55 protein-coding genes and 1 other RNA gene (2 of these 56 cut by a window edge) are annotated in these 57,671 nt (G+C 32.0%); 31 read left to right on the top strand and 25 right to left on the bottom strand.

Features of this window, described 5'->3' with window-relative positions; all coding sequences use genetic code 11:
- A protein-coding gene (aroB, locus tag R6X41_RS06220) for a 3-dehydroquinate synthase (protein WP_318498463.1) crosses the window boundary here: on the top strand, positions 1 to 430 show its 3' end. It extends 644 nt beyond the left edge of the window; the window shows 430 of its 1,074 coding nt (coding positions 645-1,074); its start codon lies beyond the left edge, outside the window; it ends in the stop codon at positions 428 to 430.
- 81 nt (positions 431 to 511) lie between these two features.
- Entirely contained in the window at positions 512 to 835 is a 324-nt protein-coding gene (locus R6X41_RS06215) for a hypothetical protein (protein WP_318498461.1), read from the top strand.
- Between the two features lie 61 nt (positions 836 to 896).
- Here R6X41_RS06215 and R6X41_RS06210 read toward each other — a convergent pair whose 3' ends face one another.
- Positions 897 to 1,376, bottom strand: coding sequence for an Lrp/AsnC family transcriptional regulator (locus R6X41_RS06210; protein ID WP_318498459.1), 480 nt, complete (start codon positions 1,374 to 1,376; stop codon positions 897 to 899).
- Positions 1,377 to 1,449: 73 nt separating this feature from the next.
- Positions 1,450 to 2,604, bottom strand: coding sequence for a M14 family metallopeptidase (locus R6X41_RS06205; RefSeq protein WP_318498457.1), 1,155 nt, complete (start codon positions 2,602 to 2,604; stop codon positions 1,450 to 1,452).
- Positions 2,605 to 2,907: 303 nt separating this feature from the next.
- Here R6X41_RS06205 and R6X41_RS06200 point away from each other — a divergent pair, with 303 nt between their 5' ends.
- Positions 2,908 to 3,327, top strand: coding sequence for a helix-turn-helix domain-containing protein (locus R6X41_RS06200; RefSeq protein WP_318498455.1), 420 nt, complete (start codon positions 2,908 to 2,910; stop codon positions 3,325 to 3,327).
- Between the two features lie 32 nt (positions 3,328 to 3,359).
- Entirely contained in the window at positions 3,360 to 3,731 is a 372-nt protein-coding gene (locus R6X41_RS06195) for a DNA topoisomerase IV (protein WP_318498453.1), read from the top strand.
- Positions 3,732 to 3,888: 157 nt separating this feature from the next.
- Here R6X41_RS06195 and R6X41_RS06190 read toward each other — a convergent pair whose 3' ends face one another.
- The 5 genes from R6X41_RS06190 to R6X41_RS06170 all read right to left on the bottom strand — a co-directional run bounded on the left by R6X41_RS06190 (position 3,889) and on the right by R6X41_RS06170 (position 10,571).
- The gene (locus R6X41_RS06190; protein WP_318498451.1) at positions 3,889 to 6,501 is read right to left on the bottom strand and encodes a DNA gyrase/topoisomerase IV subunit A; all 2,613 of its coding nucleotides are present in this window, start codon (positions 6,499 to 6,501) and stop codon (positions 3,889 to 3,891) included.
- Between the two features lie 6 nt (positions 6,502 to 6,507).
- Positions 6,508 to 6,990 (bottom strand): hypothetical protein, encoded by a 483-nt coding sequence (locus tag R6X41_RS06185; protein WP_318498449.1) that lies wholly within the window; start codon positions 6,988 to 6,990, stop codon positions 6,508 to 6,510.
- On the bottom strand, positions 6,987 to 8,846 hold the full coding sequence (locus tag R6X41_RS06180; protein ID WP_318498447.1) for a DNA topoisomerase IV subunit B: 1,860 nt from the start codon (positions 8,844 to 8,846) through the stop codon (positions 6,987 to 6,989). Before R6X41_RS06180 ends, R6X41_RS06185 begins: the two co-directional genes overlap by 4 nt.
- 127 nt (positions 8,847 to 8,973) lie before the next feature.
- A complete protein-coding gene (ychF, locus tag R6X41_RS06175; protein WP_318498445.1) occupies positions 8,974 to 10,068 on the bottom strand; it encodes a redox-regulated ATPase YchF in 1,095 nt (364 codons plus the stop codon).
- 149 nt (positions 10,069 to 10,217) lie between these two features.
- Complete coding sequence (locus R6X41_RS06170; protein WP_318498443.1) at positions 10,218 to 10,571, bottom strand: 4Fe-4S dicluster domain-containing protein; 354 nt, start codon at positions 10,569 to 10,571, stop codon at positions 10,218 to 10,220.
- Positions 10,572 to 10,639: 68 nt separating this feature from the next.
- Here R6X41_RS06170 and R6X41_RS06165 point away from each other — a divergent pair, with 68 nt between their 5' ends.
- From R6X41_RS06165 to R6X41_RS06155, 3 genes are all read left to right on the top strand, one after another.
- Positions 10,640 to 11,698, top strand: coding sequence for an acyl-CoA reductase (locus R6X41_RS06165; protein WP_318498441.1), 1,059 nt, complete (start codon positions 10,640 to 10,642; stop codon positions 11,696 to 11,698).
- A gap of 78 nt (positions 11,699 to 11,776) precedes the next feature.
- On the top strand, positions 11,777 to 12,841 hold the full coding sequence (gene serC, locus R6X41_RS06160) for a 3-phosphoserine/phosphohydroxythreonine transaminase (protein ID WP_318498439.1): 1,065 nt from the start codon (positions 11,777 to 11,779) through the stop codon (positions 12,839 to 12,841).
- Between the two features lie 52 nt (positions 12,842 to 12,893).
- Positions 12,894 to 13,844 (top strand): D-2-hydroxyacid dehydrogenase, encoded by a 951-nt coding sequence (locus R6X41_RS06155; protein WP_318498438.1) that lies wholly within the window; start codon positions 12,894 to 12,896, stop codon positions 13,842 to 13,844.
- Between the two features lie 309 nt (positions 13,845 to 14,153).
- Here the strand turns inward: R6X41_RS06155 and R6X41_RS06150 are convergent, their stop codons facing one another.
- Positions 14,154 to 15,593 carry an ATP-dependent DNA helicase gene (locus R6X41_RS06150; RefSeq protein WP_318498436.1) on the bottom strand — a complete coding sequence of 480 codons (1,440 nt, stop codon included), beginning with the start codon at positions 15,591 to 15,593 and terminating at the stop codon, positions 14,154 to 14,156.
- Between the two features lie 127 nt (positions 15,594 to 15,720).
- Here R6X41_RS06150 and R6X41_RS06145 point away from each other — a divergent pair, with 127 nt between their 5' ends.
- From R6X41_RS06145 to R6X41_RS06135, 3 genes are read left to right on the top strand one after another with little or no spacing between them, the layout of a single operon-like run.
- Positions 15,721 to 16,467 (top strand): hypothetical protein, encoded by a 747-nt coding sequence (locus tag R6X41_RS06145; RefSeq protein ID WP_318498434.1) that lies wholly within the window; start codon positions 15,721 to 15,723, stop codon positions 16,465 to 16,467.
- On the top strand, positions 16,451 to 17,272 hold the full coding sequence (locus R6X41_RS06140) for a DUF3822 family protein (protein WP_318498432.1): 822 nt from the start codon (positions 16,451 to 16,453) through the stop codon (positions 17,270 to 17,272). The genes R6X41_RS06145 and R6X41_RS06140 overlap by 17 nt, the downstream gene beginning before the upstream one ends.
- Positions 17,272 to 17,832 carry an RsmD family RNA methyltransferase gene (locus R6X41_RS06135; protein ID WP_318498430.1) on the top strand — a complete coding sequence of 187 codons (561 nt, stop codon included), beginning with the start codon at positions 17,272 to 17,274 and terminating at the stop codon, positions 17,830 to 17,832. Before R6X41_RS06140 ends, R6X41_RS06135 begins: the two co-directional genes overlap by 1 nt.
- A 453-nt stretch (positions 17,833 to 18,285) precedes the next feature.
- Here R6X41_RS06135 and rnpB read toward each other — a convergent pair.
- An RNA gene (gene rnpB / locus R6X41_RS06130) (RNase P RNA component class A) lies at positions 18,286 to 18,600 on the bottom strand.
- Between the two features lie 146 nt (positions 18,601 to 18,746).
- Here rnpB and R6X41_RS06125 point away from each other — a divergent pair.
- From R6X41_RS06125 to R6X41_RS06115, 3 genes are read left to right on the top strand one after another with little or no spacing between them, the layout of a single operon-like run.
- Entirely contained in the window at positions 18,747 to 20,492 is a 1,746-nt protein-coding gene (locus R6X41_RS06125; RefSeq protein WP_318498429.1) for a DNA polymerase III subunit gamma/tau, read from the top strand.
- A complete protein-coding gene (locus R6X41_RS06120) occupies positions 20,485 to 21,072 on the top strand; it encodes a hypothetical protein (RefSeq protein ID WP_318498428.1) in 588 nt (195 codons plus the stop codon). Before R6X41_RS06125 ends, R6X41_RS06120 begins: the two co-directional genes overlap by 8 nt.
- A gap of 5 nt (positions 21,073 to 21,077) precedes the next feature.
- A complete protein-coding gene (locus tag R6X41_RS06115) occupies positions 21,078 to 21,659 on the top strand; it encodes a MiaE family protein (RefSeq protein ID WP_318498425.1) in 582 nt (193 codons plus the stop codon).
- A gap of 31 nt (positions 21,660 to 21,690) precedes the next feature.
- Here the strand turns inward: R6X41_RS06115 and R6X41_RS06110 are convergent, their stop codons facing one another.
- Positions 21,691 to 22,839: a cysteine desulfurase family protein gene (locus tag R6X41_RS06110; RefSeq protein WP_318498423.1), complete on the bottom strand. Its 1,149-nt coding sequence runs from the start codon at positions 22,837 to 22,839 to the stop codon at positions 21,691 to 21,693.
- Between the two features lie 87 nt (positions 22,840 to 22,926).
- Between R6X41_RS06110 and R6X41_RS06105 the strand changes: the two genes are divergently transcribed.
- On the top strand, positions 22,927 to 23,853 hold the full coding sequence (locus tag R6X41_RS06105) for a hypothetical protein (protein WP_318498421.1): 927 nt from the start codon (positions 22,927 to 22,929) through the stop codon (positions 23,851 to 23,853).
- Here the strand turns inward: R6X41_RS06105 and bcp are convergent.
- Positions 23,850 to 24,302, bottom strand: coding sequence for a thioredoxin-dependent thiol peroxidase (bcp, locus tag R6X41_RS06100; protein WP_318498419.1), 453 nt, complete (start codon positions 24,300 to 24,302; stop codon positions 23,850 to 23,852). The genes R6X41_RS06105 and bcp overlap by 4 nt on opposite strands.
- A 29-nt stretch (positions 24,303 to 24,331) precedes the next feature.
- Between bcp and R6X41_RS06095 the strand changes: the two genes are divergently transcribed.
- Positions 24,332 to 24,991, top strand: a complete 660-nt coding sequence (locus R6X41_RS06095; RefSeq protein ID WP_318498417.1) for an endonuclease III domain-containing protein — start codon at positions 24,332 to 24,334, stop codon at positions 24,989 to 24,991.
- A gap of 218 nt (positions 24,992 to 25,209) precedes the next feature.
- Here R6X41_RS06095 and R6X41_RS06090 read toward each other — a convergent pair whose 3' ends face one another.
- Positions 25,210 to 25,794: an RNA polymerase sigma factor gene (locus R6X41_RS06090; protein ID WP_318498415.1), complete on the bottom strand. Its 585-nt coding sequence runs from the start codon at positions 25,792 to 25,794 to the stop codon at positions 25,210 to 25,212.
- 237 nt (positions 25,795 to 26,031) lie between these two features.
- Here R6X41_RS06090 and uvrA point away from each other — a divergent pair, with 237 nt between their 5' ends.
- Positions 26,032 to 28,815, top strand: coding sequence for an excinuclease ABC subunit UvrA (gene uvrA / locus R6X41_RS06085; protein WP_318498414.1), 2,784 nt, complete (start codon positions 26,032 to 26,034; stop codon positions 28,813 to 28,815).
- Positions 28,816 to 28,818: 3 nt separating this feature from the next.
- Here the strand turns inward: uvrA and R6X41_RS06080 are convergent, their stop codons facing one another.
- Positions 28,819 to 29,799, bottom strand: coding sequence for a DUF3667 domain-containing protein (locus R6X41_RS06080; protein ID WP_318498412.1), 981 nt, complete (start codon positions 29,797 to 29,799; stop codon positions 28,819 to 28,821).
- A gap of 89 nt (positions 29,800 to 29,888) precedes the next feature.
- On the opposite strand from R6X41_RS06080, the gene R6X41_RS06075 reads away from it, so the two are divergent.
- Entirely contained in the window at positions 29,889 to 30,467 is a 579-nt protein-coding gene (locus R6X41_RS06075; RefSeq protein ID WP_318498410.1) for an NUDIX hydrolase, read from the top strand.
- 164 nt (positions 30,468 to 30,631) lie between these two features.
- The gene (locus tag R6X41_RS06070) at positions 30,632 to 31,711 is read left to right on the top strand and encodes a hypothetical protein (RefSeq protein WP_318498408.1); all 1,080 of its coding nucleotides are present in this window, start codon (positions 30,632 to 30,634) and stop codon (positions 31,709 to 31,711) included.
- Positions 31,712 to 31,777: 66 nt separating this feature from the next.
- Here R6X41_RS06070 and R6X41_RS06065 read toward each other — a convergent pair whose 3' ends face one another.
- Genes R6X41_RS06065 through R6X41_RS06050 form a run of 4 tightly spaced genes read right to left on the bottom strand, consistent with a single transcriptional unit; the run spans position 31,778 to position 37,273 of the window.
- Positions 31,778 to 33,235, bottom strand: a complete 1,458-nt coding sequence (locus R6X41_RS06065; RefSeq protein WP_318498407.1) for a lipopolysaccharide biosynthesis protein — start codon at positions 33,233 to 33,235, stop codon at positions 31,778 to 31,780.
- Positions 33,235 to 34,512 carry a glycosyltransferase family 4 protein gene (locus tag R6X41_RS06060; RefSeq protein ID WP_318498405.1) on the bottom strand — a complete coding sequence of 426 codons (1,278 nt, stop codon included), beginning with the start codon at positions 34,510 to 34,512 and terminating at the stop codon, positions 33,235 to 33,237. Before R6X41_RS06060 ends, R6X41_RS06065 begins: the two co-directional genes overlap by 1 nt.
- A 32-nt stretch (positions 34,513 to 34,544) precedes the next feature.
- Positions 34,545 to 36,965 (bottom strand): YfhO family protein, encoded by a 2,421-nt coding sequence (locus R6X41_RS06055; protein WP_318498403.1) that lies wholly within the window; start codon positions 36,963 to 36,965, stop codon positions 34,545 to 34,547.
- 29 nt (positions 36,966 to 36,994) lie between these two features.
- Positions 36,995 to 37,273, bottom strand: a complete 279-nt coding sequence (locus R6X41_RS06050; RefSeq protein WP_318498401.1) for a DUF4834 family protein — start codon at positions 37,271 to 37,273, stop codon at positions 36,995 to 36,997.
- Between the two features lie 113 nt (positions 37,274 to 37,386).
- Between R6X41_RS06050 and R6X41_RS06045 the strand changes: the two genes are divergently transcribed.
- Together R6X41_RS06045 and R6X41_RS06040 are read left to right on the top strand one after the other, a co-directional pair.
- Positions 37,387 to 38,394, top strand: a complete 1,008-nt coding sequence (locus R6X41_RS06045) for a transporter (protein ID WP_318498400.1) — start codon at positions 37,387 to 37,389, stop codon at positions 38,392 to 38,394.
- A gap of 86 nt (positions 38,395 to 38,480) precedes the next feature.
- Entirely contained in the window at positions 38,481 to 39,599 is a 1,119-nt protein-coding gene (locus R6X41_RS06040) for a GTP cyclohydrolase (RefSeq protein ID WP_318498398.1), read from the top strand.
- A 67-nt stretch (positions 39,600 to 39,666) separates the two neighbouring features.
- On the opposite strand, the gene capB is transcribed toward R6X41_RS06040, so the two are convergent.
- The 3 genes from capB to R6X41_RS06025 form a co-directional block, all read right to left on the bottom strand.
- A complete protein-coding gene (gene capB, locus R6X41_RS06035; RefSeq protein WP_318498396.1) occupies positions 39,667 to 40,923 on the bottom strand; it encodes a cysteate-C-fatty acyltransferase in 1,257 nt (418 codons plus the stop codon).
- A gap of 131 nt (positions 40,924 to 41,054) precedes the next feature.
- Complete coding sequence (capA, locus tag R6X41_RS06030) at positions 41,055 to 42,095, bottom strand: cysteate synthase (protein ID WP_318498394.1); 1,041 nt, start codon at positions 42,093 to 42,095, stop codon at positions 41,055 to 41,057.
- A 73-nt stretch (positions 42,096 to 42,168) separates the two neighbouring features.
- Positions 42,169 to 44,226: a S9 family peptidase gene (locus tag R6X41_RS06025; RefSeq protein ID WP_318498392.1), complete on the bottom strand. Its 2,058-nt coding sequence runs from the start codon at positions 44,224 to 44,226 to the stop codon at positions 42,169 to 42,171.
- An 83-nt stretch (positions 44,227 to 44,309) separates the two neighbouring features.
- On the opposite strand from R6X41_RS06025, the gene R6X41_RS06020 reads away from it, so the two are divergent.
- Positions 44,310 to 44,633, top strand: coding sequence for a YbaB/EbfC family nucleoid-associated protein (locus tag R6X41_RS06020; RefSeq protein ID WP_318498390.1), 324 nt, complete (start codon positions 44,310 to 44,312; stop codon positions 44,631 to 44,633).
- A gap of 68 nt (positions 44,634 to 44,701) precedes the next feature.
- Here the strand turns inward: R6X41_RS06020 and R6X41_RS06015 are convergent, their stop codons facing one another.
- A complete protein-coding gene (locus R6X41_RS06015) occupies positions 44,702 to 44,878 on the bottom strand; it encodes a hypothetical protein (RefSeq protein ID WP_318498389.1) in 177 nt (58 codons plus the stop codon).
- A 95-nt stretch (positions 44,879 to 44,973) separates the two neighbouring features.
- Entirely contained in the window at positions 44,974 to 45,615 is a 642-nt protein-coding gene (locus R6X41_RS06010; protein ID WP_318498388.1) for a peroxiredoxin, read from the bottom strand.
- A gap of 176 nt (positions 45,616 to 45,791) precedes the next feature.
- Here R6X41_RS06010 and fumC point away from each other — a divergent pair, with 176 nt between their 5' ends.
- Positions 45,792 to 47,186: a class II fumarate hydratase gene (gene fumC / locus R6X41_RS06005; RefSeq protein ID WP_318498386.1), complete on the top strand. Its 1,395-nt coding sequence runs from the start codon at positions 45,792 to 45,794 to the stop codon at positions 47,184 to 47,186.
- Between the two features lie 62 nt (positions 47,187 to 47,248).
- Here fumC and R6X41_RS06000 read toward each other — a convergent pair whose 3' ends face one another.
- Positions 47,249 to 48,811 carry an NAD(P)H-hydrate dehydratase gene (locus tag R6X41_RS06000; protein WP_318498385.1) on the bottom strand — a complete coding sequence of 521 codons (1,563 nt, stop codon included), beginning with the start codon at positions 48,809 to 48,811 and terminating at the stop codon, positions 47,249 to 47,251.
- 335 nt (positions 48,812 to 49,146) lie between these two features.
- Here R6X41_RS06000 and R6X41_RS05995 point away from each other — a divergent pair, with 335 nt between their 5' ends.
- The 5 genes from R6X41_RS05995 to R6X41_RS05975 all read left to right on the top strand — a co-directional run bounded on the left by R6X41_RS05995 (position 49,147) and on the right by R6X41_RS05975 (position 53,504).
- Positions 49,147 to 49,791 (top strand): DUF937 domain-containing protein, encoded by a 645-nt coding sequence (locus R6X41_RS05995; RefSeq protein ID WP_318498383.1) that lies wholly within the window; start codon positions 49,147 to 49,149, stop codon positions 49,789 to 49,791.
- 119 nt (positions 49,792 to 49,910) lie between these two features.
- The gene (locus R6X41_RS05990; RefSeq protein WP_318498381.1) at positions 49,911 to 50,351 is read left to right on the top strand and encodes a DUF6146 family protein; all 441 of its coding nucleotides are present in this window, start codon (positions 49,911 to 49,913) and stop codon (positions 50,349 to 50,351) included.
- A 25-nt stretch (positions 50,352 to 50,376) separates the two neighbouring features.
- Entirely contained in the window at positions 50,377 to 50,871 is a 495-nt protein-coding gene (locus R6X41_RS05985; RefSeq protein WP_318498379.1) for a DUF6787 family protein, read from the top strand.
- 2 nt (positions 50,872 to 50,873) lie between these two features.
- On the top strand, positions 50,874 to 51,206 hold the full coding sequence (locus R6X41_RS05980) for a hypothetical protein (RefSeq protein WP_318498377.1): 333 nt from the start codon (positions 50,874 to 50,876) through the stop codon (positions 51,204 to 51,206).
- A gap of 57 nt (positions 51,207 to 51,263) precedes the next feature.
- A complete protein-coding gene (locus R6X41_RS05975; RefSeq protein WP_318498375.1) occupies positions 51,264 to 53,504 on the top strand; it encodes a TonB-dependent receptor in 2,241 nt (746 codons plus the stop codon).
- Positions 53,505 to 53,537: 33 nt separating this feature from the next.
- On the opposite strand, the gene R6X41_RS05970 is transcribed toward R6X41_RS05975, so the two are convergent.
- Entirely contained in the window at positions 53,538 to 53,849 is a 312-nt protein-coding gene (locus R6X41_RS05970; RefSeq protein WP_318498374.1) for a hypothetical protein, read from the bottom strand.
- Positions 53,850 to 53,904: 55 nt separating this feature from the next.
- A complete protein-coding gene (gene folE, locus R6X41_RS05965; protein WP_318498372.1) occupies positions 53,905 to 54,501 on the bottom strand; it encodes a GTP cyclohydrolase I FolE in 597 nt (198 codons plus the stop codon).
- A gap of 403 nt (positions 54,502 to 54,904) precedes the next feature.
- Here folE and R6X41_RS05960 point away from each other — a divergent pair, with 403 nt between their 5' ends.
- The 4 genes in view from R6X41_RS05960 to R6X41_RS05945 are tightly spaced (at most 60 nt apart) and all read left to right on the top strand, a layout consistent with a single transcriptional unit that may run on beyond the window.
- Positions 54,905 to 55,567: an ABC transporter ATP-binding protein gene (locus R6X41_RS05960; RefSeq protein WP_318498370.1), complete on the top strand. Its 663-nt coding sequence runs from the start codon at positions 54,905 to 54,907 to the stop codon at positions 55,565 to 55,567.
- On the top strand, positions 55,548 to 56,138 hold the full coding sequence (locus R6X41_RS05955; protein WP_318498368.1) for a CPBP family intramembrane glutamic endopeptidase: 591 nt from the start codon (positions 55,548 to 55,550) through the stop codon (positions 56,136 to 56,138). The genes R6X41_RS05960 and R6X41_RS05955 overlap by 20 nt, the downstream gene beginning before the upstream one ends.
- Positions 56,131 to 56,895 carry a TIGR02757 family protein gene (locus R6X41_RS05950; protein WP_318498366.1) on the top strand — a complete coding sequence of 255 codons (765 nt, stop codon included), beginning with the start codon at positions 56,131 to 56,133 and terminating at the stop codon, positions 56,893 to 56,895. Before R6X41_RS05955 ends, R6X41_RS05950 begins: the two co-directional genes overlap by 8 nt.
- 60 nt (positions 56,896 to 56,955) lie before the next feature.
- On the top strand, positions 56,956 to 57,671 hold the 5' end (the start) of the coding sequence (locus R6X41_RS05945; RefSeq protein ID WP_318498364.1) for a S10 family peptidase. Its footprint extends 781 nt past the window's final position; the window shows 716 of its 1,497 coding nt (coding positions 1-716); the start codon lies at positions 56,956 to 56,958; the stop codon falls past the right edge of the window.

Raw genomic sequence — 57,671 nt, 5'->3', positions numbered from 1 at the left:
AATTAAAAAACATGTTGTAGATATTGATCCGAAAGAAAATGGATTGAGAAAAACGCTAAACTATGGTCACACTCTTGGTCATGCTGTAGAATCTTATTTTTTAAGTCATCCACAAAAAACAGATTTACTTCACGGTGAAGCTATTGCAATTGGAATGATTATGGAATCTTTTATTTCAACAAAACTTTCAGGCTTAAGTAATACTGAGAACATAGAAATTAAAGACGTTATAAATAATATATATGACTATGTTGCTATTGAAAAAGATGATTATGAACCTATAATCGAACTTTTAAAATACGACAAGAAAAATTCGCACGGTAATGTTAACTTTGTATTACTTACTGCTATAGGTGAAACTAAAATTGATTGTATAGTTCCAAATGATCTACTTATTGAAGCGTTAAATTTCTATAACGAGTCGTATTAATTCAAAATAATTTGTAAATTTATTAATACCCGAAAAAAGCAAAATTTAGCAATACAATTAACCATCTAAAACATATTTAAGATGAGAAAAGTTATTGTTGATTACAAAAAACTCACACCTGAAATTTTAACCAAATTAACAGAAGCATTCCTTGATGGTTATGGTGATAGAGATATTATAAAATTTGACAATCACCGAAATGAAACCATCGAGGCTGTAGAAATAAAGACAGATGATGCGATTTATTTAGTAAAAGTGAGTTGCAAACTACACTACACCATGTCTAATTTTGATAGTAATGAAGATGTCGTCTTAAACAGTCTTGGTCATATTGTGGTAGATTTTACAGATAAACCAGAACTAACTTTAGAAGACGATTTAATATTCACCTCTGAAGAAGAGTAAAAAAAAAAGAGCCGAATACATGTATGTATTCGGCTCTTTTTAAATTTGACTATATAGTATATTATAGTTCTTTAAAGATATAATGCATTAAACGTTTTTTGTCGTTTATACTTTCTTCTAAAGAAATCATTGTTTCTGTTCTATACACACCTTCGATATCATCAATCATAAAAATAATATCTTTTGCATGAGCAGTATTTCTAGCTCTAATTTTACAGAAAATATTAAACTTGCCAGTGGTGATATGTGCAACTGTTACAAAAGGTAATTCATTAATACGCTCTAAAACAAATGTAGTTTGAGATGTATTATTTAAATAAACTCCGATATAAGCTATGAAAGAGTATCCTAATTTTTTATAATCTAAAGTTAAAGAAGAGCCTTGAATTATTCCAGCGTCTTCCATTTTTTTAACTCTAACATGCACTGTACCTGCCGAAATTAATAATTTTTTTGCGATATCTGTAAATGGAACTCTTGTATTGTCAATTAACATATCAAGAATTTGGTGGTCTATTTCGTCTAATTTGAATTTTGCCATATCTGTACTTTTTGTTCTTTAAAGCAAAAATAATACATTTTTATGTATTAATCTTACCAAATTATTAAGGTTTTCACAATTTCATTAAAAATTTATCATCACCAATAGTTACGAAATCGTTTTCGATACCCTCTTTTAACCCATGTCCATCTACTCCTAACACCCTCATTCTATTGGCATTAATCTCTTTATGTCCATAAGAATTAGGGAGCAATGCGATCGTTTCAATCTTTGATGAAAATTCAATATTTCTGTTAATTAATTTTTCAATAAAAAGCACGCCAACATCTAAAATTTCTGGATTTTCCTCTGTTCCAACATTAGCATCTCTTATAATTATATCGTAAAAACACTTATCGTTCTCTGGAATCTTAAAATAATCGTCATAATTCTCTCCACTAACATCCTGATTAGATATATAAGTAAAAGCAGACAGATACGAACTGAATATATAAAATCGAGTAATATCTCTATCGTAATCATTTTCGAAATGTCCAGCTTCAAATAATATGGTTGGTACATTAAACGACTGAAAACTATCCCCAACACAGTTTATATTAAAAGAATCGTCGTAGCGTCCTACTTTTCCAGGAATTAACTGCTGCAGAGTTGTATTCATTTCAGCAATTATATCCATTCCTATTTTACGAGAATCGGTTATCGACCTGTTTTCATCTTGTGAAGGCGATAAAAAAGATACCGTAGCCGTATTATTTGTGGTACCTGCACTAAAAATAGTACGCTGTCCATGTAAATTAAAACAATATTGAGGTTTAAAGCCATTATAAACCTCTCTTAAAACTTTACTCTCGGGTTGGGATAACAATTGCGCATCTCTGTTTAAATCGATGTTTATAGCATTAAGTCTGGTATACGCTTCTGCACCGTCAGGATTTAAAATAGGTATTATATATAAGGTACATTCTTCCTTTAAATAATCTAAAGCTTGATCGGGATGTTTAAGCACATTAATAAAATCGAAAAGTGCTTTTGTGGTTGTCGATTCGTTTCCGTGCATTTGCGACCAAAGTAATAATCGCTTTTTACCTGTACCAACTTTAATAGCCGAAATAGGTTTTCCTAAAACCGAACGTCCTATTTCTGAAACTTCAAAACTGGAATCTAAATTTTCTAATAGTGGTTTAATATGAGAATTGGTGATATAACGACCACTTAAATGTTGCTCTTTATTAGTCTTATATAGACTAGTGATTTCTGTAATATTCATGCCTTTATTATAAGTATACAAATGTAAACAATTAATTATTTACAAATGTAAACAAAAAACACGCCGTTGATTGTATACAATTATAAACAGTATTTATAAGCACTGTAAATTAAAAAACAGTCTTAATCTAGACAAAATGTTGTTTAATATTAGTAACACTTAATACACTCTATTTCAACTTATTAATTTACACTACATAAAGCTTTAGATTTATATAAATTACATGATTTGTTTACCAATTGTAATAGATATCATTCTTTTTATTACATTTGTAACCAATTAACCAATGCTAATTAGTTTACAATGATAAACAGTGATGAGTTCACAAAACGTTTACAAAAAGTGATCGATTTTTATGGAGAATCGGCTTCGTCTTTCTCTGAAAAAATTGGCGTACAGCGTTCTTCCATCTCACATATTTTGTCGGGCAGAAATAAACCCAGTCTAGATTTTGTGATGAAGATTTTATCTACCTTCCCTGAAGTTGAATTATATTGGCTATTAAATGGAAAAGGCGCTTTCCCCTCTGAAACGAAAAAAGCGACTGCTCCTAATTTGTTTTCAAATGACACCGAACAAGACCCGAAAACGAAACAACCTATAGAATCTATTTCAAATCAAATCCCTAATCAGGTTTTAAAATCCGATTCTTCCAAACAGATTGAGCGTATAGTCATTTTTTACACAGACGGAAGCTTTAAAAACTTTGAGAACTCCATTTAAGTTCACTATTTTTGCTTAAAAATTAATTCCCTATGAAATACCTTGCTCTGTTTGCTCTAGCCTTATTAATGGTGAGCTGTTATGAAGTAGAAAGAAACTGTACCTATTTTAAAACAGGACATTATTTTAGTGAGATTACTATTGATGGAACACCATATAAATCAGAATTTAATAGAACTGAAGATTTACAAATTGAAACTTACCAAGGAAAGGTAGATTCATCTGAAGTACGGTGGATAAACGATTGTGAAGTGATTTTTAAAACCATCAATCCTAAAAACAGAATTGAACGCAAAGATATTCACCTAAAAATACTAACAACAACAGATTCAACTTACACTTTTGAATACTCGTATGTTGGCGAAGATTTAAAACAAAAAGGTGTTGCAAATCGCACTAAATAAGCCGCTCTAACGGCTTATCTTTAAAATTGCACAAACTTTCTACGATATGCTTTTAAAAATCAAAATTATAAGCTTAAAATAGTTTAAATAAAAAAACCGCACTAAAAACGATTGTCTTTAGTGCGGTTTTTTTTTATATAAAATTATGTTTTAGATTTTAGAATAAAGTAGGCTGAGAATCATCATCAAAATCCGCTTTTCTTAAACCATCTATAGTCTCATCATCTTCCACATCTGAGTCTCCTGTATTTACTTCTTCTGGAGATTCATAAGGTAGCGAATCTAATAAGTTTATTTGTTTCACTTTATCTGTAGTCAACTGATTTCCTAATGCCTTAATCCCTTTAACCGAAATAAACTCTTCAAGATTAATTGTCGCATTTTCTTTCTGATCTTTACCTCGCTCTTTACCGTAAACAATCTCTGCAACAGGAAGCCAATCGGTTGAAACGATTTCTAATTGCGACTTTTCGTGATCAGAAATAAATACTTCTTCTTTATTTTCGTGTTCAATTAAAAAACGTTTGACGTAGTAGCGTTCTTTTTCACCTTCAAAATAAACAGCAGAAATCGGCTTGTTTGGTATCCATTTTTCAAGAACAACCATATCACTATCAAAATGCGATGTTAACTCAGGTAAAATTGTTTTAACTAAACCGGACTGTGTAATAATTAATAAGCGATCTTCTCCTCTAAATTCCCCCATTAACTCGCCACGTCCATCAACATTTAAACGCTGCACCGTGTCGTCAAACCAAATACGTCTCGGCTTTAATGTTGAAATCCCTTTTTCTTTAAGATCTATCTTCTTAATTGGATATTTACTCACTAAATTCCCTTTCGAAGCCCGACCTTTTATAAGGATATCTGAAAAATCTAAATCCCATTTTAGCTTCTTAACACTTCCTACTTGACGCAATAAAATTGTAACAACCTCTGCCTCGCCATTTGGGTTTGCAGTAAAATATAAACTTGTAGAACCTTTTGCTCCATTGGTTAAATCATATGCTTTGTCTCGGGTAATGGCCGTAACAGCAAAACGCTTTACATAAGTTGGACCTTTACTACCGTCGCGATAAATCATATTATAAATAGTACGTTTATCTTTCTTTTTAAAAATAGCGACATGAACAATATCTTTCCCAACAAACGTTTTAGAGTCAACTTTAGTAATCATCATCTTACCTTCTTTCGTAAAGATAATTATATCATCTATATCACTACAATCACCAACATATTCGTCTCGTTTTAACGATGTTCCAACAAAGCCTTCAACGCGATTCACATATAATTTAGTGTTTCGGATAATTACTTTAGTAGCATCTACATCGTCAAAAATTCTAATTTCTGTTTTACGCTCACGACCGGCACCATATTCCTTTTTTAATCTTACAAAATACGCTATAGCATAATCGATTAGATTTGCTAAGTGATGCTTCACTTCGGCAATCTGATCTTCCAAAGCATCAATTTTTTGTTGCGCTTTATCAATATCAAATTTAGAAATACGTTTAATTCGAATTTCTGTTAATCTAACAATATCGTCTTCTGTGACAACTCTTTTTAAATGTTTTGTAAACGGCTTAAGTCCTGTATCGATAGCCTGAATTACACCTTCCCAAGTTTCTTCTTCTTCAATATCACGGTAAATTCTGTTTTCAATAAATATGCGTTCTAATGAAGCAAAATGCCACATTTCTTCAAATTCACTAAGCCTAATTTCTAACTCGCTTTTTAAAAGCTGAACCGTATTATCTGTAGAGCGGCGAAGCATTTCGGTTACGCCAACAAACAGAGGTTTATTATCTTCAATCACACAACCTAAAGGAGAGATCGAACTTTCACAATTCGTAAAAGCATACAATGCATCTATCGTTTTATCTGGAGAAATACCTCCAGGTAAATGCACTAAAATCTCAACATCGGCTGCTGTGTTATCTTCAATTTTTTTAATCTTAATCTTTCCTTTATCGTTTGCTTTTAAAATAGAATCTATTAGCGTAGATGTATTTGTCCCGAAAGGAATTTCAGTAATAACAAGTGTATTCTTGTCTAATTGAGAAATCTTAGCACGAACACGAACGCGCCCTCCACGTAATCCATCGTTGTAATTAGTAACATCTGCAATACCCGATGTTGGAAAATCTGGTAAAATGGTGAAACTTTTTCCTTTTAGGTGCTTTATTGAAGCGTCAATCAACTCAATAAAATTATGAGGCAATATTTTGGTCGATAGACCTACGGCAATTCCTTCTCCTCCTTGCGCTAACAATAACGGAAACATAACCGGTAAATTTACAGGCTCTTTTCGTCGACCATCATAAGAAGCTTGCCATTCGGTGATTTTAGGATTATAAACAACATCTAAAGCAAATTTAGACAAGCGTGCTTCAATATAACGAGAAGCAGCAGCGCTATCTCCCGTTAAAATGTTACCCCAGTTTCCCTGGGTATCGATTAAAATATCTTTCTGACCAATTTGAACCATAGCGTCGGCAATACTTGCATCTCCGTGCGGATGATACTGCATCGTATGCCCTACTATATTGGCAACTTTATTATAACGACCATCGTCTAAATCTTTCATAGAATGCATAATCCTACGCTGAACAGGTTTAAAACCATCTTCAATCGCAGGAATCGCGCGTTCTAAAATAACATAAGATGCATAATCTAAAAACCAATCCTTAAACATACCATTAACTTTGGTAATTGTTTCTTGACCTTCTGAATGATTATTATTTAATTCGTCGTTATCGTTTTCAATCATTAATAATTAAACTTTATTTGATGTATTATTCTTAAGCATCTTACTTAAAGACTGCCGTATATATTTCCGCTTTCTACGCGGCACTAAACTTATGTTAAAACGCTCTTTATTCGCACCTCTTCCTTTGCTTTTAATAACTAAAATCAATCCTCTATAAAAGAAATAGTTGGTGAATTTATAATCAACTAAATCTTCTTTATTAAATTCAACTTCATGAGCTCTGTAATTAAATTTTTCCGACAACAATAACCCTCTATTTGTCACAACTACCTTTACGCCATCGCTATCGTATTCAAAATATTTAGCTATTAAATATACAGCTAAAAAAATACCTACAAAAGTAAATAGAAGAATGAAAAATATTAATCCTGCATTATTGGTCAAGTGACTAAACGCGTTAAAGATTGTAGCCATAATCACGACCAAGACAATTAAAACGAAGTATACCGAAACTATAGTGTTTTTTACTTTCCCGTTATCCGTTCTCATTTTTTTTCTGCTACTAAATCAATTTCTACTTTCAGATTATTTATAATGAATTTCTGACGCGTTGGTGTGTTTTTCCCCATATAGAACTCTAAAAGCTCTTCTATAGACATGTCTTTGTCTAACATTACTGGCTCTAAACGAATATTATCGCCAATAAAATGTTTGAACTCATCTGGAGAAATCTCACCTAAACCTTTAAATCGTGTTATTTCCGGTTTCGGCTTTAACTCATCTACAGCATTTACACGTTCCTGTTCGGAATAACAATAAATGGTTTTCTTTTTATTACGCACTCTAAACAAAGGTGTTTGCAAAATATACAAATGTCCTTCTTTTATTATTTCAGGAAAGAATTGCAAAAAGAATGTAATTAACAGCAACCTAATATGCATACCATCTACATCGGCATCTGTGGCGATTACAATATTATTATATCGCAAATCCTCTGTCGATTCTTCTATATTTAATGCCGCTTGAAGTAAATTAAACTCTTCATTCTCGTATACAATTTTCTTGCTTAAACCATAGCAATTTAACGGTTTACCTTTTAAACTAAACACGGCTTGTGTATTTACATCTCGCGATTTTGTTATACTTCCCGATGCAGAATCTCCCTCGGTAATAAACAAAGTCGACTCTAAATAGCGTCCGTTTTTAATATCGCCAAAATGAACTCGACAATCTCTTAATTTTTTATTGTGAAGATTTGCTTTTTTAGCACGGTCTTTCGCTAACTTTCTAATTCCAGACAATTCTTTACGCTCACGTTCTGCTTGAAGAATTTTACGCTGAATTTTATCGGCTGTATCTGGGTTTTTATGAAGAAAATTATCCAGATAGGTTTTAAGAAAATCGTTAATATATGTTCTAACAGTTGGCAATTCTCCACCCATATCTGTAGACCCTAATTTTGTTTTGGTCTGACTCTCGAAAACAGGTTCCATTACTTTAATAGCAATGGCTGTAACAATGGATTTTCGAACATCTGAAGCGTCATAAGTCTTACCATAAAACTCACGAATTGTTTTCACAATCGCTTCACGATATGCTGCTAAATGCGTCCCTCCTTGAGTTGTGTTTTGTCCGTTTACAAACGAGTGATATTCTTCAGAATACTGTGTTTTACTATGAGTTAAAGCGATTTCTATATCGTCTCCCTTTAAGTGAATTATCGGATAAACCATATCTCCTTCATTGATATTTTCTCCCAATAAATCCTTTAATCCATTCTCACTATAATATTTTTCACCGTTAAAAATTATGGTTAAACCCGGGTTTAAATACACATAATATTTAAGCATTTTAGAAACATACTCGTTCCTGTATTTATAGTTTTTAAAGATAATTTCATCTGGAACAAAAGAGACTTTCGTTCCTTTTCGTCTAGTGGTTTCATCTAAAAATTCTTCATCTTTAAGATTACCTTGTTCAAATTCTGCTGAAGCCGATTTTCCATCTCTAGACGATTCTACTCTAAAATAACTGGACAAGGCATTTACAGCCTTTGTACCAACTCCATTTAATCCTACAGATTTTTTAAATGCTCGAGAATCGTACTTTCCACCGGTATTCATTTTAGACACCACATCCACCACTTTCCCTAAAGGAATTCCTCGACCATAATCACGAACAATAACTTTACTGCCCTGTATGGAAATTTCTATAGACTTTCCCGCACCCATAATATATTCATCAATAGAGTTGTCTAAAACCTCTTTTAGAAGAATATAAATACCATCGTCTGGAGAAGATCCATCCCCAAGTTTACCAATATACATTCCTGGACGCATACGAATATGTTCCTTCCAGTCTAATGAGCGTATATTATCTTCGGTATAATTGGTTTGGTCTAGCATAGAATTTTAGTGATGAGTTGCTAATATAACATTTCGTCTTTAAAAATGAAACAGGAACACTAGTATTTATTAACAAAAAAAGCCAATGTTTTCACATTGACCCTTATTTTATATTTGAAATAAAATGCTATACGTTGAATAAGAAATGCATAACATCTCCATCCTTAACAACATAATTTTTTCCTTCGACACGCATTTTTCCAGCTTCTTTTACTTTAGCCTCACTTCCGAACGTAACAAAATCGTCGTAACCAATAACTTCTGCGCGGATAAATCCTTTTTCAAAGTCGGTATGAATTACACCTGCTGCTTGTGGTCCTGTTGCTCCGATATCTATAGTCCAAGCGCGAACTTCTTTTACACCTGCAGTGAAATACGTTTGCAGATTTAATAATTTATATGCTGAACGAATTAATTTTGACGCCCCTGGCTCTTCCAAACCAATATCTTGTAAAAACATTTTACGCTCGTCAAAATCGTCTAGCTCGTTAATATCTGCTTCTGTTCCTACTGCTAGTACTAAAACTTCAGCATTTTCGTCTTTTACTGCTTCTTTAACTAAATCTACATATGCATTTCCTGAATTTGCAGACGCTTCGTCTACATTACAAACATACATAACGGGTTTAGCTGTGATAAATTGAGAAGGCCCTACAAACTCATTAAAATCATCTTCTTCAAAATCAAGTGCACGCACAGAAACACCTGCTTCTAAATTTGTTTTAATTTTTAATAAGACTGCTTCTTCTTTCTGAGCTTCTTTATTTCCTGTTTTTGCAGCACGTTTTACTTTCTCCAGTTTTTTATCGACTGTTTCAAGATCTTTTAACTGCAATTCCATATCGATAGTTTCTTTATCGCGAATTGGGTTTACATTGCCATCTACATGAATAATATTATCGTCATCAAAACAACGTAATACATGAAGAATAGCATCAGTTTCTCTAATATTTGCCAAGAATTGATTTCCTAAACCTTCACCTTTACTAGCGCCTTTAACTAAACCTGCGATATCTACAATCTCTACAGTTGCAGGCATAACACGCACTGGATTTACTAATTCCTCTAACTTTTCAAGTCTTGGGTCTGGCACGTTTACCACACCAATATTTGGCTCTATAGTACAAAACGGAAAGTTCGCACTTTGCGCTTTAGCATTCGATAAACAATTAAATAAGGTCGATTTTCCTACGTTTGGTAATCCTACAATTCCGGCTTTCATTTTTTCTTTAGATAAATAGATTAAAGACACAAGAACCAAAACCTTGGTTTTTGCGAGTGCAAATGTAATTAATTATATGAATTTATTTTTATAAAAAAAGTCTCAAACCTAAGCTTGAGACTTTACTCGTAAAAAATATTTTATTTCGATTAATTATCAGGATGCATAAAACGTTGTTTTCCTAATAACTCCTCTTCTGTTTCTACATGCTCATCATCTGGAACACAACAATCTACTGGACAAACTGCCGCACATTGTGGTTCTTCATGAAAGCCTTTACATTCAGTACATTTATCTGGTACGATATAATAAATCTCGTCACTTACTGGTTCTTGAGCTTCATCAGCATCAATTTTTTTACCATTAGGAAGCACGACAGAGCCATCTAAACTTGTTCCGTCTTTATATCTCCAATCGTCTGCCCCTTCATAAATCGCTGTATTTGGGCACTCTGGTTCACAAGCACCACAATTTATACATTCGTCTGTTATTATAATTGCCATAGCGTATTTCTTTTTCTAACTTTGTACGACAAAAATATAGCCAAAACATTTCATAACCAAATTAGACCATGAATTTAGAGCAAAGAATTAAAGCATTTGCAAAATTAGGTGATTTTATAAGTCAGTTTTCAGACGAAAAAATTCAGAAAAAAGAAGACATTCCTTTTAATGATTTATTTTTTGACGGCTTTAAACATCAATTGAAATTAGCTCAAGAAAAAAATAGATGGTTTAACACAGACAATCTTTCGTTCGCATTAAATGGTTGGTCTAAATCACTAACAGAAAGCAATATTAACACTTGGATAGAGAAGTATCAGTTTAATACTATTTCTTCTAAAAAAGTAGCTATAATTATGGCTGGAAATATTCCGTTAGTTGGATTTCATGATTTTTTATCGGTCTTAATTTCTGGACACGATGTGGTTGTAAAACAATCTTCAAACGATAAACACCTACTACCCTTTCTTGCTAAATATTTAGAATATGTTGAACCTGGTTTTAAGTCGAAAATTAGTTTTGTTGAAGGAAAATTAGAACATTTTGAAGCCGTAATCGCAACTGGAAGCGATAATACAGCACGATATTTTGAGTATTATTTTAAAAACAAACCATCTATAATTAGAAAAAACAGAAATTCTATTGCCGTTTTAACAGGAAAAGAAACAATGGAAGAGCTAGAAGGTTTGGCAGACGATATTTTTAGATACTACGGATTAGGCTGCAGAAACGTTTCAAAACTTTATGTTCCAGAAAATTATGATTTTCAGAACTTTTTTCAAGCCATGTACAAATGGAAAGAAGTGATAAACGACCATAAATACGCCAATAATTACGATTACAATAAAGCAGTATATTTAATGAGTGAATTCGATATGCTAGAAAATGGCTTCTTAATGATAAAAGAAGACACTAGTTTTTCCTCGCCAATTGCAACCATTTTTTACGAGTACTACAACGATGTAAATACGCTAAAAACGGAATTAAATTCAAAAAAATCAGACATTCAATGTGTTGTTTCTAAGGACTTTATAAGTTACGAAATTGTTTTCGGAAACACCCAGTCGCCAAATCTTTGGGATTATGCGGACAACGTTGATACTGTGTCGTTTTTATTAAAAATTTAGCATAAAAAATATTAATTTTATTATATTAATTCATCAATTATTTAGCACCTTTGTGCTTATCACAAAATTATCGAAATAATGAAAAAACACAATTTTAGTGCTGGTCCTTGTATCCTTCCGCAAGAAGTTTTGCTAAAAGCCTCAGAAGCCGTAATCGATTTTAACAATAGCGGTCTATCTCTAATTGAAATATCGCACAGAAGTAAACCTTTTATTGAGGTTATGGATACTGCAAGTGCGTTAGCTTTAGAACTACTTGGTTTAGAAGGCAAAGGCTACAAAGCATTATTTTTACAAGGTGGAGCAAGCACTCAATTTTTAATGGCTGCTTATAATTTACTAGAAACAAAAGCGGGTTACCTAAACACAGGAACTTGGGCTGCTAAATCTATAAAAGAAGCAAAACTTTTCGGAGATGTTATCGAGATTGCTTCGTCTAAAGACAAAAATTACAACTACATCCCTAAAGGATATACTGTAGGTGCTGACTTAGATTACTTCCACTTGACTTCTAACAATACAATTTTTGGAACACAAATAAAAGAATTCCCTACTAGCCCTGTACCAGTGGTATGCGATATGAGTAGTGATATTTTCTCTAGAACATTAGACTTTTCTAAATTCGACCTTATTTATGCTGGAGCTCAAAAAAACATGGGACCTGCAGGAACAACTTTAGTTGTAATTAAAGAAGATTTATTAGGAAAAGTATCTAGAAGCATTCCTTCTATGTTAGACTACAAAAACCACATCGAAAAGGATAGTATGTTTAATACGCCTCCTGTTTTTGCTGTGTACACATCTATGTTAACACTACAATGGTTAAAAGATTTAGGTGGAATTGCTGCAATTGAAAAAGAGAACGATAAGAAAGCACAATTAATGTATTCTGAAATAGATTTAAATCCATTGTTTGAAGGATTTGCAGCTAAAGAAGACCGATCTAACATGAATGCTACTTTTAACTTAACAGACGATAGTTTAAAAGACACGTTTGATGCTATGGCAAAAGAAGCTGGAATGAATGGTATTAACGGACACCGTAGTGTTGGAGGATACAGAGCTTCTATGTACAACGCTTTACCCTTAAGTAGTGTAGCTGCTTTAGTTGAAGTGATGAGTGAATTAGAAAGAAAAGCATAATCAAATTAATCAATAATAAAATTATAGTCATTTTAAATTGACAACAAATCTTATGAAAGTATTAGCAAACGACGGTATTTCTCAAAGTGGAATTGATGCCCTTGAAAAAGATGGATTTGAAGTTATCACAACCACGGTAGCTCAAGAACAATTAATCAATTACATTAACGAAAACCAAATTGACGTAATATTAGTTAGAAGTGCTACAACAGTACGTAAAGACTTAATCGACGCCTGCCCTAGTATTAAAATTATTGGTCGTGGTGGAGTTGGTATGGACAACATTGATGTTGAATATGCTCGCGAAAAAGGATTAAAAGTAATCAATACGCCTGCTGCATCTTCTCATTCTGTTGCCGAATTAGTATTTGGTCACTTATACGGTTTATCACGTTTCTTACATAACTCTAACAGAGATATGCCATTAGAAGGTGACAAAAACTTTAAAGGATTAAAGAAAGCTTACGCAAAAGGAACCGAATTAAAAGGAAAAACTTTAGGTGTTTTAGGTTTTGGCCGTATTGGTCAAGCTACAGCAAAAGTGGCTTTAGGAGCAGGAATGAAAGTTGTAGCTTTCGACCCGTTTTTAGAGAAAGCTAATTTAGAGTTAGAATTTTTTGACGGACAAACAGTAAATTTCGAAATCAAAACTATTTCTAAAGAAGAGGTTTTAAAACAAGCTGACTTTTTAACTTTACACGTACCTGCTCAAGATGGATACGTTATTGGAGAAGCAGAATTAAATAGCATGAAAGATGGCGCAATTTTAGTTAACGCTGCTCGTGGTGGTGTTGTAGACGAACTTGCTCTTATAAAAGCTATTGAGAGTGGTAAAATTTCAAGAGCTGCTTTGGATGTTTTTGAAAAAGAACCACAACCAGAAATGGGATTATTAATGAACCCTGCTTTATCGTTAACACCACATACAGGTGCTGCAACAAACGAAGCTCAAGATAGAATTGGAACAGAATTAGCGCAACAAATTAGCAGTATTCTTCTTTAATTATTTCTAGATTATAAATTATTTTAAAACCGTTCGAAGTTATTTTGAACGGTTTTTTTTATTACTATTAAACAACTGGTTTTCAAACAAATTAAAAACCATATTTAAATAGATTATACAAGAGTATATTTCCTGTGAATTTCAATACTATTTTTAATACACATGCTATTTCAACAGTCGTAATTAAAATAGTATTTAAGAACTTTAAACTACGCTAAAGCTGACAATTATTATTAGAAGTGATCACTCACTACTGTTTTAAATTACAGAAACACCCTTTTTCAGATCTTCTATTGATTCAAAATAGTTTTAACCTCTATATTCCTCTTCTTCGAAAAATTCATCCTTAAAACCTATTAAATAGAGTTTCTCCTTAGCTCTTGTTACAGCCGTATATAACCAGCGTAAATAATCTTTGTCTATCCCGTTTGGTAAATAAGGTTGCTCTACAAAAACAGTGTTCCATTGTCCACCTTGAGACTTGTGACAAGTTATGGCGTAAGAAAACTTTACCTGTAGCGCATTGAAATATTTATTAGCTTTTACTTTCGTGAATTTTTTATAATTACTGCTTTCATCTTCATAGTCTTTCATTACTTCTTGATACAATCTATTAGAATCTTCATAAGTTAACGACGGAGATTCTGCTGAAATAGTATCTAAAAGCAACACCGTTTCTATAGGTTGCATTTGTGGATAATCGACCATTCTCATCTTAACTTCGGCAAAACGAAAGCCATATAATTCTTTAATTGAAAAAATTTCTAAGACTTCTACAATGTCTCCATTTGCAATAAATCCAGCTTCGCTAGTAGGCTTCAACCAAAAATAATTATTCTTAACAATCATTAAATAATCCCCAGCAGACAATTCATTTTCATTAAACAAAATACGATCTCTAATTTGCTGGTTATAAAGGTTTGCCCGCTTGTTACTTCTAACAATGATTGCAGTCTCTTCGTTCCCTAAATCGCTATAGCAATCGCCAATAGCATCCATGATTTCTTGTCCGTCAACCAACCGGACAATGTCTTTAAAGGGGTGAACATCAAATTTAAAACTATCGAAAAAAACACCAGATAATGTTTCTCTAAGTATGGTTGCATTAAATAAAATTCCGGAATCTTTCTCTTGCCTTACGACTTCATCCAACTCCATACAAACAACTTCTTTGTCGTAATTTAAGATCAATGTTTTAGGCTCTAGAGCTGGGCTAATATCTAATTTAACAGGTGGTAATTGTGCTGTATCTCCAATTAATAATAATTTACAATTGGTTCCACCATACACATACTGCATTAAATCATCCAGCAACGAGCCATTTTCGAATAATTTTGAATCTCCAGGAGTATCTGGAATCATTGAGGCTTCATCTACAATGAAAATGGTGTTTTTATGCTTGTTAGGCTGCAAAACAAATTTTACACCTCCTCCTTTATCTTTTTTTGGAAAATATATCTTTTTATGTATGGTAAAGGCTTCTTTTTTGGAATAATTAGAGATCACTTTTGCTGCACGACCTGTAGGAGCCATTAGCACTGCGCTCTTTTTAATTTGCCATAAATTACTAACAATCGTACTGACAATGGTGGTTTTCCCAGTTCCAGCATACCCTTTTAGTAAATAAAGTGCTTTTGGGTCTGTATTAAAAATAAATTCAGATAATTGAATTAATACAATATTTTGTTTTGTGGTAGGATTAAACGGAAACTGCTGTTTTATAAGGGAATAAAATTGTGATGCATTCATTTATGAGGCTTCAAAAAAAATTTTATTCAAAGATAGTAATGATTTTTACTCTCATAGGTTTTAACGAATAAAAAAAAATTGTAGATTTGCGTTAGACCTTTAATAAAATTAATTAACAAAAAACACTATGCTTACAATAATTCTTATTGCAGTTGCTTCTATCCTGCTAACAATTGGTTTAGTTTGGCTAATTGACAAATTTTTACCTTCAGGTTTAAAACCTGTTATAATTATTGCTCTTTGGGCACTTATTGCCTTTTTAGGATATCAGACGTTCATGTCTGTTTATACTCCTATCCAATTCAATCAAGTTAAAAAGAAACGTTATGCTCAAGTTATTGAAAAATTAATTGATATTAGAGATGCACAATTAGCACACAGACAAGTTACTGGGAAATTCGCAGGAGATTTCAATAACCTTATCACGTTTATTGATACTGCAAAGTATACCATCACACAACGTCGTGATTCAACTATTATTGATGAAGAAATGACAAAAAGGTATGGTGGTGTAGAATCATACAAGGACACTATTATTATAGATACTTTAGGATTTGTTTCTGTAAAAGATTCTTTATTCAAAACATCTAAGCGTTACAAAACAATGATGAACCTTCCTGAAAATATTGGTCCAGAAGGTGCTCAATTTAAATTAGAAGCTGGTGTTCTTGAACAAAATGATGTAAAGATCGCTGTATTCGAATCTTCTGTTAAGAAAGATGTTATTCTTTTTGATCAAGAAAGAGATTTAGTAATTCAAGAAAACCAGATTATTGCAGTAGACGACGTAAACGGAGATGCAATTATGGTTGGATCTATGAACGAAGTTAAAACAAACGGAAACTGGCCAAAAACATATGGCGACGACGAATAGTAGTACACATACAAAAACACTTAAGGAACTGTCCATTCAAATTAGTTTGAGTGGACTTTCTTTTTGTATATTAAATGCTACCACACAACAGGTTGAAGTTTTAAAATATCTTGCTTTTAAAAAGCACGAAACTCCATACCAGTTATTAGAGCATGTGCAATCTTTATTTAAAACTGAAGAAAGTCTACAACAAGAATTTAGTAATATTCAAATAATTCATAGCAACGAATTATCGACTCTAGTACCCAATCCCCTATTTAATGAAGATTATTTAGCTGATTATTTAAAATTCAATTCTAAAATATTAAAATCAGATTTTATTACGTTTGATACAATCGAATTAAACGATAGCGTAAATGTGTATGTGCCTTATGTAAATGTAAACAACTTTATTTACGAACAGTTTGGAGAATTTACGTTTAAGCATTTTTCGACGATCTTAATTGAAAGTATTTTACATATTGAGAAAAACGCCGATCAGCCTAAGCTTTATATTCATGTAGGAGCTCGGCATTTTGAAATATTAAGTATCGACGATGGAGCATTACAGTTTTACAATACTTTTGAATATAGTAGTAAAGAAGATTTTATCTATTATTTGCTCTTTACTCTAGAACAATTAAAATTAAACCCAGAAACCATTCAATTGGTTTTCATTGGCGATATTTTAAAGAACAGCGATTTATACACTATTGCGTATAAATATGTGAGACATATTTCCTTTGGAAAACATAAAAATAATTTTACTTTTAATCATCAACCACAAACTCAACATTCAGAGTTTATCATCTTAAATAGTTTTTAATGCGAATAATATCAGGATTATATAAAGGAAGAAGAATTACGGCTCCTAAAAAGCTACCTGTGCGCCCTACTACAGATATGGCCAAAGAAGCCTTATTTAATATTTTAAATAACACATATTATTTTGACGCGATTTCTGTGCTCGATTTATTTGCAGGAATTGGAAGTATAAGCTACGAATTTGCATCTCGAGGAACAACACAAATAACATCTGTAGATCAAGAGCTTGGCTGTACTAAATTTATTACTGAAACTGCCGAAAGTTTTGACATGCCCATTCAAGTTATAAAAAGTGAGGTGTTTAAATTCTTAGGACAAACCAATATAAAGTCGACTATAATTTTTGCAGATCCTCCTTATGCTTTGCCAGAAGAAGAATTTAGTAAAATTCCGGAGTTGGTTTTTAAAAACAATCTATTAGAAGAAGATGGCGTTTTAATTGTAGAACATTCTAAACATACAGATTTATCGAATTTAGAATACTATAACTACTCAAAAGGATATGGCGGAAATATGTTTAGTTTTTTCAGTCACCCATCAAAAGATACTGACGAAGACTAAAATTTTCTCAAACTGAAAATGCATTTTATGTTTTCTAGCATAGAATAATACCATTTCAAAAAAATAAGAACAGCTAAATCTTTAAAGATTTAGCTGTTCTTATTTCAACACACTTCACACGCAACCGACTAATTAACAATCGAATAGACTCAAAATTACATACATATCGCTTGATTAACTCAAACGTTTTCAAATTAATTTTAAAATAAATAATATTTTATATGTTAAAATTAATATAAAATTTGTAATTTAGTTTTCGTTAAGAAGAAGATTAATCAAAGTCATTGGTATCACATACTTATAATACATTATCGATTAATTAGTTACATTAAAATTAGACAATTTAGATGTAATACTATAAGAAAATTCACTAACAACCAACCCGTATTTATAACCTTCCAACCAATAAACCAAAAGCAAAGCCCTTTTTTATAAACTAAAAAAGGGCTTGTTTGTTTAAGTAAATCTATAAGCCGAATCCTGTACCCTCTCTAAAAGAAAAGGCCCTTATCATTTATCTGAATATACTATTACTAGTACACTTTAGCTGCCCACCCTCCAACATCGAGCGTGCCGCCCTCAAGCATTGGTATACATGGCATTGCACCACATAGAGTTTACCTGGTTTCACTACAGCATTACCTGTACATACTTTCTGTTGCACTTTTCCTAACCTCTCGGCTGGTGGCCATTAACCACTATGTTGCACTACGGTGTTCGGACTTTCCTCCATTCTATAAATAGAACAGCGATAAGGCAATCTACTTGAGCGCAAAAATACAATAATTACTATCTTAATCTATTAAACTCACTTTTATTAAATATGAAAAGTTGTTAATAACTCATGCTAATTTTAACGACCAAAACACTAATATATACACCGATTTTTTAACTTTGTTGTTATAAGTATTTCTATGGAACATTTTATTGTATCAGCTCGTAAATATAGACCTCAAACATTCAAGGATGTAGTTGGGCAACAAGCTATTACTAATACTTTATTAAATGCTATAGAAAATAATCATTTAGCCCAAGCACTTCTATTTACAGGACCTCGTGGTGTTGGTAAAACAAGTTGTGCTCGTATTCTTGCTAAAATGATTAATAATAAAGACAATGATAACGCTGATGAAGATTTTGCTTTTAATGTATTTGAACTTGATGCTGCTTCTAACAACTCGGTAGATGACATTAGGAATTTAACTGATCAGGTTAGAATCCCACCACAAATTGGTAAATATAAAGTCTATATTATCGATGAAGTACACATGTTGTCTCAAGCCGCTTTTAATGCCTTTTTAAAGACTTTAGAAGAGCCGCCGAAACATTGTATATTTATATTAGCAACTACAGAAAAGCATAAAATTATTCCTACCATCTTATCTAGATGTCAGATTTTTGATTTTAAGCGTATTACTGTAAAAGACACTAAAAATTATTTAAAATATATTGCTGAAGAACAGGAAATCACTGCAGATGATGATGCCCTACATATTATAGCCCAAAAAGCAGATGGAGCTATGCGTGATGCACTTTCTATTTTTGACCGTGTCGTTAGTTTTTCTGGGAAAAATTTAACCAGACAAGCTGTAACCGAAAATTTAAACGTTCTCGATTACGAAACCTTCTTTACAAGTACAGATTTTATTTTAGAAAACAATATTCCTCAACTCTTATTACAATTCAATAACACATTATCTAAAGGGTTTGATGGTCAGCATTATATCGCAGGTTTAGCATCTCATTTTAGAGATTTATTGGTTTGTAAAACACCACAAACGGTAGAACTTCTAGAAGTTGGAGAAGAAACGAAGCAGAAATATCTGGAACAGGCTAACAAATCGCCTCAAGACTTTTTATTAAAAGGTATTGCACTCGCCAACGACTGTGATTTAAAATATAAATCCAGTAAAAACCAGCGACTCTTAGTCGAACTTTGTATCATGCAGCTTGCCTCTATCACTTTCGATGGAGAAAAAAAAAATAGCAAACGGTTCATAATTCCGCCTTCTTATTTTAGAGCAAAGGGTATTACCCCTATTCCTGTAAATAAACCCGTAGTTTCAAATTCTGATATTCCTGAAGTAAAAGAACCACAAATTGTTGTTGCATCAACGCCTGAAACTTCAATAAAAAAAGAAGCGTCCTCAAAATTTTCAGATTCTACAATTCCTAAAATTGTACTATCAAGAGAAAATAAGCGAACTTCTGGCTTGTCTTTAAAGAGCATTCGTGCTAAAAAAGATCATGAAATTAAGCAAAATGAAGTCGTTTACGATGAAATTAATTTACCGACAGACGATTTTATTGAAGAAGAGATGCAAACTGCATGGAAAGATTTTGTAAGTGTACTTGAAGTAGAAGGAAAGCATAATTTAGCTTCAATTCTATCTATAGATATTCCAAAATTAAAAGACAAAACAACCATTACTGTTGAGTACCCAAATCAAACAAATAAAGTAGAAGTTGAAAGAAGTCAGTTTCATTTAATGAGTTTTATACGGAAGCGTTTAAATAATTTTGATGTCAGTTTAAACATCGTTATTAACGAAGAAAAAGAAAAGCAATACGCTTATACTCCTCGGGAAAAATTTGAAAAAATGTGCGACAAAAACCCAAGTTTAGAACTTTTAAGAAAGACTTTCGATCTCGATGTTTAAAAAACTAAAATCCAGTATATTATGCGTAATTGTTTTAATAATAATTACCACCCTTTCTAGTTGCGATGGTCGTGATAAATCACGTATAAATCCGAAGCAGATTTTAGCAGATAAAGGCATGCTAACGTCCTTTTCCGAACGCATAAATTATCTGCCAGAAAACTATTCTGAAACAATAACCGATACGATTTTAAAGACAGGATATAACGTTCATATTAAAACCTATATGGATATGAATTCTAATGTTCTTAAAGCTGAAATAAAAGACAGTTTAAATATAAAAACGTTTTATAGAAATGCAATCGCTGATGTTTCTGTAGAAGTAAATAATAAAAACATATTCAATCATACCATTTCAAAAATATTTATAACTAATAATATTCAAGGTATTTCTGAAGCGCTTCAACCCTATATTTTTAAAAGTATTTGGATAGACGATGATCATGTAACTTCTGAAGATTCTGTGTTATTTAATATTTTATACAGTAAACCAGAAAATGCCTCGGATAACAAATCTTTTCTACTTACAATTTCTAAAGAAGGTGATTATAAAATTACTGAAACGATAACTAAAATTTAAAGAGTATGCTAGGCTTAAAATTACCAACAGATCCAAGATGGGTAAATATCGTAGAGAAGAATGTTGAATTCATTTTAACCGATCACGCCTATTGCGAACAAAAAGCAACAAGTACTGCCATTTCATTAATTGTTAGTTTTCCTGAATATACAGATTTGGTTCAAGAAATGGTGGCTTTGGTAAAAGAGGAAATCAGTCATTTTAAAATGGTTCACGACAAGATTATAGAAAACGGTTGGGTTTTAGGTCGCGATAGAAAAGATGAATATGTTTTAAAACTAATAACGTTTTTCCCAAAAGGCGGAAGCAGAACGACGCAATTAGTACATCGTTTACTTTATGCTGCTTTAATAGAAGCTAGAAGCTGTGAGCGTTTTAGATTATTATCTAAAGAATTAAAAGACAAAGAATTAGCCGAATTTTATAGAAACTTAATGGTTAGTGAAGCCAATCATTACACCATGTTTTTAGGTTTTGCACGACAATACGGTGATAAAAATGAAGTGAACGAAAAATGGCAAAACCTTTTAGAATTTGAAGCAGAAATTATGGCCGATTTAAGTAAAAGTGAAACCATTCACGGATAATCCATATTAATCTCACTTTAAAACAATCCGTTTACTTTCTAGCAAACTCTTTTAGAACCTCAATAACATAATCAACATCTTCTTTCTCATTATAATGTGAGAAAGAAAAACGAATAGATGGTTTTTTAAAATCGTCTGCATTCAATATTTCTTCTAAAACATGCGATCCTTTTTGACTACCGCTTTGGCAAGCACTTCCACGAGAACACGCTATTCCTTTTAAATCTAATTGAAATAAAAGTAGTTGCGTTTTATTTGCTTCGAATGGAAAACATACATTTATCATAGTATATGCAGTGTTTTCTAGGTTTGAGGAATCACCATTGAAAGTAGCTTCAGGAAAAGCATTTTTTAATTCAGAAATAAAATAACGTTTCAAATTAGTGATATCGTCTCGTTCCAATTCTAAATTTTGATATGCAAATTTAAAAGCCGTTTCTAACCCTACAATATTATGAACAGATTCTGTTCCTGCTCTTAATCCGCGTTCTTGTTCCCCACCATGAATCATGGCATGTAAACCTGAATGTTTTCTTATAAATGCAAAACCAACACCTTTTGGACCGTGAAATTTATGCGCACTAGACGCTATAAAATCTACAGGAATATATTGTAAGTCCAATTCGTAATGTCCTACAGATTGCACAGTATCGCTATGAAAAAGTGTATTGTACGACTTACAAAGCTCTGCTACACGTTTAAGATCTAAAATGCTTCCTATTTCGTTGTTTACATGCATTAAACTCACTAGTGTTTTTTTTTCAGAAGCACTCAAAAGTTGTTGTAAATCATCATAATTTACGGCTCCGTATTCATCTACAGACACATAATTAACCGAAATATTATAATTTTCTACTAAAAAATCAATGGTATGCAATACAGCATGATGTTCAATTTTGGAAGTAATAATCCGTGTAACTCCTAAATCTTTTACAGCACTTAAAAGCACCAAATTATCGGCTTCTGTTCCTCCCGATGTGAAAACAATTTCGGAAGATTCAACTTTTAATTGCTTGGCAATGGTCTTTCTAGCAGTTTCGACTAATGTTTTTGAAGAGCGACCAAAACTATGCGAAGACGATGGATTTCCGTAACTTTCATTCATTACGTCTGTCATTTTCACAATAACTTCTTCTCTTATTTTCGTGGTTGCAGCACTATCAAAATACACCTTTTTCATATTGCAAAATTACTTTAAATAAAATTATTTTCAATAAGACTATTTATAATTTGTCAAATCATTATTTTTGTGGCTAAATAAAATTCTATGCGTAAGTTATCATACATTATTTGCTTAAGTCTACTCTCATTTTTGTCTTGTGACGATGGCGATATTATTACTGTTGATTTTGATTTTGATGACACTTATGTAAATTGTGGCGAATTGGTATTTTACAATATAAAATCTGATCCCTATGAATCGTTGTCATTACAAATCACATCTCCTCAACTTACAATGGAAGATCTTTTAGATGTTGGCGTAGACAATACTCTGGTAACTATAGTATCTGTTAATTCCGCAAATCCTTTTAATTATCGTGCATATAATGCTGATCCTTCAGATTACTTCTGTAGTGATGTACCTCCTTCAGACGTTATCGTTACAAACGATTTAGAAAGTACTTCCGGAGTAGCAACAATTACAACTATTTTAACAGAAGACGATAACGATGGGATTCCTGCAAATGTTGAAGACGCTAATTTAGACGGAGATGATGATCCAAGTACAAACCCTACAGATACTGATGGAGATGGTATTCCTGATTATTTAGATGATGATGACGATGGTGATAATATAAAAACGAGTAGCGAATCTCCTAATTACGAAGACGGAATAGGATTTGTTGATTCTTTAGATACTGATGGTGATGGCATTCCTGATTATTTAGATACAGATGACGATGGTGATGATGTTTTAACGCGTGATGAAGAAAATAAAACACAAGATCAAAATCCTGCAAACGATATTACATTTAGTAGTGTTGGCCCAGATTATTTAAACCCAGATGTAGCAACAACTGTACCTGCTACCGCCTATAGACAACACACCATAGAGCAATCTTACGATGTTACTACTGTTTTAACAAACATTCAATTACCTGGTGTGAGTCAGGAAGTTTTTTATTTTGGAACTTTAGATGATAGTGCTACAACCAGTCAGCTTTATATAACACCCGCATTTCCGACAGATTAATCTAAAATCTGTTCAGCGTGTGCTTTTGTTTTTACTTTTAAGATGATGTCTTCAATGATACCTTCTTCATTAATTATAAAAGTGGTTCTATGAATACCATCGTACTCGCGGCCCATAAACTTTTTTGGTCCCCAAACTCCAAATGCATTGATAACTGTTTTGTCTTCATCAGCCAATAACGGGTATTGAAATTTGTATTTGGTTTTAAAATTAGTTTGGCGTTTTTCACTATCGGCACTTACTCCTAGTATTTCATAATTAGAGGATTTAAAACGTTCGTAGTTATCACTTAAGTTACAAGCTTCTGCTGTACAACCAGGTGTACTAGCTTTAGGATAGAAAAAAATCACTAATTTTTTACCCTTATAATCATTTAAAGAAATTATATTGCCATCTTGATCCTTTGCAGAAAAATCTGGAGCCTTATCTCCTATTTTTAAAGTCGTCATATTTATTAAATTTATTCAAAAATACAATAATGACTAAACAAGAAAAAGTAGAGTTTGTTATAAATACCTTAAATGATTTATATCCTGAAATTCCTATTCCTTTAGATCATAAAGATCCATACACTTTACTTATAGCGGTATTAATGTCTGCTCAAAGCACAGATGTTCGCGTAAACCAGATCACTCCTATTTTATTTGCAAAAGCAGATAATCCTTATGATATGATTAAACTTACTGTTGATGAAATTCGCGATATTATTAGACCTGTCGGATTATCTCCAATGAAAAGTAAAGGTATTCGGGGATTATCTGAAATTTTGATTGATAAATATAATGGTGAAGTCCCTAGAACGTATGAAGCTCTAGAAGAATTACCTGCTGTTGGCCATAAAACAGCTGCGGTTGTATTGTCGCAAGCTTTTGGTATTCCTGCCTTTCCTGTAGATACACATATTCAGAGATTAATGTACAGGTGGAATTTAAGTAATGGTAAGAATGTAGTCCAAACAGAAAAAGATGCTAAACGTTTATTTCCTGAAGCATTATGGAACGATTTACATTTGCAAATTATTTGGTACGGTCGTCAATACTCACCTGCTCGTGCTTGGAATTTAGATAAAGACATTATTACCAAAACTATTGGTAGAAAAACTGAAATCGACAAATATTATAAATCAAAAAAGTCCTGATTAAATCAGGACTTTTTTGATTTTAGTTTAAAATAATTTTAAACTTTTCAGTGTTACAATCCATAACACGAAGTGCTTTAGAATAATCCAAAAGAAATTTTAATGTTTCTTTTTTGGGATTTAATTTAATTTGACTCGAAGTCTTAGAGTAAAGTTTAGCCATTTATAATATTTTAATGTTATTAATATTATAACGGTAGTTTTATCTGTTTATTATGCTAATTTGTTAAAACGATATTATTTTTTTCTATAATTTTTCGCATATTAATTAAAGCATAACGCATTCTTCCTAATGCCGTATTAATGCTAACTCCAGTTTTATCTGAAATTTCTTTAAAACTCATGTCGTTATACATTCGCATTAAAATCACTTCTTTCTGATCTTCTGGTAATTCATCAATTAACCGTCTAACATCAGTTTCTACTTGATCTTTTATAATTTGTTTTTCAGCATTTAATGAGGTGTCACTTAAAACCGAAAAAATACTAAACTCGCCAGAATTATCAAATTTTGGCATACGGTTATTCTTTCTGAAATAATCGATTACAAGATTGTGTGAGATACGCATTACCCAAGGAATAAATTTTCCTTCTTCATTATAATTTCCAACTTTAAGGGTATTTATAACTTTTATAAAAGTGTCCTGAAAAATATCTTCAGCCACATCTCTATCATAAACTTTAGAATAAATGAAGCTATAAATTTTCTGTTTATGTCTTACAATAAGCGTTTCTAAAGCCTGTTCATTTCCTTTTATGTAGTCACTTACTAATACAGCATCTGTGATAAGTTCTTTTTGCATAATCAATCCTTTTAAGACAAAGAAGAGTCAATCTTCTCAATTTTGGTTAAAATGTTTTAAAAGTAATTGTGCTGTATAGGCTGTATATAATTTATATTATTGGTTTCAAATATATAAATATTCTTAAACAAAACACAAAATTTTTTTTATATTTTTTTTAACATTTTAAAGGACAACAATCTATTTTATAAGCTGAAATACTTATGTTATCTTTGGAAATTATACGTAAATGAAGCTATGAGTATTAACCTTTCTGAAGTAAATCCAAAAGAGAACATCATAATTAAAGGTGCAAAACTGCACAATCTTAAAAATATTGATGTCGTGATTCCTAGAAACAAACTTGTAGTTATTACAGGACTTTCGGGTTCTGGAAAATCAAGTTTAGCTTTCGACACGCTTTATGCTGAGGGTCAGCGCCGTTATGTCGAAAGTCTTTCCAGTTATGCTAGACAATTTTTAGGGCGCCTTAACAAACCAAAAGTTGACTATATAAAAGGTATAGCTCCTGCAATTGCAATTGAACAAAAAGTAAATTCCACCAATCCAAGATCTACAGTAGGTACAACTACAGAAATTTACGATTACCTTAAATTGTTATTCGCTAGAATTGGTCGAACTTACTCGCCTGTCTCTGGACATGAAGTAAAAAAAGATACAGTTACAGACGTGACTACGTATTTAAAAACATTTAAGGATGGCGATAAATTATTACTCCTTGCTCCTATTATTCTTGAAGAAGGCCGCGAATTAAAAGATAAACTCAGCGCCTTAAAACAACAAGGTTATGCGAGAGTTAAAATTGCCGAAAGCGTTATTAGAATTGAAGATGCGCCAGATGATGCTAAGGTTGAAACGATAGAACTTGTAGTAGATAGAATTATTTTTAGGGACGATGAAGATTTCTTTAATCGATTAGCAGATGCAATTCAGACTGCTTTTTATGAAGGGAAGGGAACGTGTTCCATTCAAGCTTTAAGCGATAATAATACACGCACTTTTAGTAATAACTTTGAATTAGATGGCATTACATTTCTTGAACCTAATGTGCATTTATTTAGTTTTAATAATCCTTATGGAGCTTGTCCAACCTGCGAAGGTTATGGTGATATAGTAGGAATAGACGATGATTTAGTGATTCCAAACACGGCACTTTCTATTTACGAAAATGCTATTTTTCCCTGGAGAGGAGACAGTATGAGTTGGTTTAGAGATCAATTAGTTAACAATTCTCATAAATTTAATTTCCCGATCCATAAACCATATTTTGAATTAACCGATGCTCAAAAACAACTTGTTTGGGATGGGAATCAATATTTTGAAGGCTTATCTAGTTTCTTTGCAGAGCTTGAATCTAAAGCATATAAAATTCAGAATCGTGTGATGTTATCACGCTATCGCGGAAAAACGAAGTGTAAAACCTGTCAAGGAAAACGCTTACGTATAGAAGCAAATTACGTTAAAATTGGAGGTAAAACTATTACTGATTTAGTAGAATTACCTTTCGATAAATTAGCTATCTTCTTTAAAGCTTTAGAATTAAATGAAAATGACACGAAAATCTCTAATCGCTTATTAAAAGAAATCAATAGCCGTTTAGAATTTTTATCTAACGTTGGTTTAAATTATTTAACACTTAACAGACGCTCGAATACCTTGTCCGGTGGTGAAAGTCAGCGTATAAATTTAGCAACGTCTTTAGGAAGTAGCCTTGTGGGTTCCATGTATATTTTAGATGAACCAAGCATAGGATTACATCCAAAAGACACCGAACGTTTAATCGATGTTTTAAAAGCACTTCGTGATTTAGGAAACACTGTTATTGTTGTAGAGCATGACGAAGATATCATGCAAGCTGCCGACGAGATTATAGATATAGGTCCAGAAGCAGGAACATTTGGTGGTGAAGTTGTGGCTACAGGAACTTATGCAGATATTCTAAAGTCGGAATCTCTAACTGCCAAATATTTAAATGGTGAGATGGAAATTAAAGTTCCAGAAAAACGCATAACCTCAAAATATCAAATTGAAATTATTGGAGCTCGTGAACATAATTTAAAGAATGTAAATGTCACGTTTCCTCTTAATATGCTTACCGTTGTTACTGGTGTTTCTGGTAGTGGAAAAAGTACGTTGGTTAAAAAGATTCTATATCCTGCCATTCAAAAGGAGCTTACAGGATTTGGAGATAAACCTGGACAATTTTCTGAATTAAAAGGAAATTACAGCACAATTAAAAACATCGAATTTATCGATCAGAATCCTATAGGGCGTTCTTCTCGTTCTAATCCGGTAACTTATGTTAAGGCTTACGACGATATTAGAAACTTATATGCCAATCAGAAATTAAGTAAAATTCGTGATTATAAAGCCAAACATTTTTCTTTTAATGTAGATGGTGGTCGTTGCGAAACCTGTAAAGGTGAAGGTGAAGTGACTATAGAAATGCAATTTATGGCCGATGTGCATTTACAATGTGAAACCTGCCATGGAAAACGTTTTAAAAAGGAAGTCTTAGAAGTTGCCTTTCATGATAAATCTATAGACGATATTTTAAATATGACTATAGATGATGCTATATCGTTTTTCGATTTACACAAGGAAACTAAGATTAAAAACAAATTACAACCGCTTCAAGATGTTGGTTTAGGTTATGTTACTTTAGGACAGAGCTCCTCTACCCTATCTGGAGGTGAAGCGCAACGTATAAAATTAGCAACCTTTTTAGGAAAAGGAAACACTAAAGATAAAGCCTTGTTTATTTTCGATGAACCTACAACTGGGCTTCATTTTCACGACATTCAAAAACTATTAAAATCCTTTAGAGCTTTAATCGAAAAAGGGCATTCTATTATAGTTGTTGAACACAATTTAGAACTAATAAAATGTGCCGATTACATTATAGATCTTGGTCCTGGAGGTGGTGAATATGGAGGTGAAGTGGTGGCTTTTGGAACTCCTGAAGAACTCGTGAAAAATAAAAATAGTGTGACAGCTAAATATCTAAAAGATAAAATTTAGATTTTAATAAAATAGAAAAGCTGCAGTTCCTATAATAGCAAAGGCAACGGGAATAACTATAGATATAAATAACACTGAGATTAATGCTGCTTTTACAAAGCTCGTTCTCTTTCTTGATTTATAAAATTTGCGTAATGCAAAATACAAATACACAAAACTTATTAAGAGTAAAAGTTGATTAAAAAAACTTGGTAATTCAACAATAAAATGAATAACAGTAAAGATGCTAAACATCATAAATAAGAACGAAAAATAGAATAAGCTAAATACTAAATGTTGTGCAAAATTTCCGCTTTTGTAGTACATAAGCTTTAAAAAGAAAGCAAATACAGGAAGTAACACAAATAATGAAATAGGAATATAATTATAAAACGTATCTATTAAAGGTGCACTACTTCTATGCTTATAAAATTTAAATAATTGCGAATAGAACTTTTTTTCAAAAGTACTAGCTCCCGAATCCACCCCTAAACCTTCTAAAACTTGATTTCCAGTAGCACCTGCGACAACCAATGAATCCAAAGTCTTTCTGTTCAATAACAATTTATTGCCATTATCTATTTGAATTTCAAGACTATCCATTCCATTATTAAATTTATCGAGGTCTTGGAAAGCATCTTTTTCAGCAAATAAATCCATGGTACTAAAATTTTCTTGTACTTCAGCATCAATGCGTTTCTCTTGTTCTGTAATTTCAAAAGAAAATAAAAAGAAGAATACGACACTGGCAAACAAATAAAACTGTGCGGGATTTAAGTATTTTAATCGTTTTCCTTCTACAAATTGTAAAGGCAGAAATCCTGGTTTAAAAAGTAAAGGAAAAAAACTCTTAAAAAATCGTGCATCTACAGAAAAATAATTGTTAATCGTATTTACAAACACATCATTAACAGTTAACTCTTCATGGTAATTTTGACCACAATTTGTACAATATTTAAAAGTATCATCAAAACTAAAATCGCAATTTTTACAGGTTTTACTCATATATAGAAAGAAAAATATAAAAAGTGAAGATAAGTAACTTTTTAAAACATCTTATAATTAATTACCTTAGTGGCTTATAAAAACCACTTATGAAATATAAAATAGTTAAAGAAGATATCGTTTATCAAGATTTTTTTAAAATAAAAAAAGCAACAATTTTGCACGATACTTTTAAAAGTGATGAGCAAATTGAAGTCGTTAGAGAGTGTTTAGATCGTGGCAGTGCTATTGCTATTCTTCTTGTTGAAAAAGATACCGATTCCATATTATTAACGAATCAGTTTAGATATCCAACCATTACACATCCTAATTACGATGGTTGGCTTTTAGAAATTGTTGCAGGTTGTATGGAAATAGATGAAGACCCAATAGAATGTGCTAGACGTGAAGTAGAAGAAGAAATTGGATACGAAATTAAAAAGATGGAATTTATTGGTGAATATTTTGCATCACCAGGAGGAAGTTCAGAAAAAGTCCATGGATTTTATGCTGAAGTAAATTCAACAGATAAAATATTTAAAGGTGGCGGATTAGATTCCGAGCAAGAGGATATTCAATTGGTGAAATTTCCTATTTCCGAAATAAAAAGCAAATTAGATGCTAATGCGTTTAAAGATGCGAAAACTATTATAGCCTTACAATGGCTGCTTTTAAACAAAAATTATTAAACAGGAAAACCTCTATTTTATTATTAATTACTCAGAAATTCATTTAATTCATATGTATTATTATTAATAAAATTCAATTTTATCTACTATTAGTTCAATAACGTTTTTTTGTTTTGGCACACTGTTTGCATTTATTTCAGTACGAACCAAAAAATTGATGAACTATGAAATCATTTTTTACTTTACTTGTTATATTTCTTTTCGCTGTTCCTGCGACAAAAGCAACGACCTATATACCTTCAGAATCGAAGGTCATTAATTATAATAATCCGAAGTCATTTATTTTTATTGAGCAAGGTGTTGAATTTTCAATCTTCCAAGATGGGCAATTCGACTTTTATATGCAAGGTGTAAATAATAACGTTAATGTTTTATTTAACTCTCAAAATGTGCAATTCAGTTTTAATACGGGATATAATTATAATCCGTATGTGCAATACGATCAATACGGAGCCATAGTACAAATTCAAAATATACCTGTGTATTACGATAATTTTGGGCGGATTGCTAGAGCAGGAAATGTAGCCATAAATTATAATGGGTATGGTTTAGTTTCTAATATTGGTAATATGAATATTTATTACAATAATTACGTTTATACACACTACTCAGGATACATTAATCCGTACAATATTAATTATGTTTATAGACCTTGGCATGGTTATTACCAAGTTCCTGTATCTAATTATTGCGTTGTTTACAGTACGCCTTATAGACAAAATTACCGTCCTGTAAGACAGACTTATGCTAAGCCTTACTATAATAACAGTAGACCTGAAGTTAACAGATATCCAAAATCAAATAATAATAATAATAATAGCCCAAATAACAGATATAATAATAGTTCTAGAACTGCAGAAGTTAATAAAGATTATACTAACAGCAGAACAAACACTATTGATAATACAAATACGCGTTCAAGTAATTCTAGCAGATCAAATTCTATAAATTCTGCTAGTTCTAATACATCTAAAAGAACACCAAGTGTGAATTCTAGTAGCAACCGTGTAACAAATAGTAGTGCAAGACAGAGCACCACGAGTTCACAGACACCTACTAAATCCCGTTCGGTTAATAGTAACTCAAACGATAGTGCTCAAAACTTTAACAGAAATTCTGGACGTACTACACAACCTAAACAGACTACAACACGTAAATCTAATAGTGATAGATCTAGTTCAGACTCGAAAAGTGTTGGTACATCTACTAGAGAATCCTCTAATAGTTCAAGACAAAGTATATAAATTTGATATAATGAAGGAGGTTCTGCGAAATAGTTTGCCCCAAAGCTTTTCGTAGGATTTTCTATTTTAAGTCCTTTTAAAAATTGAATTTAAGAGTTTTGTAATATCCTCAGACAAATTTAGATAGTAACAAATTCCGCCGAAAGTTATTCCTATAATTATGGATTTTAATCCGATATTTATGATAGGATGAAACGAAAAATCCCAGAAGAAAAACACCAAAGCAGTTATAACAATTAGAGCAGAGACTTTTAAAGTACTTTCTGAAAACGGTAGCATTCTAAACTTCCTATAGACAAACCAAATCTTAATCACATTATATAAAAACACAGAAATAAATGTGGCGTATGCAGCACCATTTAATCCATAATGTGGTATAAAATAAATATTAAGTAAGACTGAAATAAAAGCCAAAAACACACCCTGGATTAGTACAATTCTATAATAATCACTATTAAATAATATAGCGTTATTATTACCTAATAAGTTATCGAATACTTTTACCAAACCTATTAAATACACTACCAAAATACCATCACTAAATTGCTCAGGAATAAGCTTATATAATTCATTAATATTCAAAATTATTAAGAGATAAATGAAACCACTAATTATAAATAAATTTAAAGACGATTTCTTGTATAACTCCATTAGCCCTTCTTTATTCTTCTCATTTAAATATTTAGCCGTCAACGGATTTGTAATTTGATGCATGGATCTTGAGGGCACGCCAACCACAGAAGCGATATAAATAGCGACACTATAATAGGCTACATTTTCAAGAATATTATAGAAACCAATCATAAATTTATCAATCTCCAAAATAATGTTTGCAACAGAACCCGCAATTATTATTAACGACGTGTATTTTATAATGTCTGTAAGATTTGTAAGTCTAGAAAACTTAATCACAGGACGCTTAATACTAAAAGCATAAATCATCATAATACATGTTCTTATAACATAAACAAGAACAATATAATTGATAAGTTGATTTACAGAAATCAGATCCAAGTACAATAAAAACAGTAAAATCATGGTCCCTAACCTATGAAAGACTTCTTTCATAAAATTCCCAAAAACTGTTTGCATTTGCACTTTAGCCCAAGAATAATACACTTCGAAATAAGCGAAAACTATAGCCGATATATATATTAACCAAACATATTCTTTTACCAACTCATTGTCATTCGCTATCCAAGTGCTTATTGTATCGAAAGCAAGATAACCTATGGCTCCAAACGGAATGATTATCACTAGAGGTAAAAATAGAATTAAGGTTAAAAAAGTATTTTGAGAATGTCGTGTTCTAAATGTAGAATAAAATTTTATAATGGTATTATTAACACCAAACGCCATTAAAGGCATTAAAATATTTGCTGTAGATAATATAAAAGTAATTAAACCAAAATACTCATCGCTTAAAAAACGCGTAAATAAAAACAGGGTATTTATAGCTCCTAATCCAAACCCTAAATAGGTAACAATTGTGTTTTTTATAGATTGATTTAAGACGACTCCCATTACACTATTTTTGAAAGCGATTCGGTTAGCGATCGCCTACTATATTTTTGTAATCCTATAGGATGTGATTCTAAATTTCCATTTTGAAAAGCGTCGTAATATTTTAAAACATCTCGCTTTAAACCATTATAATCATTGTACAAAAAGTAGTGTCCTGTATTGGTTGTTTTTATTATAGTTTCTACATCAGAACCTTCTGGTCCAATCGCAATTATAGGTCTGTTGGATACCATATATTCAAATAATTTTCCTGGAATAATACATTTTGTATCCTCTGAATCAATTTCAATTAACAATAATAACTGCGATTGTTTTTGAAATTTAATAGCTTCTGAATGCGACACGTAACCAATATTATTAATATAATTACTTAAACCAAATTTCTCTAATGACTCAAGCACATCTTCACCAATACTTCCAATAATATTAAGCTGAAAATCTTGAGCAAACTCAGTTCTAGCGTTTATTAAATCGCTTAGTACACGCCATAGAACTTTAGGATTTCGCTTAGAAAGCAAAGACCCAATATGCGATAATGTAAACTTTTTATCTAATGTAATAGCCTCCGTTTTCACGGTATCATATCCATTAGTAATCACATGAATTGGTTTAGTTGTAATGGCTTCAAATTCTTTCTTTGTGGGATTACTTGTCACAATAATATCATCGGCCATATTTAAAACTTGCGATTCTAATCGCTTATGTTTTGCTTCTGAAGACGCTGTTAATTTTAGTTCTTTATGATAGCCTATTGTTGTCCACGGGTCTCGAAAATCTGCAATCCACTTTACACCTAAACACTCTTTTAATTTTAAACCAATAAGATGTACACTATGAGGCGGACCTGTTGTTATTACAGTATCAATATCATGTTTTGAAATATATTCACTTAAGAAAGATACCGAAGGCTTAACCCAAGATTTTCTAGCATCTGGAATAAAAAAATTTCCACGAACATAAAGCATCAAACGCTCCATCCTACTCTGCTTTGTCTTTTCTGAAATTATACCTTTACTTATAGTTGTTGCTTTATTTCCTGAAAGCAATTTTGCTAATTTATAGGGCTCACTAATAGGTGTTTTTAGAATGGTTAAGTCAGATGAAATATCTTCCATTAAACTTTCATCAATTAACGGGTAATTTGCATTTTCCGGAATATATACAATCGGATTTATATTAAATTCAGGTAAATATTTTACAAATTTTAGCCATCGTTGTACACCTGGTCCTCCCGCAGGTGGCCAATAATAGGTTACGATGAGCACATTTTTTTTCATTGTAAAACAAAAAATTAATTAAATAGTAAAAACTAATCTTCTGTTGAAGTTAACTTTTTAAATCCGAAAAACAAACCAATTAAAATTAAAACACCAAGTAACACCGAACTCGCTAAAGCAATTGTACTTCCCTTTTTAATTACAGCAGGTTCAAATTTAAATTCTATAACATGATTACCAGCTGGAACATCTAGACCACGTAATATATAATCAACACGTTCATGAGGTACTAAAGTACCATCAATATAAGCATTCCAACCATCGGAATAATATATTTCTGAAAATACTGCAAAACCGTCTTGTAAGTTATTTGATTTATATTTTATGTAATTAGGTTTGTAATTTATAACCTGAATTGACGCTGTAGAATCTACAACATTCGTTGTATTTTTTATAGCTTTTGATGTTGAAACGGCAATATGACTCGTATTTAAACTATCTAATTTACTAATTTCCTGATTCGCAGATTCAACGATTTCTACACGGTTTACAAACCAAGCATTTCCATTCGCATCTGTATTTTCGTAAGGAAACAATTTACCATCTTCATTTTGTGCAATAATATATTTCGTATTCAACATATTCAATACGTTAATATTATTTTTAGAAATATAAAAGTCAAAAACTTCATTATATCTTCCCAATTTGGCAGCGTGATATCCATTTAATGAATTATGAAAATACGATGCTCTTGCAGCCCCCGAAGACACATCGAAAACTCTAAAATGTGTTGTGTCCTTTAAAATTTGTAAGTCTGCAGCATTCGCTTGAAAAGGTCTATTGATTTGCATTGCAGATTTAAAATCATCACTATTTACATAACGCTTATCAACTCCTATTAAATCAAATAAAATAAGTGCAGCAAAACACACAATCACCAATGTTTCTGAAAACTTTTTCTTCAAAAACATAAAAACAACGCTGGCCGATAACAATACAAAAATTAAAGTTCTTAAAGTATCTTGTGTAAATATTGAGGCACGGTCTGCACGAATGGCATCAATAAATTCCGGCCCGTAATTTTGGGCATAGTAGCCATCATTTCCACCAACAAAATCAAATAATGTCGATTTGGTTAACAATATTAAAACAGCTAATCCCGCAGTAATCCCAACCGAATATTTTAAAGCTTTTAGTTTTTCATCATTAGTTTCAGAAGGTTTAAAGAGTTCTACCAATCCAAAAATTCCTAAAATCGGAATACATAGTTCCAAGATAACTTGAATAGAACTTACAGCTCTAAACTTATTATACATAGGTACATAATCGATAAAGAAATCTGTTAATATCCCAAAATGTTTTCCGAAGGATAATAATAACGAAAAGACTGTTCCTCCAACTAACCACCATTTTAAACGTCCCTTTAAAAGGAATAATCCCAATACAAAAAGGAATAAAATAACGGCTCCAACATAAGCTGGTGCTTCAACAATGGGCTGAATCCCCCAATATGTTGGTGTTTGCTTAGCAGCTTCTCTAGCTTGTAGAGGTGTTGCACCTCGTTTTAAATTAAACTGATAATACTCAGAATCAGTTCCTACATCTTCGTGACTTCCACCACCAAAAATTCTTGGAATAAAAAGGTTTAAAGCTTCTAATTTTCCGTAGCTATATTCGGTAATATAAGATTTATCTAACCCGGTAGAAACGTCTTTAGGAGAACCATCGGCATTAATGGTTAATTCGCTTTGGCCACGTGTACTTTCTTTTACATATTCTTGAGTTGCTAAAATGTTTGTCGCATTTAATCCTATTGCTAGAATAACAGCAACTAGTAAAATACCAACAGCTTTAAAAAACTCTGGTAATTCTTTTTTCTGATAAGCATCAACCAAATAAGCGATTCCTAAAATTAACACCAAAAGCATTAAGTAATAGGTCATCTGGTAATGGTTTGCGACCAGCTCAAGTCCCATCGCGACTGTTGTTAATAAAAATCCTACTATATATTTACGCTGAAAAGTGAGTAGAATTCCGCTTAAAACTAAAGGCATATACGCAATAGCATGCGCTTTACTATTATGGCCAACGCCAAGAATAATTATTAAATACGTAGAAAATCCAAAAGCTAAGGCACCTAAAGCAGCGAGTTTAAAATCGACTTTTAAAGTGAGTAAAAGGATGTAGAATCCTATGAAGTATAGAAATAGATAATCGGCTGGTCGTGGTAAAAACCGAATTATTAAATCTAATTCCTTAATATAATTATGAGGATATTTTGCGCCTAACTGATATGTTGGCATCCCACCAAAAGCACTATTAGTCCAATAGGTTTCTTCTCCTGTTTGGGTTTTAAAATCCTTTTGTTGTTTAGACATCCCAATATAATGCATGATGTCGCTCTGAAAAATTTCTTTTCCTTTCAAAACTGGACTAAAATAGGCTAATGAAATAATTACAAAACCTATAAATACTAATAAATGGGGTAGAAATCTTTTAATTGAAAATGACATGAATATGTGTTAATCTATGATCCCGAAAATTAATCAATTTCTTCGTAATCTACATATTCACCTACATTTTTATTTGAAGTTTCTTGTTTAGGGATTTTATCTATAACAACTTCCCCTTCTGGTGGAGCTTGTTGTCGTTTTTGTTGATTAGGATTGAATTGAGAACCAAATTTTTCTTCGGCTTTTTTTACAAAAAACTGCATAATAAAAGGTGCAAATAATCTTAAAAGAATCTTGCCACCAAACCAAATCAGTAAAATTATTAATATCGTTCTCATTAAACCTGTCGCCGAGGCGTATTGAAGCATAATTATTATTTTAGACAAAAATACAATTCTTATATTTTAAAATGAATTGTAAATTGATAAAAAAAATATAAAATCTCTATATTTGGAGGCTAAGACCACAAAGTACTTAACCTATGAAAACCTATTTAGCCTTAATTATATGCACCATACCTGTTTTTGTCTTCGGACAATATACAGAAGTTATTAATTCTAACAGACCCGGTGTCTCCCAAAGTGCTTATTCAGTAGGGGTAAATGTAATACAATTAGAGGCTGGACCTTATTATATTAAAGAAGAACATGCTTTATATGATTACGATGTTAAAGGTGGTGGTGTTGATTTTGCAGTCCGGTATGGCTTGTTATGGGAACCTTTAGAAATTATGGTTGATGGAACTTTTCAAGCTGACACATACACTAAATACACTCCAACAGAATATGATTATAGCCGTTCTAATTTTAAAAACTTATCTGTAGGTGCAAAATATTTAATATACGATCCAAATAAAAATGCTGGAGAAGATAAACCTAACCTTTACAACTGGAAAGCTAACCACAAAATTAAATGGAGTCGATTTATACCTGCTGTTTCTATCTATGCTGGAGCTAATTATGACACAGAACTAAATGCATATACGCCTTTAGGTATAGAAGGGTTTAGTCCAAAAGTAGTCCTTATTACACAACAAAATTTTGCAAGCGGATGGGTGTTTGTCATGAACTTAGCTAAAAGCAGAATAGGGTTGAAAGACAGTAATGATTTAGATGCTTCAGATTTTCAATATATCTTTACCTTAACACATGGTTTCAGTGAAAAATGGGTGGCTTTTGGAGAGTATCAGGGTATTAAAAGTAATTTCTATGCAGATGATTTATTCCGTTTAGGTGGTGCTTATTTATTGAACAAAAATTTACAATTAGATACTGCTGTTACTTTTAATGTAAAAGACACACCTACTGTTTTAAGTTTTAATTTTGGAGCCTCATACCGTATGGATTTACATAAAGACAAAGAAGTTGAAGGATCTAAAGGCACCTCTGCTAAAGAAGAAGCAGAAAGAAGAGACAGTAACGATTATTACAAGTTTGGTGAAGATGAAAAAGAAGGATCTGCGCCAACAGAATATAAAATGAATGATTAAATTTTATTACTGCAATATATTTTTAAGCAGCATTTTTTGACTACCGAAATAACCTAACAAATAATTGAATTCTTAGAAATCAATACATGATTACAATACAAGAAGTACTAACAAAAAAAGAACTTAAGGCTTTTGTAAAATTCCCTTTCGAACTCTATAAAGGCTCTCCATATTGGGTTCCACCTATTATTTCCCAAGAAATGGAAGTTTTTAATAAAGCTAAAAATCCCATCTTTATTGATGCTGATGCTAATTTATTTGTTGCTCTTAAAAACGATAAAATTGTAGGTAGAATTGCTGTAATCATTAACCAATTGGATCTTAAACAATCTCATAACAAAGTCCGATTTGGATGGTTCGATGTTATAGATGATATTGAAGTTACGAAAGCATTAATTAGTAAAGTTAACGAAATAGGCAAACTAAATAATTTGGAATATATGGAAGGCCCAATTGGTTTTTCTAATCTTGATAAAGTTGGTGTTTTAACAGAAGGTTACGACCATATAGGCTCTATGATTACGTGGTACAACTATCCGTATTATGTAGACCATCTTGTAAAATCAGGCATGGTTCAAGAAAAGGAGTATCAGGAAAACAAGTTCCCTTTTTCTCATGTAAAACCTGAGTTCTTTAATAGAGTAAATAATTTAGTAAAAGAACGATATGGTTTACGCCCTTTAAATTTTACTAAAACAAAGGATTTAATGCCGTACGTAGACCAAATGTTTGATCTTTTTAATAGGAGTTATGTAGAATTGGCGTCTTTTGTTGAAATTACAGATATACAGATTGAATACTTTAAGAAAAAATTCATCTCGTTTATTAATCCCGAATTCATAAAATTTGTAATGGATGAAGATGATAATATGGTTGCATTTGCAGTTGTAATGCCTTCATTTGCGGAAGCACTGCAAAAAGCAAACGGAAAACTTTTCCCTTTTGGATTTATACATTTATTAAAAGCTAAGAAAAATTGTGAAACTGTGTCTTTCTATTTAATTGGAGTGGATCCTAAGTATAAAAACAAAGGTGTAACAGCAATCATTTTTAATGAATATTACAAATCTTTAAAACGTATAGGTGTTAAAAATTGTATTCGCACACCAGAGTTAGAAGAAAACTATGCTTCTCACCAGATTTGGAAACATTTTGAAGCTGAAATTTTTAAGCGCAGAAAAACATATCGTAAAAATTTAGAATAATTATAAAACCAAAAAATCCGAAAACTTAAAAATTTCGGATTTTTTTATTTGTAATAAACAATTTCCCCTATTCCATTGCAGCAGCAACAGAAGCAGATAAACGTTTATAAGTTCCATTTTCTAATCGTGTACGAATGGCTTCAAAAGCATCTAAAGTTTCATTTACATCTTGAATGTCGTGAGTAGCTGTAGGAATTAATCTCAATAAAATTAATCCTTTAGGAATTACAGGATAAACAACAATAGAACAGAAAATTCCGTAGTTTTCACGTAAATCCTTTACTAAAGCCATTGCTTCAGGAATACTTCCTTTTAGATATACAGGTGTTACACAACTCTGAGTTGTACCAATATCAAAACCACGAGATTTTAATCCTGATTGTAAAGCATTTGTGTTTTCCCATAGTTTTTCTTTAAGTTCAGGCATGGTTTTAAGCATTTCTAAACGTTTTAAAGCACCTGCTACCAATTGCATTTGCAATGATTTAGCAAACATTTGAGAACGTAAATTATATTTTAAATAATCAATAATTTCTTGATCTGCAGCAATAAAAGCACCAGTACTTGCTAAAGATTTAGCAAATGTTGCAAAATAAACATCAATACCATCTTGCACACCTTGCTCCTCACCTGCTCCAGCACCAGTTTTACCTAATGTACCAAAACCATGAGCATCATCAACTAAAAATCTAAAGTTATACTTCTCTTTTAAAGCAACAATTTCTTTTAATCGACCTTGTTCTCCACGCATACCAAAAACACCTTCAGAGATCACTAAAATCCCACCTCCAGTATGTTCAGCCATTTTTGTAGCACGCTCAAGATTTTTTTCTAAACTTTCAATATCGTTGTGCTTATAAGTAAAACGTTTCCCCATATGCAAACGAACACCATCTATAATACACGCATGTGCATCTACATCGTATACAATAATATCGTCTTTAGAAACCAAAGCGTCTATGGTAGATACCATACCTTGATATCCAAAGTTTAATAAATAAGCAGCTTCTTTACTAACAAATTCAGCTAATTCCTTCTGTAATTTTTCATGAAGATCTGTGTGCCCCGACATCATTCTTGCTCCCATAGGATAAGCCGAACCGTAAGCGATTCCAGCTTCTGCATCTGCTTTTCTTACTTCAGGATGATTTGCCAACCCCAAGTAATCATTTATACTCCAGGTGATTACATCTTTACCTTGGAATTTCATCCTATTAGATATTTCTCCTTCAATTTTTGGAAATACAAAATATCCTTCTGCTTGAGATGCCCATTTTCCTAAAGGCCCCTTATCCTTGTATATTTTTTCAAATAAATCTTTCATGTAAGCTACTAATCTAAATTTTGGTGCAAAAATAACTATTTATGCTATTATGGCATAATAAATTCACAACCTGTTGTTAACAAACTTAATAACAAAGCACAATGTCTATTAGAAATTGTGCTTTGTTATTACTATTTTATGTATTGAATATTCTGAACGGTTTCAACATTAACACTGTCAAAAAAACCTTGTTCACTCATCCACTTATCACTATAAATTTTACTCATATATCGCGAACCGTGATCCGGAAATATAACGACTATAATATCATTTTTAGAAAATCTATTCTCTTTTCCTAATTGTAATATAGCTTGCATTGCAGCTCCAGAAGTATACCCTACAAAAATGCCTTCTGTTTTAGCTATATTTCTTGCTGTATGTGCACTCTCTTCGTCGGTTACTTTTACAAACTCGTCTATAATATCGAAATCTGTGGCTGTAGGAATCAGATTTTTTCCTAATCCTTCTATACGATATGGATAAATTTCTTTTTCGTCAAATACTTTAGTTTCATGGTATTTTTTTAATACGGAACCAAAAGCATCTACTCCTATGATTTGAATATTTGGGTTTTGTTCTTTTAAATATTTTGCAGTACCAGAAATTGTTCCTCCTGTCCCACTACAAGCTACTAAATGTGTAATCTTACCTTCTGTTTGTTTCCAAATTTCTGGCCCTGTAGATTGGTAATGCGCATCAATATTTAATTGGTTAAAATATTGATTAATATATACCGATCCTTTTATTTCATCGTGTAATCTTTTGGCAACTTCGTAATACGATCTTGGGTCGTCTGCTCTTACGTTTGCTGGACAAACATAAACTTTAGCTCCCATAGTTCTAAGCATATCAATTTTATCTGCCGAAGATTTAGAACTTACCGCTAAAACACAATCGTATCCTTTAATTATACTAACCATAGCAATACTAAATCCAGTATTACCAGAAGTTGTTTCAATAATGGTATCTCCTGGTTTTAAAAGCCCTTGCTTTTCGGCTTGTTCTATAATATATAATGCAATTCTATCTTTTGAGGAATGTCCGGGATTAAAGGCTTCTACTTTTGCGTAAAAATCGCCATTAAATTGAGAAGTAATTCTATTTAGTTTAATTAATGGAGTATTTCCAACTAAATCTAGTACGTTATCAAAAACTTGATTTTTGTGTTCCATAAATTCTATTTAAAAGCTACTTTCTATTAATTAAAATAACTAAAACCTGACAAAACTAAGCATTTTTTTTTACTTAAGAGGTAATTCCTTCTAATTCCAAAAGAAACACATACTCCAATGCAACTTCTTTTAAACTTTCAAATCGCCCTGAAGCACCTCCATGCCCTGCATCCATATCTATTTGAAATAACAAAATATTGGAGTCGGTTTTAACGTCTCTTAATTTAGCTACCCATTTTGCAGGCTCCCAATATTGTACTTGAGAATCGTGTAATCCGGTTGTAACTAACATATTTGGATATGCTCTAACTTCAACGTTATCATATGGTGAATATGATTTCATATAATGGTAATAGGTTTCTTCATTCGGATTTCCCCATTCGTCGTATTCTCCTGTTGTTAACGGAATGGTATCGTCTAACATTGTCGTTACAACATCTACAAAAGGTACTGCTGCAAGTATACCATTATACAATTCCGGATTCATATTAATAATTGCTCCCATTAATAATCCTCCAGCAGAACCACCATAGGCGTACATATGCGCTGCAGACGTATAATTTTGGTTTATAAGATGTTTTGTACAGTCTATAAAATCGTAAAACGTGTTTAATTTGGTTAGTAATTTTCCGTTTTCGTACCAATCTCTACCTAGATATTCTCCGCCTCTAATATGTGCAATAGCATATATAAAACCACGGTCTAGAAGACTTAATCGAATGGTAGAAAAATAAGGATCGATTGTAGATCCGTAAGAACCATATGCATGAAGTAATAACGGATTATTACCATCCATTTCTAATCCTTTTTTATAGACTAAAGACACAGGCACTTTAACGCCATCGCGAGCTGTTGCCCAAACACGTTTAGATGTATAATCATCTTTATTAAATGTTTCGCCTAAAACCTCTTGTTCTTTCTTTACAACTTTAGTTTTCGTCTTAAAATTATAATCTATAACAGAACTTGGCGTTGTTAAAGCGTTATAACTATATCGTAAAACATCACTATCAAAATCGGGGTTGTTTCCTGTGTTTGCAGTATAGGTTTCACTTTCAAATGGCAGATAATAATCTTCTGTGCCATCCCAACTAATAATTCTAATATTATTTAATCCGTTTTCGCGTTCGCTAACAACAAGATAATCCTTAAAAATTTCGATATCTTCTAAAAGCACCTCTTTACGATGCGGTAAAACCTCCTTCCAAAATGCTATTCCGGTTTGAGTTTCATTCGTTTTTGAAAGTTTGAAATTCTTAGCACCGTCAGCATTCGATATTATATAAAAACTGTCTTTATAATGTGCAATTGCATAATCTAGTTCTCGAATACGTTCCTGAAATATTTTAAACTCTTCGTCTGGAGTATCTGCATTTACAAATCTATATTCTGAAGTTAATGTACTTGCAGAACCTATAACTATAAATTTATCTGATTTTGTCTTATATACAAAAGTATTATAGGTTTCATCTATTTCATGAAACACCTCTTCATCTTCTATTTTTGCATGTAATTTATGCTTGTAAACCTTATCCGATCGTAATGTTACTTCGTCTTTTCTTGTGTAAAAAATAGTCTTATTATCGTTTGCCCAAGTTGCACTTCCTGTAGTATTTAGAATTTGATCTTCGTAAATCTCACCCGTAATTAGATTTTTAATTTTAAGCGTGTATTGCCTTCTACTTACCGTATCTATAGAAAAAGCTACCAACGTATTATCTTCGCTTATAGAAATACCTCCCAATTTAAAATACGTAAAATCTTTAGCCATTTCGTTACAATCAAAAAGGATATCTTCTTCTGCATCTAAAGTATCTTTCTTTCGTGTATAAATAGGGTAATCTCTACCTTTTTCATAACGTGTAATATACCAATATCCGTTAAGTTTATATGGTAGTGACTCATCATCTTCCTTAATTCTTGACTTCATTTCTTCAAACAAATCCTTCTGAAATTGTTCTGTATGAGCCATTTTATGCTTAGTATAATCATTTTCAGCATTCAAATACGAGATAACATCTTCATTTTCTCTGTCGTTTAACCAAAAATAATTATCAATTCTCACATCGTTATGAGCTATTAGTTTTTCTGGAATTTTTTTGGCTATTGGTGGTTGAATATCTTTTTTCAAATGCTTTTTAATTTATTCTTAATTTAACCTTCAAAAATATAAAAATTAAATAATTTTGTACTGAATTTTAAAATATTAAAAATATGTTTGGAGATCTTATGGGAATGATGGGTAAATTAAAAGAAACCCAGCAAAAAGTTGAAGAAACTAAAAAGCGATTAAACTCCGTTTTAATTGATGAGCAGAGCAATGATGGGAAATTAAAAATCACCCTAACCGCCAATAGAGAAATCAAATCGATCCAGGTAGACGACACTTTACTTGAAGATAAAGAGCAACTTGAAGATTATTTAATTTTAACATTAAACAAAGCTATAGAAAAAGCAACTGCGGTAAACGAAGCAGAATTAGCAGCTGTAGCAAAAGACGGTATGCCAGATATTCCAGGAATGGATATGTTTAAATAAAACGTAAACGCACAAAAAAAGGAAGCTAAAATTTAGCTTCCTTTTTTATTATATATTGTATTTAAGAATTAAAGCGCTTCTCTTTTCGCTTTCTTTTCTTCTTTCATTTCTTTAAAACGTTCTAATAAAGAACCACCTATCCAAAAAGGAACGACAAAAGTTAATAAAAAAATCATTAACCAAAACCCGATAGTTAAGATGGTTAAAAAAGCTAAAAAGCCTAAATATTGGTCGAATTCGAACATAATTGGTGTGTGTCTATATTATAATAATTACAAATATATATTAAATGCTGTTTTTATACAATAGGAATTTTATATAATTCTAAAAAAAATTCAAATTATTTTAAATCCGGTTGTGGCGTCATTCTTAAATAAGGTTTAATTTCCTTATATCCTTTCGGAAAAATAGCATCAATATCTTTACTTTCTATGCTTGGCGACACAACACAATCGTCTCCACTTTTCCAGTTTGCAGGAGTAGCAACTTTATGATACGCTGTTAATTGAAGTGAATCGATAACACGTAAAAGCTCGTCAAAATTACGCCCAGTTGATGCTGGATACGTAATAATAAGTTTTACTTTTTTATCAGGATCGATTACAAATACCGAACGCACAGTTAATTTATTATTTGCATTTGGATGAATCATATCGTATAATTCTGAAACTTTACGATCATCATCTGCAATAATAGGGAAGTTAACAGTTGTGTTTTGTGTTTCATTAATATCCTTAATCCAACCTTTATGCGAATCTAATCCATCTACACTTAATGCTACAACTTTAACATTACGCTTATCAAATTCTTCTTTATATTTTGCGACTGTTCCTAATTCAGTTGTACACACTGGAGTATAATCTGCAGGGTGAGAAAATAAAATTCCCCAGCTATCCCCTAGCCATTCGTGAAAATTAATTTCACCTTCTGTTGATTTTGCAGTGAAATTTGGTGTTTCGTCTCCTAATCTTATTGTTGCCATAATATATTAAAATTTAGTGATTAATAAATGTCTACTAATTTAATAGGTTTATAGGAGATATTCAACTAACGTATCTTAAGTTTATCTTAAATCTTTGTTATAAAAATTATACGCTATAAGAATAAAAATGAAGTTCAAAATCGTTAAATTTGTTACTCATTAAATTAAATTAAAAAATGGACTATCGTATAGAAAAAGACACCATGGGCGAAGTAAAAGTGCCCGCAGATAAACTTTGGGGTGCACAAACAGAACGTTCTCGAAATAATTTCAAAATTGGTGCTCCGGCTTCAATGCCATTAGAAATTGTTTATGGATTTGCTTATTTGAAAAAAGCTGCGGCGTATTCAAATTGTGAATTAGGTGTACTTTCAGTTGAAAAACGTGATTTAATAGCACAAGTTTGCGATGAAATTTTAGAAGGAAAGCACGACAATCAGTTTCCTTTAGTTGTTTGGCAAACAGGTTCTGGGACACAAAGTAACATGAACGCTAACGAAGTTATTGCAAACAGAGCACATCAGCTTGCTGGTAAAGTTATTGGTGAAGGAGAAAAAACAATCCAACCAAACGACGATGTAAACAAATCTCAATCGTCTAACGACACCTTCCCTACTGGAATGCATATTGCAGCTTACAAAAAGGTTGTAGAAAACACTATTCCTAGCGTGACTCAACTACGCGATACTCTTAAAAAGAAAACTGAAGAATTTAAAAACGTTGTTAAAATTGGACGTACGCATTTAATGGATGCTACACCCTTAACTTTAGGACAAGAATTCTCTGGTTATGTATCTCAATTAGACCACGGTTTAAGAGCTTTAAATAACACTTTACCACATTTAAGCGAATTGGCTTTAGGAGGAACTGCTGTGGGTACAGGTATGAATACACCAAAAGGTTATTCTGAAAATGTAGCAGAATATATTGCAGAATTTACTGGTCTTCCTTTTATAACTGCCGAAAATAAATTTGAAGCCTTAGCTGCTCATGATGCAATTGTAGAATCTCATGGTGCTTTAAAACAATTAGCAGTGTCTTTAAACAAGATTGCTAACGATGTTAGAATGATGGCTTCAGGACCAAGAAGTGGAATTGGAGAAATTATTATTCCTGCTAACGAACCTGGAAGTTCTATAATGCCTGGAAAAGTGAATCCTACACAATGTGAAGCTTTAACTATGGTTTGTGCTCAAGTTATTGGAAACGATGTTGCGATTTCGATTGCTGGAACACAAGGACATTACGAGCTTAACGTATTTAAACCTATTATGGCTTTAAATTTCTTACAATCGGCTCAATTATTAGGAGATGCTTGTGTAAGTTTCGATATTCACTGTGCTTCTGGTATAGAACCTAATCATTCGAAAATTAATGAATTATTAAACAATTCATTAATGCTTGTTACTGCTTTAAATACAAAAATAGGATATTATAAATCTGCTGAAATTGCAAATACAGCTCATAAAAACGGTACTACACTTAAAGTAGAAGCTGTGAATTTAGGATATGTTACTGCCGAAGAATATGACGAATGGGTAAAACCAGAAGACATGATTGGAACTTTATAATAATTCCTTTTATAACTGATATTAAAAATCCCTTGTGATATATTTTACAAGGGATTTTTATTTTACTTTTTAGTGTTTTTTGATTGCTGCTCTGTTACTACTGTAGGTGTTTCAGGCCGTTCAAACAAATCTAAATAGGCTTGTCCTAAATATTTAATAACATCGGATGCGATTAAACTTTGATACCCTTTAAATTCTACGGCCAAATCTGCAGACTTTCCGTGCAAATACACACCAAAACTAGCAGCTTCTAAAGCCGTATAACCTTGCGATATTAATCCCGTTATAATTCCTGTTAAGACATCTCCAGTACCTGCAGTTGCTAATCCTGGATTTCCAGTAGAATTTACATATAATTTATCCTGATAAACCGTAATTGAATTTGCACCTTTTAAAACAACAAGTACCTTATACTTTTTAGCAAAAGCTTTCGTTTTTTTTAATTTATCGAAATCATCTTCCCACTTCCCAATTAAACGTTCTAACTCCTTAGGATGCGGTGTTAGTATAGTATCTTCTTTTAAAAATTTCAACAATTTTTTATTTTTAGATAAGATATTTAACCCGTCAGCATCAATTACCAAAGGAACTGTGTTCACTTTTAAAAAGTTTTCAAAAGCGAGTATCGTCTTTTTATCTGTTCCTAAACCCACTCCAATTCCTATTACTGTAGGTTTAATTTGAAAAACGATATCTGTTATCAACTTTTCGTCTGAATCTGTAATTACCATGGCTTCGGGAAACGCAGTTTGCAGAGGAATATATCCACATTTTGGGACAAAAGCAGTTACTAATCCTGCACCAGATGCCAAAACAGCACGACTTGCCAATTGCACGGCACCCATTTTACCATAACTTCCTCCAATAATTAACGAATGTCCAAATTCACCTTTATGAGAAAACTTTCCACGTTGTTTATACATAGGTAACACATCGAACTTTCCTAAAACATGAGCTTCTGTTTCTGTCGTTTGCAAATATTCTGGATCAATTCCTATATTTAAAGCTTCCCATTGCTCTACATATTTTGACGTTTCCGGCAAGAAAAATACCAATTTAGGCGTTTGGAAACTCAGTATAAAATTAGATTTCACAACTTCATCTTCATGGTTTGGCTTACGATCTGTAAATAAACCAGAGGGAATGTCTACAGAAACAGTAAGTGCTTCAGATGTTTCAAAATATTTAAATAACGCAACTACCCAGTCTGCAATTGGTCGGTTTAATCCCACTCCAAAAACAGCGTCAATAATGATATCTTTATTCGTGATTTCAGGAAAATCGTCCACAGACTTTAGAGTTGTTGGCCAATCTTTAGTGGTCGCTTTTAAACGCTCGTAATTAACTAAAAAATCAGGAGAACGTTTATCGCTTAAATTAACAATAAATGTTTTTACGTTATAACCATGAGTCACCAAATGTCTTGCTAAAACCAATCCGTTTCCTCCATTATTCCCTATTCCACAAAATACTAAAATAGGCACAGGTGCTCCTTGCAGCCTTAAGTCAAACCAATTAAACAGACTCGTACCAGCACGTTCCATCAAGTCTGATGAACTTATATTTTGATTTTTTATGGTTAATCTATCTCCTTCAAAAATTTGTTCTTTAGAAAATATTTTCATTGCTATTATGTTTTATTTCAACTTATAATTGTGACAATACCCATTTAATTAATAGACAAGGTAAGTTACTTAAATTTTAAAATAAGTCTGAAGTTTAGTATCATCTCATCTCGTTTTTATATTATCTTTTTTAAATCCATTTTTAATAAAAATTTCCAATAATAATGACTTATAAAAAACAAATATAAATATAGACTATAAAATACTAACTGTGAAAATCTTTAATTTTAGGGTAACACTTCCCGGTTTGATATAAGCTTTTTTAAAAAATAAATATGTTTACCGATTTCATTTTTTGTATCTTCATAAATACATTAATTTAAAATAAAAAAACCATGTCTGGTATATTAGATTTATTAAATAGTGACTTAGGAAAAAGTGTGATAAGTGGTCTTGCAGGACAAACAGGACAAGATACAAGTAAAACGAGCAATTTACTTACTATGGCATTACCTGTTCTTACCCAAGCAATGAATAGAAATGCACAAGCTTCACCACAAGGTGCAGATAGCTTAATGAATGCATTAAATAATGGCAAACACGACGGAAGTATTCTAGATAACTTAGACGGCTTCTTTAATGGTGGTGTCGACGAAAGTGCTGTTACCGATGGTGGTAATATTTTAAACCATGTATTAGGATCAAAACAACAAAATGTCGAGAATGCTTTAAGTCAAAAATCTGGAATTGATGCGGGCACTGTTTCTCAGATATTAAAAATGGCAACACCTCTTTTAATGGCTTATTTAGGAAAACAACAACGCCAAAATAACGTCAGCAATTCAGGAGATTTAGGAAGTATGCTTGGTGGACTGGTTAAAGGAAACGATACAAAAGAAGAACAAAGCTTTCTAGAATCTATCTTAGATGCAGATGGAGATGGCAGTATTGTAGACGACGTTGCTGGTATGTTTTTAGACGGAAAGACAAGCAATAAAAGTGGTGGTATTGCTGGAATGTTAGGTGGTTTTCTAAAATAGAAACATCTATTCACTATACATTTAAGCCAAGTATTTTATTGCTTGGCTTTTTTGTGCCTTAAATTATTAGCTTTTAATTCTAAACTAAAAATTGTATATTAATAAAAATTCGTATACTAATGAAACCTTTATTTTACTTCCTGTTATTTAGTCTTTGCTTTATTGGCTGTAATGCCAATAAAGCAAATATGGCTTCATCAAAAGATAGTTCTGAAATAAAAAGAACTGAAAACGATACCGTAAGAATTGAAAATGATAGTTTAGAATATGAAGTAATAATTATAGAGCCTGGCTTTAATTATTGGCTTGCAAGTACTGCCAAACCTGAGGGTTATTATACTCAACAATATTTAGAAGCGAAAAATTACGTCTATGTATTGGAGTGGAATAACAGAGTGCGTTCACCATTTCTTTACGATCCGCTTTTATACGAATTAACCATAGATTATAGACCAAATATAGATTATGGGTACGACGTAAATTACAAAATGTATAATTACTTCATCTATTTTCAATTAAAATACAAACAAAAATTGTCTGGTTTTGTTCCTAGAAATTAATATATATTTGCAGCTGTAAATATTTATGGAAAAATTTAAACAACACTGGGAAATTACGAAAAATTGGCAATTTATATTTCCAGTATTAGCAGTCCTGATTCTTGTTTATAGTGCTTTTAAAATTTCACGCTTAATTTTCGGGAATACTAACAATATTCTTCTAGGTATATCTACCGCAGTATTTACCTTTGTTCTATTAAAATTCTTTCTATTTCTATTTAAAAAATTAGAAAAAAAATGGGTCTTGGATTACAAATGGGAAATGATTCGTGTGTTTATGGTTTTTGCTATAACCGGATCCTCTTCGCTTTTTATTGGACGTCCAATTATTAAATGGATAGGCGTTACAAAAGATAATTTAAGTCCGTTTTTATACTGGACTTTATACATCATTTTAGGAATCATTTTTTATCAAATTCTATTGGTATTCTTCGGATGGATTTTTGGCCAGTTTAATTTTTTCTGGAAGTTTGAAAAGAAAATGCTACGTCGTTTCGGACTAAAACGATTTGTGGACTAAATATGAATGAACTAAAAACACATATCCTTTTTAAGTCCCTTACATTGGTTGTGATATTAACACTATTAACGCCAACTTTTGTAAAGTTTAACCATGTATTCGAACATCATCACCGTGAAATTTGTCATGGTGAAATACAAACTCATTTACACACGGCAGATATCGACTGTGAATTTTATAAATTTCAATTAAATCATCATTTCACTATTCCTGTCTATTTTTCTGAAATTCCATCAGTTCAAGAAAACCATGAATTAATTTCAACTCAATATTATTTTTTAAGCGAATATCAACAACTTCATTTCTCATTAAGAGGCCCTCCTATTTATATTTAAACACAGACATAAGACTGACAATATCAGTATTTTAATACTATTTTAAATATAATAAAAATGAGATTATTCTTAATTATTTTATTATGTTTTGTAGCATCCCCTGTTGTTGCACAAAACATAATACAAGGTCGTGTTGTCGAGGACGCAACAGAACAGCCCATTCCATATATAGACGTTTATTTCCCACAATTAGAAAAAGGAGCTATTTCAGATGAAGATGGAAACTTTATAATAAAAAATCTCCCAAAAGGCACATATAAATTGGTGTACTCGTCTTTGGGCTACGAAACGTCTTCTATAAACATTACATTACCATATAAGGAACAATTAACTATCACATTAAAAACATCGGCAGTAGAGATGGATGAAATTATAATTTCTACCCCATTTCACAAATTGCAGCGAGATAATGTCATGATGGTTGAACGTGCTAAGATTTCCGATTTAAAAGCAAATGGAGCAGTAACGCTTGCCCAAGGTATTTCTGAAATTCCGGGAGTAGAAAGCATTACCACAGGAATGAGTATTGGAAAACCTGTAATTAGAGGTCTTAGTTCTAATCGTGTTTTGGTTTACACTCAAGGTGTCCGGTTAGAAAATCAACAATTTGGAGACGAGCATGGATTAGGGATTAACGATGCCGGAATTGAGAGTGTAGAAGTTATTAAGGGCCCCGCTTCCCTACTCTACGGTAGTGATGCATTAGGTGGTGTGTTGTATTTAAATCCGGAACGTTTTGCAAATCAAGATGAAACGCACGGCGATTTTGCAGTCACATATTATGGAAACACCCAAGGTATAGGTTCTAATATTGGTTTTAAAACTTCAGGTGACGGTTTTAAATTTTTAGTAAGAGGAAGTATTTCAGAACATTCAGATTACGACACTAAAGACTACCGTGTAACTAATACACGATTTAAAGAAAAGGATTTTAAAGCAGGCTTTGGTTATCAGAATACTAATTTTAAAACTGAATTTAGATACAATTTAAACGATTCAAAATTGGGTATCCCTGAAGAAATAGGCGTACAATCGACAAATAAAACACCACTGTTGCCGTATCAGCAAATTACAAACCATATTCTAAGTTCAAAATCTAATATATTTTTCGATAATTCGAGTTTAGACGTCACTTTTGGGTATATATATAATGATAGAAAAGAATTTGAAGAAGCACACGATCATGACGACCATGATCATGATGATGACCATGATGACCACGACGACGACGATCATGACGAAGATGAAGATCTCGACCCTGCACTTCAGATGAAACTAAAAACGTTTAATTACGATGTAAAATACAACCTGCCTTCATATGGAAAATTTGAAACTATTGTTGGTGTGCAAGGGATGAATCAAGTGAATACAAATTATGGTGAGGAAACTTTAATACCTGATGCAACTACAATCGATATCGGTCTTTTGGCAACATCTCATATTCATTTTGAAAAAATAGATGTACAAATCGGTGCACGTTATGATAATAGAAAGATTAATACAGAAACGGATTTAAACAAAGATTTTAATAGTTTTAATGGTGCTGCTGGTTTAAAAACTGATATTGCTAAAAACACCTCTTTACGTTTAAATCTAGCCTCTGGGTTTAGAGCACCAAACCTTGCAGAATTAACGTCGTATGGCTCGCATGAAGGTACAAATCGTTTTGAAATTGGTGATCCTAATTTAAAAAATGAACAGAACTTTCAGGCAGATTTAGCTATAGAATATAAAAACAAACATATTGAAGTGTTTGCTAATGGCTTCTATAATAACATTAATAATTACATTTATCTTACTCCAGACGGTGAAATTATAAATGACGTCCCAGTGTATTTATACGTTCAGGATGATGCTGCTTTATATGGTGGAGAATTTGGATTTCATATTCATCCGCATCCCATCCATTGGTTACATATTGAAAGTAGTTTTGAAACTGTTACTGGAAAACAAGATAATGGAGATTATTTACCTTTAATTCCTGCTAATAATTTTAAAAACACCATCCGTGTTGAATTTGATAAAAGTTGGATTAAAAAAGGATATGCATTCGTTAAGTTAAGTAGCACTTTGGCTCAAAACAATGTAAGTGAATTTGAAATTTACACAGATGGATACAATCTTTTTAGCGCTGGAATTGGAGGAGATTTTAAAGTATTTAAAAACACCCTAAACGTTAGTCTTACAGGAAATAACCTAACTAATAAAAAATATATAAGCCACTTATCTCGATTAAAATATGATGGCATTTATAATATGGGAAGAGATGTTAGTGTAGGTTTTACCTATAAAATATAGCCTTTTCAAAATTAATTTTATAAAAAAAGTCCCTTAAATAAGGGACTTTTTAGATTTTAATTGTTTGTCTTCGTTTTTGTTGGAACTAAACACGTAGGTGTAAAACCACATTAAAGTAAATGTTGGTATAATATCTACTCCAGGCATGGCTTCTTCTAAAAAAGAAATCCCAGCCGCAATTTTTCCTTGTTGTCCTTTAAATAATTTGGTCATGATATATGCCGAAGCTGGCGCCCAAATAATATCAGTTAACTCTCCTATTCCTGGCAAAATAAAACTAACATAACCTACAGCATCTAAAAGAATACACAAGGCTAATTTTTTATAATTTTTAGTTTTAGGCATAATTATATTTTATGTTATTTAACTCTCTAATAGCAAGAAATATACCAAAATTATTTTATGACAAATCTGCACTTATCAGCTTTAAAAACTCATTTCTAGTTTCTATTTTTTCAAATTGTCCTCGAAAACCAGAAGTAGTTGTCACCGAATTTTGTTTTTGTACGCCACGCATCATCATACACATATGGTTTGCTTCAATTACAACAGCTACACCCTGAGGTTTTAAAGTATCGTTTATACAGTCTAAAATTTGTTTAGTTAAACGTTCCTGTACTTGTAATCGTCTTGCAAATACATCTACAATACGAGGTATTTTACTTAATCCAACAATATGTCCGTTTGGAATATAGGCAATATGCGCTTTTCCAAAAAAGGGTAACATATGGTGTTCGCAAAGTGAATATAACTCGATGTTTTTCACAATTACCATTTCGTTATACGACTCTTTAAACATGGCACTTCTTAGAATTTCGGCAGCATCTAAATCGTAACCTTGCGTTAAAAACTGTATGGCTTTAGATGCGCGTTCTGGCGTTTTTTCTAGGCCTTCACGAGAAACATCTTCTCCAATGTTTTCAATGATGTTTTTATATTGAGATTTTATGTTGTCTGTAATCTCTAAATTATATTCTTCGTAATGTTTATAAGGCATAGATCGTTTCATTTTAAAAAAGCAAAGATAAAGGTATTGATTGTATTTAAGAAAACGATTTTAATTTTGACTGTTTTCAATAATATATACTTCAAAATTTAGACTTATAAATGGCATTAATTAAAACTACGCTATCAATATTACCTTACCTCTCCGTTTTTATCTAATAGCTTTTACCTTGTTTAAATTTATTTTGATCCTTTTGAATAGTGTTAATATCTCTGAAGATAATTAGACCTAAATAGTCCGAATGTTACTCTACTAACCTATTTATAATTTTTTTTCCATCCGAAAATTTTATTTTATCGATTGCAATACACTTTCAAATCTATTTAAATCAAAATCTATTTAATTTTGTGAGATAGTTTTTAAAGTATTACTTTAATCATCTTAATTACAATGCATGATTCAAGCAAAAAACATTCATAAATATTACGACGATTTTCATGTTCTAAAAGGTGTAAATCTTCATATTAAAAAAGGAGAAATCGTATCTATAGTTGGTGCTTCTGGAGCAGGAAAAACGACCTTACTTCAAATATTAGGAACCTTAGATTCGCCTTCAAAAAAAGATCCTTGCGAACTCGTAATCAATGGTGTAAACATCCAAAAATTAAAAGAAAAAGGATTAGCAAAATTTAGAAATGAACATATTGGTTTCATTTTTCAGTTTCATCAATTGTTACCAGAATTCAGTGCCTTAGAAAACGTTTGTATTCCTGCTTATATTAAAGGAATAAACCCTAATGTAGCAGAGCCAAGAGCTAAAGAATTATTAGATTTTTTAGGATTATCGCACCGTTTCGACCATAAACCCAACGAACTTTCTGGAGGAGAACAACAACGCGTTGCCGTGGCACGTGCTTTAATAAATAATCCAGGATTGATTTTTGCCGACGAACCTTCAGGAAATTTAGATAGTGAATCTGCTGAACAACTACATAACCTGTTTTTTAAATTACGTGAACAATTTGGGCAAACCTTTGTTATAGTAACTCACAATGAAGAATTAGCCAATTTGGCCGACAGAAAATTAGTTATGGTAGATGGAAATATTACAATCTAAAATCGAAAACTATATAAATATTTTACAGCGCTTTAACACCTTTCTAAAAGCGCCAATAAACAACGGAGACCACACATTATTTGACGGGTTTTCTAAAGTTCAAATTTTTACTACGGCCCTAATAACCGCTTTTATTTTTAACTTTGGCTTTACTATAGTCTTTTCTGTTATTGAAACTATGGGACTCGTAAATTTTGATAAACATGCATCTGCTAAACTTTTCGATGAATTCCCATATTACATTGTGGTTTTGCTTGGTGTAGTTTTAGCTCCGGTAATGGAAGAACTTATATTTAGAGGACCACTTACTCTATTTCCAGATAATAAATGGTTTATTTACGTGTTTTACTTTTTCGCATTATCATTCGGACTTGTACATATAACTAACTTTGAAATTACACGAAATGTTATCCTTTTAGCGCCTATTCTTGTGGCACCTCAAATAATTATTGGATTGTTCCTAGGTGTGATTAGATTACAATATGGTTTAGTTTATTCTATGTTGTTTCATGCCATTTATAACGGTATTTTAATTATTCCCGCAATCTTATTTCTCTCTAGTTATGACTAAAAACGAGTTAAAAGAGTTTCTAGATGAAAAGGTCATCCTCTACAATAACCCTAAGTTTATTGAAAGTGACCCCATTCAAATCCCACATCAGTTTAGTGTAAAAGAGGATATTGAAATCTCCGGGTTTTTAACCGCTACTATTTCTTGGGGAAACAGAAAAAGCATCATTAAAAATTCGAAATCGATGATGGAATTGCTAGACAATGCGCCTTACGATTTTGTGATTAATCATTCTGAAAATGATTTAGAAACGTTAAAATCATTTGTGCACCGTACGTTTAATGGAGATGATCTGGCTCAGTTTATAATAAGTCTGAAACATATTTATACTAAACATAACGGATTAGAATCACTGTTTGCAAAACATGCAGCAACAGATTCTTTACAACCGTCTATTCATCTATTTAAAAAAGTGTTTTTTGAAAATGAACATTTAAAACGGACTCAAAAACACATTAGTGATCCGTTGAAAAATTCGGCTGCGAAACGTATTAATATGTACCTAAGATGGATGATTAGAAACGACAACGCTGGTGTCGATTTTGGTATTTGGAATAGCTTATCTCCTTCTCAACTCTCCTGCCCATTAGATGTGCATTCAGGAAATGTAGCTCGGAAGTTAGGTGTTTTAACTAGAAAACAAAATGACGGGAAAGCTTTATCTGAATTAGATCTTGCATTGCGCAAACTTGATAAAACCGATCCTGTAAAATACGACTTTGCGCTTTTTGGACTTGGAGTATTCGAAGGGTTTTAATCTCTCTTTTACTATATTTATAACACATTACTGGTCTTCATTATCAAAAATTAATCACCTATGAAACACTATTTATCTATAATTTTCATCTTCTCTACGATTTACAGTTTTTCTCAAACTTTAAAAATCCCAATAGATACCATGGTTGTTACCACACACACAACCACTATAAAAAACCAAAGCATTTCATATACAGCAACCACAGGTATGCAACCTGTTTGGAATAAAAAAGGTGATCCTATTGCCTCTCTATATTATACCTATTACGAACGTAATAATGTTAAAGATAAAGCAAACCGACCTTTACTAATATCATTTAATGGAGGCCCGGGTTCTGCTTCCGTTTGGATGCATATCGCTTACACAGGTCCTAAAATTTTAAATCTTGATGATGAAGGCTACCCAATACAACCTTATGGAGTAAAGGACAATCCAAATTCTATTTTAGACATAGCAGATATTGTTTATGTTAATCCTGTAAACACAGGATACTCAAGAATGATTCCCGATAAAGAAGGGAAATTTCCTAAACAAGAACTCTTTTTTGGTATAAACGCAGATATAGAATATTTAGCCGAATGGATAAATACATTTGTTTCTAGAAAAAACCGTTGGGAATCGCCCAAATATATTATAGGCGAAAGCTATGGTGGTACACGCGTTATGGGCTTAGCAAAGGAATTACAGTCTAGACAATGGATGTATTTAAACGGCGTGATTATGGTTTCTCCAGCAGATTATAAAATATACAGTACTAATCAACCCATATATTCAGC

Origin of the sequence: Formosa sejongensis (genome assembly GCF_033447105.1) — a bacterium.
In the GTDB taxonomy this organism is placed as follows: domain Bacteria; phylum Bacteroidota; class Bacteroidia; order Flavobacteriales; family Flavobacteriaceae; genus Formosa.
The sequence above is the reverse complement of the archived record's forward strand: the minus strand, read 5'-3'. Positions and strand labels throughout refer to the sequence as shown.

Coding starts and splice junctions, on each gene's coding strand:
- R6X41_RS06150 (WP_318498436.1), bottom strand. CDS start 15,593: ATGAATGCATCACAATTTTATTCCCTTATAAAACAGCAGTTTCCGTTT.
- R6X41_RS06110 (WP_318498423.1), bottom strand. CDS start 22,839: ATGAAAAAGGTGTATTTTGATAGTGCTGCAACCACGAAAATAAGAGAA.
- R6X41_RS06015 (WP_318498389.1), bottom strand. CDS start 44,878: ATGTTCGAATTCGACCAATATTTAGGCTTTTTAGCTTTTTTAACCATC.
- R6X41_RS06200 (WP_318498455.1), top strand. CDS start 2,908: ATGATAAACAGTGATGAGTTCACAAAACGTTTACAAAAAGTGATCGAT.
- bcp (WP_318498419.1), bottom strand. CDS start 24,302: ATGACGACTTTAAAAATAGGAGATAAGGCTCCAGATTTTTCTGCAAAG.
- folE (WP_318498372.1), bottom strand. CDS start 54,501: ATGCCTTATAAACATTACGAAGAATATAATTTAGAGATTACAGACAAC.
- ychF (WP_318498445.1), bottom strand. CDS start 10,068: ATGAAAGCCGGAATTGTAGGATTACCAAACGTAGGAAAATCGACCTTA.
- R6X41_RS06060 (WP_318498405.1), bottom strand. CDS start 34,512: ATGAAAAAAAATGTGCTCATCGTAACCTATTATTGGCCACCTGCGGGA.
- R6X41_RS06210 (WP_318498459.1), bottom strand. CDS start 1,376: ATGGCAAAATTCAAATTAGACGAAATAGACCACCAAATTCTTGATATG.
- R6X41_RS05955 (WP_318498368.1), top strand. CDS start 55,548: ATGGAAATATTACAATCTAAAATCGAAAACTATATAAATATTTTACAG.
- R6X41_RS06205 (WP_318498457.1), bottom strand. CDS start 2,604: ATGAATATTACAGAAATCACTAGTCTATATAAGACTAATAAAGAGCAA.
- R6X41_RS06020 (WP_318498390.1), top strand. CDS start 44,310: ATGTTTGGAGATCTTATGGGAATGATGGGTAAATTAAAAGAAACCCAG.
- R6X41_RS06080 (WP_318498412.1), bottom strand. CDS start 29,799: ATGAGTAAAACCTGTAAAAATTGCGATTTTAGTTTTGATGATACTTTT.
- R6X41_RS06145 (WP_318498434.1), top strand. CDS start 15,721: ATGCTTACAATAATTCTTATTGCAGTTGCTTCTATCCTGCTAACAATT.
- R6X41_RS06010 (WP_318498388.1), bottom strand. CDS start 45,615: ATGGCAACAATAAGATTAGGAGACGAAACACCAAATTTCACTGCAAAA.
- uvrA (WP_318498414.1), top strand. CDS start 26,032: ATGAGTATTAACCTTTCTGAAGTAAATCCAAAAGAGAACATCATAATT.
- R6X41_RS05975 (WP_318498375.1), top strand. CDS start 51,264: ATGAGATTATTCTTAATTATTTTATTATGTTTTGTAGCATCCCCTGTT.
- R6X41_RS05970 (WP_318498374.1), bottom strand. CDS start 53,849: ATGCCTAAAACTAAAAATTATAAAAAATTAGCCTTGTGTATTCTTTTA.
- R6X41_RS06075 (WP_318498410.1), top strand. CDS start 29,889: ATGAAATATAAAATAGTTAAAGAAGATATCGTTTATCAAGATTTTTTT.
- fumC (WP_318498386.1), top strand. CDS start 45,792: ATGGACTATCGTATAGAAAAAGACACCATGGGCGAAGTAAAAGTGCCC.
- R6X41_RS06140 (WP_318498432.1), top strand. CDS start 16,451: ATGGCGACGACGAATAGTAGTACACATACAAAAACACTTAAGGAACTG.
- R6X41_RS05950 (WP_318498366.1), top strand. CDS start 56,131: ATGACTAAAAACGAGTTAAAAGAGTTTCTAGATGAAAAGGTCATCCTC.
- R6X41_RS06170 (WP_318498443.1), bottom strand. CDS start 10,571: ATGGCAATTATAATAACAGACGAATGTATAAATTGTGGTGCTTGTGAA.
- R6X41_RS05995 (WP_318498383.1), top strand. CDS start 49,147: ATGTCTGGTATATTAGATTTATTAAATAGTGACTTAGGAAAAAGTGTG.
- R6X41_RS06215 (WP_318498461.1), top strand. CDS start 512: ATGAGAAAAGTTATTGTTGATTACAAAAAACTCACACCTGAAATTTTA.
- R6X41_RS06185 (WP_318498449.1), bottom strand. CDS start 6,990: ATGAGAACGGATAACGGGAAAGTAAAAAACACTATAGTTTCGGTATAC.
- R6X41_RS05985 (WP_318498379.1), top strand. CDS start 50,377: ATGGAAAAATTTAAACAACACTGGGAAATTACGAAAAATTGGCAATTT.
- R6X41_RS06050 (WP_318498401.1), bottom strand. CDS start 37,273: ATGCTTCAATACGCCTCGGCGACAGGTTTAATGAGAACGATATTAATA.
- capA (WP_318498394.1), bottom strand. CDS start 42,095: ATGGAACACAAAAATCAAGTTTTTGATAACGTACTAGATTTAGTTGGA.
- serC (WP_318498439.1), top strand. CDS start 11,777: ATGAAAAAACACAATTTTAGTGCTGGTCCTTGTATCCTTCCGCAAGAA.
- R6X41_RS06070 (WP_318498408.1), top strand. CDS start 30,632: ATGAAATCATTTTTTACTTTACTTGTTATATTTCTTTTCGCTGTTCCT.
- R6X41_RS06190 (WP_318498451.1), bottom strand. CDS start 6,501: ATGATTGAAAACGATAACGACGAATTAAATAATAATCATTCAGAAGGT.
- R6X41_RS05990 (WP_318498381.1), top strand. CDS start 49,911: ATGAAACCTTTATTTTACTTCCTGTTATTTAGTCTTTGCTTTATTGGC.
- R6X41_RS06155 (WP_318498438.1), top strand. CDS start 12,894: ATGAAAGTATTAGCAAACGACGGTATTTCTCAAAGTGGAATTGATGCC.
- R6X41_RS06065 (WP_318498407.1), bottom strand. CDS start 33,235: ATGGGAGTCGTCTTAAATCAATCTATAAAAAACACAATTGTTACCTAT.
- R6X41_RS06105 (WP_318498421.1), top strand. CDS start 22,927: ATGCGTAAGTTATCATACATTATTTGCTTAAGTCTACTCTCATTTTTG.
- R6X41_RS06135 (WP_318498430.1), top strand. CDS start 17,272: ATGCGAATAATATCAGGATTATATAAAGGAAGAAGAATTACGGCTCCT.
- R6X41_RS06165 (WP_318498441.1), top strand. CDS start 10,640: ATGAATTTAGAGCAAAGAATTAAAGCATTTGCAAAATTAGGTGATTTT.
- R6X41_RS06125 (WP_318498429.1), top strand. CDS start 18,747: ATGGAACATTTTATTGTATCAGCTCGTAAATATAGACCTCAAACATTC.
- R6X41_RS06195 (WP_318498453.1), top strand. CDS start 3,360: ATGAAATACCTTGCTCTGTTTGCTCTAGCCTTATTAATGGTGAGCTGT.
- R6X41_RS06090 (WP_318498415.1), bottom strand. CDS start 25,794: ATGCAAAAAGAACTTATCACAGATGCTGTATTAGTAAGTGACTACATA.
- R6X41_RS06000 (WP_318498385.1), bottom strand. CDS start 48,811: ATGAAAATATTTTCTAAAGAACAAATTTTTGAAGGAGATAGATTAACC.
- R6X41_RS06095 (WP_318498417.1), top strand. CDS start 24,332: ATGACTAAACAAGAAAAAGTAGAGTTTGTTATAAATACCTTAAATGAT.
- R6X41_RS06055 (WP_318498403.1), bottom strand. CDS start 36,965: ATGTCATTTTCAATTAAAAGATTTCTACCCCATTTATTAGTATTTATA.
- R6X41_RS05980 (WP_318498377.1), top strand. CDS start 50,874: ATGAATGAACTAAAAACACATATCCTTTTTAAGTCCCTTACATTGGTT.
- R6X41_RS06040 (WP_318498398.1), top strand. CDS start 38,481: ATGATTACAATACAAGAAGTACTAACAAAAAAAGAACTTAAGGCTTTT.
- R6X41_RS06115 (WP_318498425.1), top strand. CDS start 21,078: ATGCTAGGCTTAAAATTACCAACAGATCCAAGATGGGTAAATATCGTA.
- capB (WP_318498396.1), bottom strand. CDS start 40,923: ATGAAAGATTTATTTGAAAAAATATACAAGGATAAGGGGCCTTTAGGA.
- R6X41_RS05960 (WP_318498370.1), top strand. CDS start 54,905: ATGATTCAAGCAAAAAACATTCATAAATATTACGACGATTTTCATGTT.
- R6X41_RS06045 (WP_318498400.1), top strand. CDS start 37,387: ATGAAAACCTATTTAGCCTTAATTATATGCACCATACCTGTTTTTGTC.
- R6X41_RS06180 (WP_318498447.1), bottom strand. CDS start 8,846: ATGCTAGACCAAACCAATTATACCGAAGATAATATACGCTCATTAGAC.
- R6X41_RS06120 (WP_318498428.1), top strand. CDS start 20,485: ATGTTTAAAAAACTAAAATCCAGTATATTATGCGTAATTGTTTTAATA.